Origin of the sequence: Microbacterium oxydans, from assembly GCF_000956525.1 — a bacterium.
Lineage (GTDB): Bacteria > Actinomycetota > Actinomycetes > Actinomycetales > Microbacteriaceae > Microbacterium > Microbacterium oxydans_A.
Genome location: NZ_JYIW01000025.1, coordinates 57,672 through 113,155, shown reverse-complemented (window position 1 = coordinate 113,155; position 55,484 = coordinate 57,672). Strand labels below are relative to the sequence as shown.

Below are 55,484 nucleotides of genomic sequence, written 5' to 3'. Positions count from 1 at the left end.
GGCGCGCACCCGCCCGTCGAGCGCGACGACGAAACCGGGCCAGCTCGCGGCATCCACCGCCGGCTGCCACACATCGAGCAACGCCGGCGGATCGATCGTGATCCATCGTGCAGGCAGAGCCCGGATGCGATCGACCAGCTCGGTCCTGATGGGTCTGGGAATGTGCACGAGCACGCCAGGCGTCGTGATCACGAGCGTCGCGTCGCTGGGAGCCTCGGCGGCGAGCGACGTCAGCTCGTCGAGGGCATCACCGGCCACGAGGCGGGGCGGATCGGCGGCCGCGATGTCGAGGGCGGCACCGATCCGCTCCTCGCGTCCGGCCTCCCCCGGCCACACGAGTCCGAGCAGCCAGCGCCGGTCCCGCTCGTCGCGGGCATTCAGCGGGGCCAGGTCGATACCCGCACGCCAGACGACATCGGGCAGACGCAATGGCGGCAGCTCACCTGTCACGACGCTCTCCAGCACGACGGACGACGGGCCGTCCGCCGGATCGAGCGAGGCGCGAAGCGCACCGTCCGTGCCGAGGAACCGGAACGAGTATCGATCGGGGTAGAGACACAGCCCGCCGGATGCGCCGATCTCGAGCAGTGCGATCGGTCCCTCGATCTCGGACAGGACCGGCAGCAGCGGTGCGAGACGCAGCGGCTCGTTGGTCTGGAGCGAACGAGCGCGACACTCGGCCACGACCGCATCGGCGTGCTCCAGCACGAAGCTGCGCCACGCCTGGTAGCCCTCGAGCGGCGCTCCGAGCAACCTCGTCACCGCGAACACCAAAGGCGGCTGCCTGCTCGTCTCGGGAATGCGAGCGAGGATGTCCTGCACCTCGGCATCCCCGGCCACGCCGTCCGCCCATTCGCCGTACAGCGCGCTCCGTCCAGCGGCCTCCTGACGGACGAATCGCGCGTATCGCTCCTGCACGGCCTCGTTCATCCCTCCATTCTCATCCGTTGCGACCATCGCCCGCTGAACGAGGGAGAATGGAGAGGACTCAGGAGGACGCATGCCGTACAGCGTGGACAAGACCGAAGACGAATGGCGCGAGGAACTCGGTGCCGACCAGTACGCCGTGCTGCGCCAGGCGGCGACCGAGCGCGCCTGGACCGGCGAGCTGCTGGATGAGGGCCGCGCAGGTCTCTACACCTGCGGCGCCTGCGGCGCCGAGCTCTTCAAGAGCGGCACGAAATTCGACTCCGGCTGCGGCTGGCCGAGCTTCTATGAATCCATCCGCCCCGACGCGGTGCAGCTCATCGAGGACACCACGCTCGGCATGGTGCGCACGGAGGTCCGTTGCGCGAACTGCGGCTCGCACCTCGGGCACGTCTTCCCCGACGGATTCGGCACGCCGACCGGCGACCGGTACTGCATGAACTCGATCGCACTCACCTTCACGCCCGACGCCTCGTGAGCGCGCTCGACGCGGTCCGCGCCAGGCAGTCCTGGTCGAAAGTCGACGACACGGCTCCCTCGCGAGAGGAACTCCTGACGTATGTGGCGGCGGCCGGACGTGTCGCGGACCACTCCTCGCTGCGACCGTGGCGTCTGATCGAGTTGCGCGGCAGCGACCGCGAAGCCCTCGGTGCCGCGATCGCCAAGGCGGAGGGTGACAAGTCACCGTCCTCGAAGCCCCTGCGCGCACCACTGCTGATCGCGGTCGTCGCGAGCTTCCGCAAGAGCGAGAAGGTGCCGCACTGGGAGCAGGAGGCGGTCGCGTCCGGCGTCGCCCACATGCTCAGCCTGCTGCTCGACGAGGCAGGGTGGGGCGTGCTGTGGCGCACCGGGAGTTACACGCGCTCCAAGGCGGTCGCCAAGGCCCACGGCCTGGAGAAGAACGAGGTGCTCCTCGGCTGGCTCTACGTCGGGAAGAAGCCCGCCGGCAAGAAGCCCGGCCGACGCAAAGCCGTCGATGCGCGCAAGCTGCTCACGCGGATGCCGAAGAAGAAGTCGAAGAAGTAGCCTCAGCGGCGGCGTCTGCGCCACGGCACCGCGACCATCACGGATGCCACGGCGACGATCACCATGCCGACGATCTGCCATGCCGCAGGCCCAGCGGCGGTCGGCCAGAACAGGTCGATCACGACGGATGCCGACAACTGCCCCAGCACCGATCCGAGGCCCATCAGCAGCACTCCCGTCTGCGCCACGATGAACGCTCCGAGCAGGATGTAGGCGAATCCGAGGAATCCGCCGAGGTACAGCCAGGGTTCAGCGGGGAGCGACTCGGGGGCGCCCTTGACGGCGACGCTGATCGCGGCGGCGAGTGCGAGCACGACGGTTCCGGCGACGAAACTCATCAGGGTCGCGATGATCGGCGACTGTACACGCTTCGCGAGTCGACCGTTGGTCGCGGCCTGCCACGCGATGCCGACGCCGGCCGCGAACGGCAGCAGCAGCATCCACAACGGGGCTGATGCGAGCACATCCCCGCTGAGCGAGATGCCGACCGCGGCGAGCGCGAGCAGCCCGCCCAGCACTCGACCCGGCGTGACGGCGACGACGCCGGCCGGACCGAAGCCGATCCGATCGAGCACGAGCCCGTGGAGCGTCTGTCCTGCGACCACGCCGACCGTGAAGAGGGAGACCCCGAGGATGCCGGCAGTGAGCCCCTGCGTCGAGACGGTCAGCGCACCGCAGGCGCCGCCCAGCAGCATCCATGCCGGGATCGTACGGGCGCGCACGCCGCTCCACAGCCGTCCGACGCCACGGCGCCCTGATGGGAGCGCCGCGACGACCACGATGAGGGCGAGCAGCCCGACGCTGAAGGAGACGAAGCCTGCGACGATGCCGTCGTCGAGGCGCACGCCGAGCACGCCGTTGATACGGGCCTGGATCGCCGTCATCACGCCGATCGCGACTGCTCCACCGAGCGCGACCGGGGCGGGAAGCACACGGGTCTCGGTCACCTGTCGACCCTACCCGAGCCGATGTCAGGGGTTCGACGCGGCAGGATGTCGCAGGCCGGGACTACTCTGACGGCATGTGCGCGAGCTACGGACTCGATCCCCGATTCACCGACACCGAGCTGCTGGATGCCGCCGACGAGGCGGTGCTGGATGGGCTGCGGACGTGGGCGGAGCGGAACGCCGGCGAGACGCTGCGCCCGACCGGCAAGAACCTGCGCAACCTGAACCCGCTGATCGTGCAGCCGGAGAGCTCTCCCGTGCTGGAACCCGCGTGGTGGGGCTTCCTCGTCGGCGGCGAGCCCGCGAAGTTCCCTTCCATCAACACCCGCTCCGAGCGGCTGCAGGACAAGCCGGGCGGCGCGAAAGCGCGAGCGATCGTCCCGGCGACGAGCTGGTTCGAGATGCAGAAGCCGTCACGGCAGTGGCACGAGTTCCTGGTCGACGACGGCGCGCTGTTCGGTATGGCCGCCGTGACCCAGCGCGGCAAGGCCGCGGACGGCACCTGGTTCACCTGCTACTCGATCGTGATGCGTCCGGCACCGGAGCACCTCGCCGGCGTGCACGATCGGATGCCGGTGCTCATCCCGACGTCGTTCGCCGACGAGTGGCTGACGGCCGACACCGGGCGCGAGGTCGTCGACGATGCACTCCTCGCAGCTGCGGACCTCGACGCTCGCGTGCGGGTGAAGCCGCGCGGCGACGACAAGCGCACCGACCGGCTGTTCTGACGCATGGATGCGCGAACGCTCACGCTGGCCGCCGCCGCACGTGCGGATGAACTGCCCGGCTCCGAGCGGGAGAACCCCTTCGGGCCGGAATGGGACGTGTACAAGGTCCGTGGCCGCGTCTTCCTCCTGCTGCCATTGGACGGCACCGGACGCGTGACGCTGAAGTCGCACCCGGATGACGCGGTCGCGCTCCGCGAGACATTCGCCGACATCGTCCCGGGGTACCACATGAACAAGAAGCACTGGATCACGCTGAACCCCGGACCATCGCTCGAAGAGGGCCTCGTCACCGAGCTGGTGACCGAGTCGTACCTGCTGGTCGTGGAGAAGCTCCCCCGGGCACAGCGTCCAGTCGACCCCGAGACGTTCGGGCGCCCGACGGCGTGATGCGGTCGGCCGGTCGACGGTATCCGTCGTCAGGATGACCCCAATCCCAGGGGAACGGTACCGAGGGAGGATGCGGTGACCCCGATGCGCTCCGTAGCGTTGAGCACATGATCACAGCAGAGGGACTCACGAAGCGATTCGGAGACAAGACAGCCGTCCAGGACGTGTCGTTCACGATCCAGCCCGGAACAGTGACCGGATTCCTCGGACCGAACGGCGCCGGCAAGTCCACCACGATGCGGATGATCGTCGGCCTCGACAAGCCGACGTCTGGGCGCGCGACCGTCGGCGGCAACGAGTACCGCAAGCTGCGTGCCCCGCTCACCGAGGTCGGCGTGCTGCTCGACGCGAAGGCGGTGCACACCGGGCGAACCGCACGCGACCACCTCCGGGCGATGGCCGCCACGCACGGCATCCCCGCGTCACGCGTCGACGAGGTCATCGATCTCGCCGGCATCGGTTCAGTGGCCCGCAAGCGTGCAGGCAAGTTCTCGCTCGGCATGGGCCAGCGTCTCGGCATCGCCTCCGCACTGCTGGGTGACCCGCACACGCTGATCCTCGACGAGCCGGTCAACGGACTCGACCCTGAGGGCGTCCGCTGGGTCCGCCAGTTCGTGCGCCACGCCGCCTCCGAAGGCCGCACCGTGCTGCTGTCCAGCCACCTGATGAGCGAGATGGCGCAGACCGCCGACCACGTGATCGTGATGGGTCGTGGCCAGGTGCTGGCCGACGCCCCGCTCGACGAACTGGTGCGGGCCTGGACCAGGAACACCGTGCGAGTCCGCACTCCTCGCGCCGCCGACCTCGCCGCAGCCGTCGGCGCACCAGACGTCGAGATCGTGACCTCGGCGCCCGACCTGCTCGACATCGTCGGGCTGCCGGCTTCGCGCATCGGCGACCTCGCAGCAGCGCGCGGCATCCCGCTGCACGAACTCACCCCGACCACCGGATCACTGGAAGACGCCTACCTCGCCCTGACCGGCGACTCCGTCGAGTACCGGACCAAGGAGATCTCATGACCACCCAGGCAGCTCCCCTCACCCGCACCCGGACCGGCTCCGCTTCGGGACAGCAGCTCACCTTCGTCCGTGCACTCCGCGGCGAATGGATCAAGCTCTCGACACTGCGCTCGACCTGGTGGTCGATCGGGGTCGTCGCCGCGCTCACGATCGGCATCGCCGTGCTGATCGCCCAGGCGGTGGACATGCCTGGCTTCGAACCGATCCAGGCCGTCGTGATGCCGATCCAGTTCACGATGCTGCTTGCCGGCATCATCGGCGCGATCTCCGTGACCGGCGAGTACTCGACGGGCATGATCCGCTCGACCTTCGCCGCTGTGCCGGTTCGAGGCATGGTGCTCGCCGCGAAGTCCGTCGTGCTCGCACTCTTCCTGTTCGTGTCGTCGCTGGTGATCTTCTTCGCCGCAGCGCTCGCGGTCTCCGCCGTGGTCGCAGGACGCGATCAGAGCATCGATTGGGCTGATCCTGCAGCATCCTTCCTGCCGATCGTCGTGGCGTCGCTCGCGATGTCGGTCTTCGCACTGCTGGGCGTCGCCTTCGGCTTCGTCCTGCGCTCCGGCGCCGGTGCGATCGCCGCCACCGTCGGCCTGCTGTTCGTGCTGCCGATCGTCTCGAACTTCTTCTCCTTCGCGGGCGAGTCGTGGCAGTGGGTCATGGATGCTGCGAACTACCTGCCGGTGGCTGCCGCGCAGAGCGCCATCCTGCCGGAGAACGCAGCGCTGGAGGGCCCGGTCGCCTACCTGACGCTCGCCGTCTGGGTGGTCGCCGGCATGCTCGCGGCCTGGACCGTGCTGCGCAGCCGCGACGCGTAGAGTCTGCCGAGTGAGAACCACGCGCAGCCGCAGCGACTCGATCCGCGAGGACGAGGACCTGCGGCTGCCGCGTCCTCCCGGGGTGTTCCGACGCTTCTGGGCGCGGCATCCCCGCGTCGCGGATGTCCTGATCGCGCTGGTCTGCCTGTTCCTCTCCCTGACGCCGGCAACCCGCATCGACCCCGAGTTCGCGCCTCCGTTCACACCGGTGCTCGGAGCGTTGCTGCCGGTGGCGGTGCTCGGCACCTGCGTCGCACTGCTCTGGCGACGACGCATCCCGCTGCTGCCCTTCGTCGCTTCGTTCGTGGTCGAGGCGCTCTTGCTGTTCGTCAACGTGCCGGTGGGCACGCCGATCATCCTGGTGACGTGCTACGCCGTCGCGGTCTACCGCTCGACGTCCTCGGCCTGGAAGAGCTATGCGATCGCCCTCGCGGCACTGTCGGCATTCGCGGGGCTGCTCACCGTGACCGGCGTGATCGATCTGCAGATCGCCCTCAACTCGGTCGTCAGCGCCCTCGTCCTCGGTCTGATCGGCACGCTCATCGGTGTGAACGTCGGCGGACGCAAGCGCTACATCGCTGCGGTGATCGACCGCTCGAGGCAGCTCCTCGTCGAACGCGACCAGCAGGCGCAGCTCGCTGCGGCCGCCGAGCGCGCGCGCATCGCGAGGGAGATGCACGACATCGTCTCGCACTCGCTCACCGTGATCGTCGCCCTCTCCGAGGGAGCCGCGGCCACCGCCGACCCCGAGCAGGCGCGTGCTGCTTCGACCGCCAGCGCGACCACCGCGCGCGCTGCGCTCGCCGAGATGCGATCGATGCTCGGGGTGCTGCGTTCGACCGACGACTCCGCGCCCCTCGCGCCGATCGCCGCACCGTCACCGCACGAGTCCGTGTCGAGCGCGCAACGGGCCGGCTATCCGGTGACGCTCGCGGTCACGGGCGCCGGTGAGCTGCCGGTCTCGATCGAGCATGCGGTGTCGAGGATCGTGCAGGAGGGCGTCACGAACGCGATGCGTCACGCGCCGGCGGCGACGGCCATCGCTGTGCGGATCATCCACGAGGCGGAGTCGGTGCGCGTCGAGGTCGTGAACGACGGCACGATCGCTCCCGTCGATGCACCCGGATTCGGTCTGCGCGGCCTCTCCGAGCGGATCGCGCACGTGCAGGGCACCATCAGCTACGGCTCCGCCGGCGACGGGCGATGGACGCTGACCGCCCGACTCCCCACCGCTCCTGCCCGAACCGAGGAAGAGTCATGACCGATTCCATCCGAGTGCTGCTCGTCGATGACCAGCAGTTGATCCGCGTCGGCTTCCGTCTGGTGCTGGAGGCCGAAGACGACATCGTCGTCGTCGGAGAGGCCGGCGACGGACACGAGGCCATCGCCAAGGCGTCGGTGCTGCGCCCCGACCTGGTGCTCATGGACATCCGGATGCCGGGGCTGGACGGCATCGCAGCCACGGCTGCCATCGTTCAGCAGCATCCGGAGACCCGGGTCCTCGTGCTCACGACCTTCGATCTCGACGAGTACGCGTTCGGCGCCATCCGCGCCGGCGCGAGTGGCTTCCTGCTGAAGGACGTGCAGCGCGACGAGATGATCGCGGCACTGCGGGCGGTGCACCGCGGTGACGCTGCGCTGTCGCCGCGGATCACGCGAACGCTGCTCCAGCACGTCGCCCCGATCCTGTCGGCGGAGACCGCCGCCTCTGCGCCCGATGCGACGGCCGATCTCACCGACCGTGAGCGGGATGTGTTCCTCGCGATCGCCAAGGGCCTCACGAATACCGAGATCGCGCAGTCGCTCTACGTCAGCGAGTCGACCGTGAAGACGCACGTCGGCCGCGTCCTGGCCAAGCTCGGCGCGCGCGACCGCATCCACGCCGTGATCCTCGCGTACCGGCTGGGGCTCGTCGACGACGGTCCGCTGCCGCTCGGCGGCTGACGGCATCCGGGGTCCCCGACCCACGGTCCCGGGTTCGTGCGGCTGCGCCCGGTTCGACTAGCCTGCATCAGCACGTGCAATGACCGAGGGGGCCACCGTGACGAGCAATGACCGCACCACGACGGGTGATCACACGACGGAGGGCGACGAGCAGCACCTGCGCCGCGCGCTCAGCAACCGTCACATCCAACTGCTGGCGATCGGCGGGGCCATCGGCACCGGCCTGTTCATGGGCAGCGGCAAGACCATCTCGGTCGCCGGACCATCCGTGATCTTCGTCTACATGATCATCGGATTCATGCTGTTCTTCGTGATGCGCGCGATGGGCGAGCTGCTGCTGTCGAACCTGAAGTACAAGTCCTTCAGCGACTTCGCGAGCGACCTGCTCGGGCCGTGGGCCGGGTTCTTCACCGGGTGGACGTACTGGTTCTGCTGGGTCGTCACCGGTGTCGCCGATGTGATCGCGATCGCCGGGTACACGGATGCGCTGATCCCGGGCATCCCGCTGTGGATCCCCGGCCTCGCCGTCATCGTGATCCTGCTCGCGTTGAACCTTCCGACCGTGGCGGCCTTCGGCGAGATGGAGTTCTGGTTCGCGCTGATCAAGATCATCGCGATCGTCGCGCTCATCGTCACGGGTCTCGTGATGATCTTCACCGGGTTCCAGCACGATGCCGGCACCGCCAGCTTCGCGAACCTCTGGGACCACGGCGGGATGTTCCCGCACGGCTTCATGGGCTTCGTCGCCGGCTTCCAGATCGCGGTGTTCGCATTCGTCGGAGTCGAACTGGTCGGCACCGCGGCCGCCGAGACCAAGGATCCGAAGCGCAACCTGCCGAAGGCGATCAATGCGATCCCGATCCGCATCCTGCTCTTCTACGTCGGCGCGCTGATCATCCTGATGGCCGTGACGCCGTGGACGGAGTACGTCGCCGGCGAGAGCCCGTTCATCGCGATGTTCGCCCTGGCCGGTCTGGGCATCGCCGCGACCGTCGTGAATCTGGTGGTGCTGACATCGGCGATGTCGAGCGCCAACTCGGGCATCTACTCCACCTCGCGCATGGTGTTCGGCCTTGCGCAGGACGGCGACGCCCCTCGCCTGTTCGCACGGTTGTCGAAGCGGCGGGTGCCGCAGAACGCGCTGTTCCTGTCGTGCATCCTGCTGCTCTCCGGCATCGTGCTGATCTACGCGGGAGAGGACATCGGGACCGCCTTCGACATGGTCACCACGGTCTCCGCTGTGTGCTTCATGTTCGTGTGGACGATCTTCCTGTGCAGCTACCTGTCGTATCGACGCAACCGCCCGGACAAGGCGGCGAGCTCCGCGTTCAAGATGCCGGGCGGCACCGTCATGGTCTTCGTCGTGCTCGCGTTCTTCGTGTTCGTGCTGTGGGCGCTCACGACGCAGCCCGATACGCTCACCGCGCTGCTGGTCACGCCGATCTGGTTCGCGCTGCTCTTCGTTGCCTGGCTCTTCGTGCGTCGTTCGACGAACCACCTGACCCGGCACGCGGCACACGTCGCGTACCTGCGCGACGACACGACCGATGCGGACTGAGCAGGAGACGACATGAGCTACCAGCGGCCCGATACCGAACCACGTACCAGCGGACTGTCCATCGCATCCCTCGTTCTCGCGGTGCTGCTCCCCATCCTCGGCCTCGTCCTCGCACTCGTCGCTCGATCGAAGGCGAAGCGCGAGGGTGGCCCGACGCTGGTCGCGACGGTCGCCATCGTGGCGGGCGCCGTCCTCAGTCTGGTCTGGACGCTGCTGATCGCGCTGTTCATCTGGGCGGGAGCAACGCTGTTCACCGTGGCCACCTCGGATGACCCCTCGGAACCGGCGCCGCCTGCGCCCGGCGACTCGATCGTGCTCGAGGTGAGCGCCGACGGCGAGCTCGATGATGAGACGCTCACTGCAGCGCGATCACTTGTCGAGCTGCAGGCCGCGAATGCGGGTCTGGATCTCGCCGATGCCGTCGTCGACGACGACACCGTCATTGTGACCTTCGCTGAGGGGACGACCGACACGCTCATCGAGGAGTTCACCACGTCACTGACCTCACCATTGACGGATGGGTTCTACGCGGTGGACGAGGTGCGGCCAGGCAGCGGCGGCGGGGATACAGCCGTCTCCTGTGCCGATCTTCCATTCGGCAGCGCGACGACCGGTGGGCAGACGCTCGCCTGCGACGATGCCGACCAGACACAGTACGTCTTCGATTCCGGTCCACGGATGTCGGGCACGGACATCTCGGAGGTCGCGCTCTCCGGCGACGCCGTCTCGGTCGTCCTCAGCGCGGATGGCGCGCAGGAGCTCGCTGACTGGACGGCCGAGATCGCGCCCCTCGGCACCGCTCAGATCGCGATCGTCGATCTCAGCGGCGTGATCACCGCGCCTGTCGTGATGAGCGCCATCACAGGAGGCGAGTTCCAGATCTCCGGCGGCGGATCCGGAAATCTCCAGGCCTTGACCGACCGTCTTCGTGTCTTGGGCGCCGGCGTCACGTTCTCCATCGAGAGATGAGTGAGCCCGGCACGCGCGCACGCGCGGCCGGGCTCGACAGCTCAGATGTGGATCACGCGTGCGTGGGAGTCCACTCCGAGACCGCGTTCAGCGTCTGCACCTCGTCGGCGGTGAGCTCGAGACGCGCACCGGCAAGCAGATCCGGCACCTGCTCGACAGTGCGGGCGCTCGCGATCGGGGCCGCGACGGTCGGCTGCGCACGGAGCCACGCGAGCGACGTCGCGGCGATGGATGCGCCGTGCGCCTGTCCGATCTCCTCGAGGGCGTCGATGATGCGCAGTCCGGCATCCGTGGCGTACTTGGCTGCGCCTTGCGCTCGCGGCGACTCGTGACCCGCTGCATCCGTCGACCGGTACTTGCCGGTCAGGAATCCGCTCGCGAGCGAGTAATACGGCACCAGCCCGAGATCGAACTCCTCTGCGACCGGGATGATCGTCTCCTCGACCTCGTTGCGGTGCACGAGGTTGTAATGCGGCTGCACCGCGACCGGCAGGGCAACGCCCGTGCGCTCCGCGATCTCGATCCACTCGCGGATGCGATCGCCAGTGTAGTTCGAGACGGCGATGTTCTTCACGAGTCCATCGGTGACGAGCTGTCCGAAGGCGCCGACGGTCTCTTCGAGGGGAACCGTCTCGTCGTCGAAGTGCGCGTAGTAGAGGTCGATCGCGTCGACGCCCAGTCTGGCGAGCGAGGCTTCGGCTGCTTTGCGGACGTTCGCGGCGGCGAGACCCTTGAAGTCCGGGTGCTGGCTGACCTTGGTCGCGACGACGACGTTCTGCGGCTTGCGCGAGGCGAGCCACTCGCCGATGATCGTCTCGCTCTCTCCACCCGAGTTGCCCGGGACCCAGGCACTGTACGCATCGGCGGTGTCGATGAAGTCGCCCCCGCCTGCCGTGAAGGCGTCGAGCACGGCGAACGAGGCGTCGCGGTCGGCCGTCCAGCCGAAGACGTTGCCACCGAGCGAGAGCGGGAAGACGTTGAGGTCACTGGTTCCGATACGAGTCATGCTCTCGACAACGGCCTCATGCCGAGCGGCATTCCCCTGTGACGGTGTGTTGCGGCGATGCTCAGGAGCTTGCTCAGCGCGCCCAGACGATTACTGAGACGCGGCCCTTCGTCGAGCCCGATGTCAGACGCGGACGCGTTCTGCGCGGAACCACGACAGCGCATCGCTCGATTTCCATTTGAGGGCCTGCGACTCGATGAGGAACCAACTGGCCACTGCGAGGACGAGCGTTCCAGCGAGCGAGATCAGCATGTACGCCACGAGGCCGAGATCATTCGCCCCGAAGTACGCGGCGAGCTGCTGAACCGGCCACCCGTAGACATAGATGCCGTAGGAGAAATCATGTTTCCGCCCGACCGATCGGAACGGCAGGTGATAGGCAACCCACAGAACGAGGTACGGGAACGCGACGAGGCCGACCTGCTGGAACCCCCACGACAGGTACGTGCCGACGAACACCACGAGGGCGAGAGGGGGCAACCAGCGCATGCCCGCGAGGAGGCGTTCCTTCGCGAAATAGATCGCCGATCCGATGAGGAAGCAGAGCGTGAACTTCGCCTGCCGATCGTCGTAGACGCCGAGTGCGCCGATCTGAGCGAGTTGCACCCACAGCCAGGCCACGCCCGCGAGGACCGCAACCATCCGACCGGAGAGCACACGTCCAGCCATCAGCAGCCCGATCAACAGGTAGCAGGCGAACTCGAACGGCAGCGTGTACAGCGGACCGTTCCACATCGATGGGAACGGATTGCCGCCGAGCGTATCCCCGATGCCGATCTGGTTCTGCACCAGCAGCGCGTTCGTGAACAGGAACCCGCTCGGGGGTGGTGTTGCTCCGAGGTACTCCGAGAGACCGTGGGATGTGCGCCACACGATCGGCGCCAGCACCAGCGCCACCACGACGAGCGACATCCAGTATCCGGGGAAGATACGTAGGATGCGGTGCCAGAAGAACCGCCCGACCGACAGCCGAGTACCGCTCATCGTGATCAGGAATCCGGAAAGGGCGAAGAACGCCTCGACGGCGAGGATGCCGAGATTGTTGTCCTCGCGGCCCGGGTCGGCTCCGAACCCGCCGAGCGGCCACGAATGAGCCACGACGACGAGCACCGCGAACGCAAGACGAAGGAACCCGAAGCTGTTCGCCCGGACATCGAAGGAAGACACCCGGCTATCCTGCCAGCAATCGGAAACCGACCCGCCGCCGACACAGTGAAACGACGATCGTCGGAGAGCGAAGACCCGGCTCCCCCGGAATCGCGGGAGCCGGGTCTGCTATCGGGTGCCGACTACAGGACTTGAACCTGCAACCCCCGTATTACAAGTACGGTGCGCTACCAATTGCGCCAAGTCGGCGGGTGCCACCAGCTTACCGATGGCGGAGACGCAGTCCGAACCTACGGAGCCGGAGTCTCGGTCGGCTCCACACTCGGCGACGGCGTCGGGGTGGGCGATGCCTTGTAGTAGGCGTCGCTCGCAACGGTCAGCACGAACTGCGAGAACTCGGCCGGGTCGTCGAGCGCGCCGACGTAGGCCTCACCGTTGGCCACGATCATCGGCGCGGAAGTGAGCACCAGGTCGTCGGATCCGGCGAGCGGACCGTCGAGTGCGCGGGTGGTCGCATCCTTCGCCCAGGTCACGTAGTCGGAGTTCTCGATGCAGGAGCGCACGGCCTTGCCGTTGTCCACGCCGACCGCGCCGGCGACGTCAGCCAGCTGGACGTCGGAGAGTCCGTCGCTGCCGACCTTGGGCTGGTCATCGAGCAGGTCGTGGTTGAAGGCGTAGAACTTCTCCGGCGAATGCGTCGCGACGCACGCCGCGGCGGCTGCCGCACGCAACGAGTACTTCGTGCCGTTGGAGCTGGCGGTGAGCAGCGCGACCGGGTGATAGCTCACGGTCACAGCGCCCTCGCTGATCCAGTTGGTGAGCTGGCGGGCGTTCGCGCGCTCGAACTCTCCGGCATCCGGCGACAGGTAGTCGACGTAGATGTGGATGTCCACTCGATCAGAGGCCGTCGGCTCCGGCGTGGGCTGGGCCTCCTCGGCACCTGCGTCCGTGGCATCAGGAGCGGGTGTCGTGAGCGTCTCGTCCGAGCTCGCTGCGGCGGTGATGTCGGTGACGACGACGCCGTCCCCGTCCATGCCGCTCGGCATCAGCTGCGGCTTCGAGACCTGCGCCGACACGGCGAGCGTCACTGCTGTGCCGATGGCACCGACCGCGATCACGGCGACCGCACCGATGATGATCCGTCGCATGATGCGCGCTCTGGACTGCTGCGCGTGCACCTGCTGTGCCTTCTCCCGCACGGCCTCGCGAGAATTGCGAGGTGTGGGGACGTTCGGCGTTTCGTCGCTCGACATCGTTCCTCTTGAGTCTCAGGGGGTCCGGGTTGGCCCCGACCATCACTCTCTGGCGACGATCGCCGCGAACACGCGGCCGGGTTCGATGTTAACCAGTCAGTCTGAGAAATACCCAGGTGCCACTGTTCGTGTCATACTGATCCCGACCCAACGTCGGGTCGCGGCGGGTCATTCCGCCGATTCCATCACTACGGATCGTCCGGCACGTACCTGCCGGTGAAGGAGAAGCATCATGGCATCTGTCACGTTCGATGACGCCACCCGCCTGTACCCCGGCGGAACCCGCCCGGCCGTCGACAAGCTGAACCTCGAGGTCGGAGACGGCGAGTTCCTCGTCCTCGTCGGTCCTTCCGGTTGCGGTAAGTCCACGTCCCTCCGCATGCTCGCCGGCCTCGAAGAGGTCAACGCAGGCCGCATCCTCATCGGCGACCGCGACGTCACCGACGTGCCGCCGAAGGACCGCGACATCGCGATGGTGTTCCAGAACTACGCGCTGTACCCGCACATGACCGTCGCCGAGAACATGGGCTTCGCGCTCAAGATCGCCGGCATCGGCAAGGAAGAACGCGCCACCCGCGTGCTCGAGGCAGCCAAGCTCCTCGACCTCGAGGACTACCTGACCCGCAAGCCGAAGGCCCTCTCCGGTGGTCAGCGTCAGCGTGTCGCGATGGGCCGCGCGATCGTCCGTCAGCCCCAGGTGTTCCTCATGGACGAGCCGCTGTCGAACCTCGACGCCAAGCTCCGCGTCCAGACGCGTACGCAGATCGCGTCGCTGCAGCGTCGCCTCGGCGTCACCACGGTCTACGTCACGCACGACCAGACCGAGGCCCTCACCATGGGTGACCGCATCGCGGTCCTCAAGGACGGCCTGCTCCAGCAGGTGGGTTCGCCTCGCGACCTGTACGAGAAGCCGAACAACGTCTTCGTCGCCGGCTTCATCGGCTCGCCCGCGATGAACCTGTTCTCGGCGGACCTCGCCGAGGGCGGCATCCGCTTCGGCACCGAGGTCGTCCCGCTCGACCGCGACACCGTCGGCCGTGCCAACGGTTCGCAGGTCACGGTCGGCGTCCGTCCCGAGGACATCGTCGTCGGCCCCGCCGACGGCAAGGGCCTCTCGGTCACGGTCGACCTCGTCGAGGAGCTCGGCGCTGACGGCTACCTCTACGGCCACACCGAGATCAACGGCAAGCGCGCCGACCTCGTCGCACGCGTCGACGGTCGCAACCACCCGAACGCTGGCGAGACCGTCACGCTCGCAGCGTCGGCCGGCCACGTGCACGCCTTCGACATCGAGTCGGGCGAGCGCCTGAACGACAAGCCGGTCGTCTCTGCCTGATCGGTTCAACGCACGCGGCGCAGGCTGACTTCGGTCGCCTGCGCCGCGTTCTCGTTTCCCCGCCCACTCATCCAGGGAGCTCCATGCAGGATTCGCTGCGGATCACCGCCAGCAAAGTCGACCCGGGCCTGCTCTCGCTCCCCTGGTCCACCACGCTCGCAAGATGGCCTTCCGAGCACATCGTGTCGCTGCCCAAGGGCCTCTCCCGCCACCTCGTCCGCTTCGCCGACCTCTCCGGCCGCGTCATCGCAGTGAAGGAGACCACCGCCGAGATGGCGCAGCGCGAGTACGACATGCTCGGCAACCTCGCCCGCCTCGACGTGCCCTGCGTCGACCGCGTCGCGGTGATCGCCGGACGGACGGATGCCGACGGCGAACCGCTTCCCGCCGCGCTCGTCACCTCGCATCTGCGCTTCTCGATGCCGTATCGCGCGCTCTTCACCCGGGTGCTGCGCCCCGACACGGCCACCCGCCTCGTCGACGCCCTGGCGCTGCTGCTCGTGCGTCTGCACAACGTGGGCTTCTACTGGGGCGACGTGTCGCTCTCGAACACCTTGTTCCGTCGTGATGCGGGTGCCTTCGCCGCCTACCTGGTGGATGCCGAGACCGGCGAACTGCACGAGGAGGGACTGACCGACGGTCAGCGCTCCTACGACCTCGACCTGGCACGCACGAACATCGCCGGCGAGATCATGGACCTCGCCGCCGGCGGACGACTCGAGCACGGTGTCGACGCCGTCGCGATCGCTGACGGCATCGTCTCGTCGTACCGGTCGCTGTGGGCCGAGCTGACCGCGCAGGAGTCGTTCTCGTCGGCCGAGACCTGGCGGATCACCGAACGGGTCGAGCGCTTGAACGCACTGGGGTTCGACATCGATGAGATGTCGATGTCGACCACGGCCGACGGAACGGTCGTCGAGATCCAGCCGAAGGTCGTCGACGCAGGTCATCACCAGCGGCGCCTGATCCGCCTCACCGGGCTCGACGTCGAGGAGAACCAGGCCCGCCGCTTGCTGAACGACCTCGACGAGTTCCGCGCACGGTCGACGAAGCAATGGGCTGACGAGGAGATGTACGCGCACGAATGGCTGACCCGCGTGTTCGAGCCGGTGGTGCGGGCGATCCCCTATGAGCTGCGCGCCAAGCTCGAGCCTGCGGAGGTCTTCCACCAGGTGCTCGAGCACCGCTGGTACCTCTCACAGGCGCACGGGCGCTCCGTGCCGCTCGCCGAGGTGCTCACGAGCTATATCAACGAGGTGCTGCGTCACCGCCGCGACGAGGCCACGATCATGGGTCCACCGACCGAGACCATGAGCCTCCCCGTCATCACGGGGTCGCTGTCGCTCGCGGACGAGGACGACGACGCCGTCGACTGGCGCGATCTGGTCTAGTACCCGACGGTGAACCGCTCGCGGTGGTGGTTGCCCTGCTCGATCTCGTCGACCACGGCGACGGCGAAGTCGGCACCGGAGATGGTGGACTGCCCGTCGGCGTCGCGCACGATCACGTCGCCGCCGTCGCGGTACTTCCCGGTGCGCTCTCCTTCGGCCCAGGGACCGAACACCTCGGCCGGGTGCACGAAGAACCAGTCGAGACCGGCATCCGAGCCCTCGAGCAGGGCGAGCGAGTCGATGCCGACCTGCGCCTCGTGCTTGTACTCCTCGGGGAAGTCCTGATCGAACAGTCGAGGGCCGCCAGGAGCGACCAGGCTGCCACCGGCCCCGCCGACCACGCCGAGGCGCGTCTCGGTGCCGGTGAGCCGCTGGGCGAGGGTGCCGAGCGCCTCGAGCACGCTGTTCTCCATGTCACCGCGCGGCGAGAGCGCCGAGACGACCGCATCGGCTCCCTCGAAGGTCGCGGCGATGGAGTCGATGTCGAGCGCCGAGCCCTGCACATACGCCGCCCCCGCGACCGGATCCTGCGGCTCCGACCGCGAGATGGCGATCACCCCGTGACCGCGGGTCACGGCCTCCGAGACGATGTGGCGACCGGCGTAGCCGGTTCCTCCCAGGACGACGATGCGAGCCATGCGATTCTCCTCTGTCAGCGGGTGGAGCGTACGAGCGATACGGGTGTGCGGGTCAGTTCGCGGCGCGAGTCGTCGCGACCTGGTACAGCGCGACCGATGTCGCGATGCCGGCGTTCAGCGACTCGGTGGCCGCGGAGATCGGGATCGACACGATCTGATCGCAGGTCTCTCGGACCAGGCGGGACAGTCCCTTGCCCTCGGAGCCCGCGACGATGACGACCGGACGGTCGGCGAGCTGCAGTGCCGGAAGCGAGACGTCGCCGTCGCCGGCGAGGCCGAGGATGAAGACACCCTGCTTCTTGAACTCCTTGAGCTGCGTCGTGAGGTTGGTCGCGAGAGCGACGGGGGTCCGCGCGACAGCGCCGGCGCTCGTCTTCCACACCGCGGAGTTCACACCAGCCGAGCGACGCTGCGGCAGGATGATGCCGTGGCCGCCGAACGCGGCAGCCGAACGGATCACGGCGCCGAGGTTGCGAGGGTCGGTGATGCCGTCGAGGGCGACGAAGAGCGGCACCTGGCCGCGATCGATGACCTGCTCGAGCAGGTCCTGCGGGTGCGCGTACTCATACGGCGGCACCTTGATGGCGACACCCTGGTGCACGCCGTCGAAGCCGGCCATGCGGTCGAGCTCCTGACGCGTGACCTCCATCACCGGAATGCCGCGGTGCGTCGCGATCGACAGCATCTCCTTGACGCGATCGTCCATCTCGACGCGCTGCGCGATGTAGAACGCCGTCGCGGGGATCTTGGCGCGAAGCGCCTCGAGCACCGAGTTGCGGCCGGTCACGACCTCGGTCTCGGTGGTGTTGTCCTTCGCCCGCGCCGAGCGGTTCGGGCTGCCACCGGAGGTCTGTCGCAGGCCGCCAGGGCGCCCCTTGCCGCCGGACGCCGCGTAGCGCTCGGCCGCTGCCTTGCGCTTCCCCGCGGGGTGCCACGCCCGGTCCTCCGCCTTCGGGGTCGGCCCGCGGCCCTCGAGCGCCTTGCGTCCGAGTCCGCCCGTGCCCTTGCTGGGACCCTTCTTCTTGCCCTTACCCGCCGAGGGGTTGCCAAGCTTCGCCATCAAATACTCCAATGAGTTCCGGCTGGAGAGTCCTCCAGCGTGATTCCTGCGGCGGCGATCGCGTCGCGAATACGATCCGCCGCCGCCCAGTCCTTGTCAGCACGTGCCTGCGCGCGCTGCGTGATCATCTCCTGGACGAGTGCGTCCAGCGTCCGGTGCTCGGCGAGGTCCCCGCCGGTGCTCATGAGCTCGTCGAAACCGAGGAGCCGCAGCATGGCGTCCACCTGGACGAATGCGCCCCACGCGGTGTCGTCGTCGCCGTCGTCGATCGCGGTGTTGCCCCGCCGCACGGTCTCGTGCAGCACGGCGATCGCCTGCGGCACACCGAGGTCGTCGTCCATCGCCGCCGCGAAGTCGTCAGGGATTTCGCCGATCCGCGACTCGTCCGGTGCACCGGTGAGCGAGCGCCGCACACGGGCGATGAACGTGCCGACACGGCCGAGCGCGGCATCCGCCTCATCCCACGACGACTCGGTGAGGTCGAGGCTCGACCTGTAGTGCGCTGCGGCGAGAGCGTACCGAACGACCAGCGGGTCCCGCTCGGCGAGCACGTCTGCGGCGAGTGTGAAGTTGCCGAGGGACTTCGACATCTTCTGGCCGTTCACGGTCACGAGTCCGTTGTGCACCCAGTGCCTGGCGAACGCGTCACCCGCGGCAGTCGACTGCGCGAGTTCGTTCTCATGATGGGGGAACCGGAGGTCGAGTCCCCCGCCGTGGATGTCGAACTCCGCGCCGAGATACCGCTTCGCCATCGCCGAGCACTCGATGTGCCAGCCGGGTCGCCCCGGACCCCACGGGGATGCCCAGGTCGCGTCTGCCGGCTCGTCGGACTTGGCGCCCTTCCAGAGCGCGAAGTCCTGCGGGTTGCGCTTCCCGCGAGGATCGGCGTCCTCCGCCGCTTCCATCGCGTCGATCGATTGGTGCGTCAGGGCGCCGTACTCCGACCAGGAGCGCACGTCGAAGTACACATCGCCCGAGCCGTCGGGCGCCGGGTAGGCATGGCCGCGCTCGATCAACAGCTCGATGAGCTCCTGCATCTGCGGGATCGACGCGGTCGCGCGCGGCTCATACGTCGGCGGCAGGATGCCGATACCCGCATATGCCGCCGTGAACTCCTGCTCGATGCGGTAGGCGAGCGCCCACCAGGGCTCGACGTCGGTCGCGTTCTGCAGCACCTTGTCGTCGATGTCGGTGACATTGCGCACGAACGTGACCCTGCCGTGACGGTGCTCCAGCCATCGGCGCAGCAGATCGAAGCTGAGCGCCGCTCTGACGTGCCCGATGTGGGGTCCGGACTGCACCGTGGGTCCACAGACATACATCGTGACGTTCTCGGGGTCGAGAGGCACGAAATCACGCAGATCCTGCGTGCGGGTGTCGTGGAGGCGGAGTGTCACCGCTCAATCTTACCGGGGCGGCGTGACGTGGCCCTGAGTAAGTCCCGTCGGCAGCAGCATCGCGATCGCCGTCACCGCGATCCCCTCGCCCCGACCGGGGAACCCGAGACCATCGGTGGTCGTCGCGGTCACCGACACGGGCGCCCCGCCGAGGGCCGCCGAGAGCACCTGCTCTGCCTCGGCACGGCGCGCGCTGAACCGCGGACGGTTGCCCTGGAACTGCGCCGAGACGTTGCCGATCGCGAACCCCGCCTCAGCGAGCAGCTCTCGTGTGCGCGCCAGGAACACGGCGGCATGGGCGCCGGCGTACTCCGGATGCGAGGTGCCGAAGTGCTCGCCGATGTCACCGAGTCCGGCAGCACCCAGCAGCGCATCGACGATCGCGTGGGCGACCGCATCGCCGTCGGAATGCCCTGACAGCGGGGGCTCCCCCGGCCATTCGAGACCCGCGAGCCACAGCGCGCCATCGCCGCCGAACGCATGCACGTCGGTGCCGATGCCGACGCGCGGCGCGACGCTCGCCGGAAGGCCCTCGCTCGCCGGGTGCGACGCGGGAGCCGGTGCGCCGGCATCCGCCAGCAGATGACGCGCCCGCTCGAGGTCTCCGGGGGTCGTGATCTTGAACGCACGCTCGGAGCCCTCGATGTGTCGCACGCTCCCACCGTTCGCCGCGAACAGCGCTGCATCGTCGGTGTACTCGACCCCGGCGGTCAGCGCAGCGGCGTATGCCGCCTGCAGCGGGCCGCGAGGGAAACCCTGCGGGGTCTGCGCTGCGGCGAGCTCAGACCGATCGACTGCGGCGACGATCAGCCCATCGTCGACCCGCTTGAGCGTGTCGACCACCGGAAGCGCCGGGATCACACCGGTGTCCGCACGGACGGCGCGCGCCACGGCGTCGATCTGGGCGGGCGGCGTGAGTGCCCTCGCTGCGTCGTGCACGAGCACGGTCGTCACACCCCCCCAGAGTGCCGCGAGTCCGGCCGACACCGAGAGCTGCCGGGTGTCACCGCCGGTCACGACGCGACCGAGGTCGATGCGCTCGCCCGCGGCCTCCCGGAGCTCGGTCTCGGCATCGCCCTCGAAGCCCGCAGGGGCGACGACGATCACCTGCGCGGGGGCGGCGGCGAACACACCGTCGAGCGCGTGACGCAGGATCGAGCGGCTGTCGATGCCGACGAATGCCTTGGGTGCGCCTGCGTCCAGGCGGGTGCCTGAACCGGCGGCGACGACGATGATCGCGGTGTCGGGGACGGGGAGCATGGTCACGATCTCACGCTACCGCCTCGCGCAGACGACGAAGGGGCGGATGCCGCAGCATCCGCCCCTTCGTCACGACCCTCGGGTCGACGACGGAATCAGGAAGCGAGGACCTGGTCGAGCAGTGCGCCCGCCTTGTCCTCGTCGGTCTTCTCAGCGAGCGCGAGCTCGGAGATGAGGATCTGACGAGCCTTCGCCAGCATCCGCTTCTCTCCCGCGGAGAGTCCGCGGTCCTGATCGCGGCGCCAGAGGTCGCGGACGACCTCGCTGACCTTGATGACATCGCCGGAGGCGAGCTTCTCAAGGTTCGCCTTGTACCGGCGCGACCAGTTGGTCGGCTCTTCGGTGAACGGTGCGCGAAGCACCTCGAACACATGGTCGAGGCCTTCCTTGCCGATCACGTCACGGACGCCGACGAGGTCGACGTTCTCTGCGGGGACCTCGATGATGAGATCGCCCTGGGTGACGTTCAGCTTCAGATACTTCTTCGCCTCACCCTTGATGATGCGTTCCTTGACCTCGATGATGGTCGCGGCGCCATGGTGCGGATAGACGACTGTCTCGCCAACCTCAAAAAGCATAAAAACGTGTCCTTTCGGCAACCTCAAGGATACCACAGGCCATATGCGCTAAGGTTCGCGCCTCGAGTGCTCGGTGACGGTACCCGCGTACCCGTAGAATGGATGCGGATATCCCGTCGGACCCCAGGAGGACCAGTGAAATCGCGCCTTGTTGCGTCTGCCGCCATCAGCGCTCTCGTCCTGCTCGGCGCGACCGGCTGCACGTTCATCTCGCCGCAGGCGACGAAGATCGAGTACTCCGCCTCTGACGGGGTCAACGTCTTCGACCCGGAGAGCCCCCTCGACGTGCGCAACGCCTTCATCGTGGCGAACGAAGACGGCAGTGTCGGCAACTTCATCGGCGCGGTCGTGAACCCCACCGACGAGCGCGCGACGCTGACCATCGCCCTCGAAGGCGTCGACCCGTTTACCGTGACCGTGCCGGCAGACGACCGCATCAGCTTCGGCGCCGATGCCGAGCCGCTGCGCATCGTCGGCCTCGACACCATGCCGGGCGCGACGGTCGAGATGCACTTCCAGTCGGGTGACGCGCTCGGCGTCAAGACGCAGGTGCCGGTGCTCGACGGTTCCCTCCCCTACTACGCGGATCTGGTGCCCAGCGACGACTGATCGCCCCAGCAGCTGCAGCACACAGAAGAGGCCGACCCGTTCGCGGGGCCGGCCTCTTCTGTGTTGACGGTGTCGAGTGCTCAGCCCTCGAAGCGGTAGCCGAGACCGCGCACGGTGACCAGCATCACCGGCTCGCTCGGGTTCTCCTCGATGCGGGAGCGGATGCGCTTGATGTGCACGTCGAGGGTCTTGGTATCCCCGAAGTAGTCGCTGCCCCAGACGCGGTCGATCAGCTGACCGCGGGTGAGCACTCGGCCGGAGTTGCGCATCAGGACCTCGAGCAGCTCGAACTCCTTCAGCGGCATGTTGATCACCGATCCGGCGACGGAGACCGTGTGCCGATCGATGTCGAGCGACACCCGCCCGCCATCCAGCACGCGCTCGTCGAGCTCGCCCTCAGCCTGCACCACCCGACGAAGCACCGCCCGCATGCGCGCGAGCAGCTCCCTCGAGGAGTACGGCTTCGTGATGTAGTCGTCGGCGCCCAGCTCCAGCCCGACGACGATGTCGACTTCGGAGTCCTTCGCCGTCAGCATGATGATGGGCACCGCAGAGGTGGAGCGGACCTGCCGGCAGACCTCTGTACCCGGCATTCCTGGCAGCATCAGGTCGAGCAGGATGATGTCGGCGCCCCGGTCCCGGAACGCCGTCAGCGCGCCGGGGCCGTCTTCGGCGATCTCGACCTCGTACCCCTCTCGCCGCAGCAGATACGCCAGCGGGTCGGCGAGATCGGGTTCGTCCTCGACGAGAAGGATGCGTGTCATGCGATTTCTCCGTTTCGTACGCGTCCGCCGGATGCCTTGGCCTTCGCCTTGGCCTCCTTGCGGGCACGCTTCTTCTTGCTCTTCTTGCCGCCGTCGACGGGTTCGGGCGCGTCGATCAGCGGAAGCCTGATGGTGAAGGTCGATCCGCGCCCCGGCCGCGACCACAGGCGCACTTCGCCGCCGTGCCGCTGCGTGGCATGTTTGACGATCGACAGACCGAGTCCGGTGCCGCCGGTGCGACGGGAGCGGGCGTCGTCCGCACGGTAGAACCGCTCGAAGATGCGCTCCCGGTCGGATTCGGAGATGCCGATGCCCTGGTCGGCGACGGCGATCTCGACGACGCCATCCTCGGCCTTCACGCCGACGCCCACACGAGACCCGCGCGGGGAGTAGACGATCGCGTTGGCGATGAGGTTGCCCACCGCCTCGATCAGGATCTGCGCGTCGCCGCGCACCCAGGCACCGCGGTCGCCGCCTCGGGCGAGATCGACGCCAGCGGAGTCGGCCTGCACGACGTGCGCCTCGATGGATGCCGCGACCACCTCATCGATGGACACGGCGTTGACCTCGGTCAAGCCGTCCTCGGCCTGCAGTCGGGACAGGCTCATGATGCGCCCGGTGAGCTGGGCGAGGCGTCCGGCCTCGGCAGAGATCCGCGCGGCGAAGATCCGCACCTGCGGCGGGTCGTCGGCGGCCGACTCGATCGCCTCGGCGAGCAGGCTGACGGCCCCGACCGGCGTCTTCAGCTCATGGCTGGTGTTGGCGACGAAGTCGCGACGCATCTGATCGAGACGCTCCTGCTCCGTGACATCGCGGATGATCAGCAACGCCATCCGCGCTCCGAGCACGCTCGCACGCGCCGACACGAGACGCGGATCGAGGCTGACCCCGCCACGGGTGATGCGCATCGATTCGGTCTTGGTGCCGCCGGCCGCTCTGACGCTGCGCACGAGCAGCCGCAACTCCGGGTTGTCGAGTGTCGAGCCGACGTCGATGCCGAAGCGCGTCGCCGCATGCGAGGCGGCGAGCACCAGACCTGAGGTGTCGACGACACAGGCGGCGTCGTCCATGCTGTCGAGGACGTCCGTGATGCCCTCGGGAACGACGGTCGAGGTCTCCTGCTCGACGCGCGCTCGTGCACGGAAGGCCCACACCAGCAGGAGGGAGAGACCGACGCCGATCAACACGCCTGCGGCGAGAGCGATCAGCGCGACCTGCGGCAACGTCATGACTCCAGCGTAGAGTGCGTTCACCCGCGTTCCGGCGCGTTTTCAGGGGTGCAGTGCAACGTGAGAAGTACTATTCACGTGCTGGGCACCGTTCGTTAACCTTCGGAGCACACAATCTGATCGGGCCTGTGCGGAGCGCAGTCCTGCTCTCGTGCGGACGACCAGCCGTCTCGCGCTGACACCACAGTCGAGATCCGAATGAAAGGTTGCGCCCCACCATGCGCGAAGTCTTCCACCAGTCCCTCGAGGACCTGCAGTCCCGCCTCGTGGAGCTCGCCGACCTCGTCACCGACGCGATCGACAAAGCGACCCGAGCCTTCGCGACCAGCGACGTCGCCCTGGCAGAGGAGGTCATCGCCGACGACGCCAAGATCGACGCACTGGCCATCACCCTCGACGAGCAGGCGATCGAGATCCTCGCCCGCCAGCAGCCGGTCGCCCGCGACCTGCGCATCGTCGTCACTGCACTGCGCGTGAGCGCCTCGATCGAGCGCATGGGCGACATGGCCGAGCACATCGCGCAGCTCGCCCGCCTCCGGTTCCCGGAGCGCGCCATCCCGAAGGGACTGAAGGGCACCTTCGTGAAGATGGGCGAGCTCGACGTGGAGATCTCCCGCACACTGTCCGAGCTGCTGCGCACCGGCGACCTCCGCTTCGCCGACACCATCCGCAACGCGGACGACGATGTCGACGAGCTGCACGCCACGGTCTTCGAGAAGGTGCTCAGCGACAACTGGAAGGGCGAGGCGACCGCGACGGTCGACGCCACGCTCGCCAGCCGGTACCACGAGCGCTTCGCCGACCACGCGGTCGCCGTCGCCAAGAAGATGGTCTACCTCGCGACCGGCGACTGGCAGGTCTCCGAAGCAGAGATCGCCCTCGCGGTCGAACAGCAGCAGGAGCTCGGTCACGCCTGACCGGCATCCGCGCTGCAGACACCCCTCTGCATGACGAAGCCCCTCCTGATCCGCATGGATCGGGAGGGGCTTCGTCGATGAGCGGCTTCGCCGCCTACTTCTTGCCCTGCGCTGCGACTGCCGCGGCGCCGGCTGCTGCGGCCTCCGGGTCGAGGTAGCGGCCGGGCCCGGTCGGGACGTTGTTCTCGTCGAGCTCGTACACCAGCGGGATACCGGTGGGGATGTTCAGCTCGGCGATGTCGTCGTCGCTGATGCCCTCGAGGTGCTTCACGAGTCCACGGAGCGAGTTGCCGTGCGCCGTGACGAGCACGGTCTTCCCGGCTTCGAGGTCGGGAACGATCGCGCTCTCCCAGTACGGGAGCAGCCGGTCGATCACGAGCTTGAGCGACTCGGTGCGGGGCACCTCGCCGTCGATGCCCGCGTAGCGCGGGTCGTTGACCTGGCTGAACTCGCTGTCGTCGTCGAGCACGGGCGGCGGCACATCGAAGGAACGGCGCCACAGCTGGAACTGCTCAGGGCCGAACTCTTCGAGCGTCTGCGCCTTGTCCTTGCCCTGGAGCGCACCGTAGTGGCGCTCGTTGAGGCGCCAGGAGCGCGTGACGGGGATCCACAGGCGGTCGGCCGCGTCGAGCGCGATGTTCGCGGTTTGGATCGCACGGCTCAGGAGGGAGGTGTGCAGCACATCCGGCAGCAGTCCGGACTCCGCCAGCAGCTCGCCGCCGCGGCGGGCCTCCGTGATGCCCTGCTCGTTCAGCCGGACGTCCACCCAGCCGGTGAACAGGTTCAGTTCGTTCCACTCGCTCCGGCCGTGGCGGAGCAGGATCAGGGTGCGCGTCGCAGTCATGCCGCCAGTTTATCCGCGTCGGTCCCGCCTTCGCGCCCCGGACGGTCGCTGACCGCAGCGAAGGGCTGGGAGGATTGACGCATGGCGTCTTCTCCCCTCGGTCGACCGACGCGAGGGACGACCGGCACCAACCGGCTGCGGCGCAACGACCGCTGGATCGCCGCGAGCCGCACGTTCCTCCGTGCGGCGGATCCGCTCGTCGTCGACCTCGGGTTCGGTGCCAGCGGTGTGACCGCGTTCGAACTCGCGGCGCGACTGCAGAGCGTGCGCGCGGATGCCGAGGTGCGCGGCCTCGAGATCGACCCGGCGCGCGTGGCGCTCGCGAAGGAACAGCTCGCCGATGTGCAGGCGGGACGCACCCCGTTCTCGCCGGAGCTGCAGGTGTCGTTCGCCCGCGGCGGCTTCGAGGTGCCACTCCCCGGCGCGCGGCGACCGGCGGTGATCCGAGCCATGAACGTGCTCCGGCAATATGACGAGGCCGACGTCGCGGATGCCTGGCGCACCATGTCGTCGAGGCTGGCGCCGGACGGACTGCTGGTCGAGGGCACCTGCGATGAGATCGGCCGTGTCTCCAGCTGGATCGACGTCGGACCCGACGGTCGCGCCCTGCGGTTCACGATCTCGTTGCGCCTGGCGGAGCTCGCACAGCCGAGCATCGTCGCCGAGCGGCTGCCCAAGGCGCTGATCCATCGGAACGTGCCAGGCGAGCGCATCCACTCGCTGCTCACCGATCTCGACCGGGAGTGGGAGCGAGCAGCACCGCTCTCGACGTTCGGCTCGACGCAGCGTTTCCTGGCCGCCGTGTCGGCGCTGCGCGCCCAGGGGTGGCCGGTGCAGGGCGGACGCACGCGGTGGCGGCTCGGAGAGCTGACGGTGCCGTGGGAGTCCGTGGCGCCGTTGCCCTGACGCGTCGCGCCGCGACGCGTCCAGTGCTCAGCGTCCGACGCTGCTGCCTCGCGGATCCGGAGCGACCGGGCGCCGAGACAGGCGGGTGATGCGCGGGATGTCGGCGGTCGCGCCCGCATCCGCCGGCACGATGACCTGCTGCGCAGCCGCGATGTCGACCCCGTCGTCTCGGACCACGAGGTCGCCGACCGGCGTGCGACGCGCGAGGATCGCGAGCGCGATCGGGCCGTCTTCATGATGCCGGGCGACCGACGTGATGTGGCCGACCTCGTCGTCGCCGACGAAGACGGGCGACCCGGGGGCGGGGAGCACTGCCTCGCTGCCGTCGAGCTGCAGCGCGGCGAGGCGGCGCGGCGGGTGACCGAGGTTGTGCACCTTCGCGACGGTCTCCTGACCGCGGTAGCAGCCCTTGCTCAGGTGCACTGCACTGCGGATCCAGTCGGATTCGTGTGGCAGCGAGCGATCATCGACCTCTGCCGCCCATCGAGGGCGCCAGGCCGCGATGCGAAGCGCCTCAGCCGCGAGCAGCCCTGCGACCGCTTCCGGTGCGACGGAGGCGGCGAGCGCATCGAGTGCCTCCATCGGCACGACGCCGACGCGCCAGGCGAGCGCCGCGCCGGGGTGATCGGAGACCTCGGCGTACTGGTGCCCGCCGATCGACACACGCTGCCAGGGGTCAGCCCAGACGAGCGGGACACCGTTCGGGGCGAGTGCTGCCGTGATCACGGTCTCGGCCGCCGATCCGCCGTCGACGAACCCGAGGAGCGAGAGCTCCGTCCGCAGGTCGACCGTCGCCTGGGTGCGGAACTTCATGCGGGTCAGCCACGTCGCGAGGCCGTCCGCGTCTGCCGCATCAGCGATCAGCCAGGTCGATGCGCCGTCATCGAGGACACCTGCCGCATGCTCGACGCGGCCCTGCGGGTCGAGCACGAGCAGCTCGGTGCTCTCGCCGGGGGCGAGCCGCCCGACGGACTGCGAGGTGATCGAATCCAGCCAGCTGAGCCGCTCGGGGCCCGCGACCTCGATCACACGTCGGTCGTCGAGCGGAACGAAGGCGGTGCCGGCAGCCAGGCGCCGCTGTTCGATGAAGGGCTCACCGAAGTGCGAGATCCCGTGCTCGTCGGCGACAGCTCCGCGGATGCCGGAGAACGCGCTCATGTCAGACCTTCGCCAGGCGCGCGGAGGCGTGCGAGCGGAGCGCCGTGCCGAGTGCGGCGATGTCCCACGCCCAGAGCAGGTGTCCGTCGACCAGACCGTACAGGCGCGTCGCCGCGCCGTACTCCTTCGCCCCGGCGCCGCGCACGATCGCGTCGGTGGAGATGTCGATCCGGGGCCCGTTGATCTCGCCGAGGTACAGCTCGAGCATCCCGTCGGCGTGTGCGATCGAGACCTCGATCGGGAAGCCGCCGCTCTCGGCGCGGAGCAGCTCGACGTCATCGACGGTTCGTGTGGTCGGCGTCGCCAGCGGGGGCAGCAGCCCGGGTCCTGCGTCCGTGTCGGCCGCAGGGCGGGCGAGGCGCCAGAAGCCGGTCTCCGCGATCAGCTGCTGCGGAACCGCATCCTCCTCGCCGAGGAGCGTCGCCGTGGCCGAGTAGTTCAGGAAGGGACCGCCGTCATGGCTGAAGCTCACGCGATGTGCGAACTCGCCCTGCACGCGATCGTCGCCGACCGGGAAGTCGAGCACACCAGTGCCCTCCCAGACGCCGATCAGCCACGAGAGCGGGACGATGTCGGCGGGGAGATCGGTCGGCAGGTCGAGCACGATCGGGCTCAGCGCTGGCCGCGGAACAGGTTGCGCAGCACCACAGCCGAGACGAAGACGATCGCCAGGCTCGCAAGGCCGAGCAGACCGATGAAGAAGATCTCGAGCGCCATGATGTCCATGACCTCCACATTACCCCGACGCGGGGCGGTGTCAGGCAGGAATCAGGGCGGCGAGACCGAATCCGACCGAGATCATCCCCATCAGCAGCAGGGCTCCGGTGACGCTCCCGGCGACGCGGAAGATGAAGCCCTGCGTTCGCCCGTACCAGAGCTGCACGGCGAACGACAGCAGAATCGTGCCGCCGAAAGCGACGAGCATCCAGGACACTCGCCACTCCTCGGGGACGAAGATCCCGACCGCGATGCTGGAGAGGAAGGCGACGACCCAGACGGCGATCACGCCGACGAAGGCGTTGCGCGGTGCGAGGGCTGGTTCCGACATGACTCCATTGTGACCCATCAGGTGCCGGTATCATGGCCCCACGGCATCGCCCGATGCAGGTGAGGAGTGCGCGTGGCCGAGATTCTGGTTCTGACGAACGCTCCGATCTCGGAGCCGGTGCTGCCCGCGCTCGAACTGCTCAGCCACCGCGTCCGCCAGATCCCGGCCGAACCGGCACAGCTCGTCAGTGCTCCGGAGTACGACATCGTGATCGTCGACGGCCGCCAGGATCTCGTCGGAGCGAAGTCCCTCTGCCGCCTGCTGCGCGCCACAGGGCAGGACGCGCCCCTGCTGCTCGTCGTCACGGAAGGCGGTATGAGCGCGCTCTCCGGCGACTGGGGCATCGACGATGTACTCCTCTCGACGGCGGGCCCCGCGGAGGCCGATGCCCGCGTGAGGCTCGCACTCGCCCGGCGTGACGAGGTCGCCGCGCCGACCCGCGTCCAGGCCTCCGGGGTCACGATCGACGAGCAGTCCTACTCGGCCAAGCTGCACGGGAAGCCGCTCGACCTGACGTATAAGGAGTTCCAGCTCCTGCACTTCCTGGCGACGCACCCGTCCAGGGTGTTCACGCGCGAGCAGCTGCTCAGCGAGGTGTGGGGGTACGACTACTTCGGCGGCACCCGCACGGTCGACGTGCACGTGCGGCGGTTGCGCGCGAAGCTCGGCGATGCCGACCAGATCATCGGCACCGTGCGGAACGTCGGCTACCGCTTCAACGTCTACGACGACGAGACGGTCGTCGCAACGCGCTGACGCGACGACCCCGTTCACGCGCACGACACCTGGCGGTGCTTAGATGTACCCCATGATCGATCCCGCACTCGCCGACGCAGGACTCGGTGACGCCGAAGACGACGACTTCGATGCCATCGAGTCGCCGGATGCCCTGCTCCCCGACCACCGCTACCTCGACCGCGAGCTCAGCTGGCTGGCGTTCAACCAGCGGGTGCTCGAGCTCGCCGAGGACCCGTCGCTGCCCGAACTCGAGCGGGCCAACTTCCTGGCGATCTTCGCGAGCAACCTCGACGAGTTCTTCATGGTGCGCGTCGCCGGACTGAAGCGCCGCATCGTGACCGGACTCGCTGTGCCGACGAACATCGGGCGCTCCCCCGCAGACGCCCTCACCGACATCTCCCGCGAGGCGCATGCCCTGCAGCTGCGTCACGCCGACGCCTGGACCTCGCTGGTCCGTCCGGCACTCGCCGATGCGGGCGTCGAGATCACCGCGTGGTCCGAGCTCACCGAGCCGGAGCGCGCCGCCCTGTCTGAGTACTTCCAGGCGCAGGTCTTCCCGGTGCTCATGCCGCTCGCGGTCGACCCGGCGCATCCGTTCCCCTACATCTCGGGACTCTCGCTGAACCTGGCGATCCGCATCCGCAACGCCCGCACCGGACGCCAGGAGTTCGCGCGCCTCAAGGTGCCGCCGATGCTGCCGCGCTTCGTCGAGGTGCCGGGTTCCGGCACGATCGTCCGCTACCTCAGCCTCGAGGAGCTGATCGCCAATCACCTGGGCGATCTGTTCCCCGGCATGGAGGTGCTCGACCACCACGCCTTCCGCCTCACCCGCAACGAGGACGTCGAGATCGAGGAGGATGAGAGCGAGAACCTCATCCAGGCACTCGAAGCCGAGCTGCTGCGTCGCCGTTTCGGCCCGCCGATCCGCCTCGAGATCACGGACGACATGGACGACGTGACGCTCGAGCTGCTCGTGAAGGAACTCGACATCACCGACCAGGAGACCTACCGCCTCCCCGGCCCGCTCGACCTGCGTGGGCTGTTCGCGCTGTCCCGCATCGATCGCCCCGACCTGCGCTACCCGCCGCACCTGCCGACCACGGCCGTCGCGTTCCAACCGGGCGACAGCAGCACGCGCGCCGACATGTTCAAGGCCATCCGCAAGGCCGATGTGCTGGTGCACCACCCGTACGAGTCGTTCACGACCAGCGTGCAGGCCTTCCTGGAGCAGGCCGCCCGCGATCCGCACGTGCTCGCCATCAAGCAGACCCTGTACCGCACCTCGGGCGACAGCCCCATCGTGCAGGCGCTGATCGACGCGGCGGAGGCCGGCAAGCAGGTGCTCGCGCTGGTCGAGGTCAAGGCGCGATTCGACGAGGCGAACAACATCGTCTGGGCGCGCAAGCTCGAGAAGGCCGGCGTGCACGTGGTCTACGGCCTCGTCGGTCTGAAGACCCACTGCAAGCTCGCGCTCGTGATCCGCGAGGAAGACGGCAAGCTGCAGCACTATTCGCACGTCGGCACCGGCAACTACAACCCGAAGACCAGTCGCATCTACGAGGACTTCGGCCTGTTCACCGCCGATGCGCAGGTCGGCAAGGACCTCACCCGTCTGTTCAACGAGCTCAGCGGCTACGCGATCGAGAAGAAGTTCAAGCGGCTGCTCGTCGCCCCCCTCCACCTGCGCAAGGGCCTGGTGCGTCAGATCGACGCGGAGCGGAAGAACGCGGAGGCGGGCAAACCGGCGCACATCCGCATCAAGGTGAACTCCATGGTCGACGAGGAGATCATCGACGCGCTCTATCGCGCGAGCGTCGCCGGCGTGAAGGTCGAGGTCTGGGTCCGCGGCATCTGCAGCCTGCGCACCGACCTCGACGGCATCAGCGACAACATCACCGTGCGCAGCATCCTCGGTCGATATCTCGAGCACTCGCGGATCTTCGCATTCGAGAACGGCGGCGACCCCCAGGTCTACATCGGCAGTGCCGACATGATGCACCGCAACCTCGACCGACGCGTCGAGGCCCTCGTCAGGGTGAACGACCCGGCGCACCTGCAGGAGCTGCAGGCCTTCTTCGATCTCGCGATGGATCCGGGGACCACGTCGTGGCACCTCGGTGCAGAGGGAGTCTGGGAGCGCCACGCCGAGGATGCCGAGGGGAACCCGCTCATCGACCTGCAGGATAAGACCATGGGGTTGATCCAGCGACGACGTCGCGCACGGTCGGTGCGATGACCGCGGCACAGACGACAGAGGCGCCGCGCGCAGGGTGGACCGACAAAGCGGTCTACGCCGCTGGCGCTGTCGTCTGGCGCCTGGTCGAGGGCAAGCTGAAGATCCTGCTGATCCATCGCACGAAGTACCGTGATGTGACGCTACCCAAGGGCAAGGTCGATCCAGGTGAGATGCTCGCGGAGACCGCGGTCCGCGAGGTGCACGAGGAGACCGGCATCCGCGTCTCGCTCGGTGTGCCCGTCGGCGTGAGCCGCTACGTGATGACTTCACGCAAGCAGAAGGTCGTGCATTACTGGGCGGCCGAAGCGACCGAGGACGCCATCCGCGAATCGACCTTCCTGCCGAATCGCGAGATCGCCGCGCTCGAATGGGTGAGTGTCAAGCAGGCACGAGCCCGCCTCAGCTACCCCGTCGACCTCGAGATCATCGACTTCTTCTCGAACCTCGTCGACGACGGTGTGCTCCAGACCTTCCCGGTGGTCGTGCTCCGCCACGCGAAGGCGCTCCCGCGCTCCGAGTGGGACGGCCCCGATGCAGGGCGCCCCCTCACCGAACGCGGGAAGAAGCAGGCGAAATCGATCGTCGGCCCGCTGCAGGCCTTCGGCATCCGCAAGATCGTCACGAGCGACGCGGTTCGGTGCGTCTCCACCGTCCGCCCGCTCGCGAAAGCGCTCGGCCGGAAGGTGGTCGAGACGGCGCGGATCAGTCAGGATGCCTGGGAGAACGGCGACGACGACCTCCGCGCGGTCATCGGACACCGGGTGCGCTCGCTCAAGCCCGCCGTGGTCTGCAGCCACGGCCCGGTGCTGCCAGGACTCCTCTCGGAGATCGCCCTCGCGACCGGCACGATCCAGGGCTCGTACCTGAGCAGCGCGGCCGATCTGGAACCGGCGGCGTTCTCGGTCGTGCACCTCTCGGCGACGAACCCCGGCTCGGGGATCATCGCGATCGAGACGCACATCCCGAAGGTCTGACGCTTCGACAGGCTCAGCGACCCAGTCCTTGGGCAGCGGACCCAGGTTCGCGGACAGCGACCCAGTCTGCGAGCAAGCGACGTGGTCGTCGTCGGCGACCACGCCTTGTGCCGCCTGGGCACGCCCCCAGAGCGTCGTCGGTCGTTCACCTTCCGTTCACCTGCGCGGGAGAGTCTCGTTAACCGCCGCGCATAGCGTCACTGTGTGCCCTGCACCGGGCCTCAACCTCATCCACGATCGAACGGATCCACAGTGAAGATCTCCCGAATCGCTCGCATCGGCGCCATCGGCGCCATCGCCGCTCTTGCACTCGCCGGTTGTGCCGCGAACGAAGGCGGCACCGCTTCTTCCGACGCCCCCACCTCCGACTCGGCCGCCGTCAGCGGCTCGCTGGTCGGCGCGGGCGCCTCCTCGCAGCAGGTCGCCATCCAGGCATGGACGGCCGAGTTCCAGAAGACCAACCCCGACGCACAGGTCGAGTACGACCCGCAGGGTTCCGGCGGTGGCCGCGAGTCCTTCCAGCAGGGCGCTGTGAACTTCGCCGGCTCCGACCGCGCGTTCAAGGCCGACGAGGTCGCAGCAGGCGGCTTCGGCGCCTGCACCGACGGCTCCGACATCGTCGAGATCCCCGCCTACGTCTCCCCGATCGCGATCGTGTTCTCGCTGGACGGCGTGGACGAGCTGAACCTCGACGCCGAGACCATCGCGTCGATCTTCGCCGGCAAGATCACGAACTGGAACGACCCCGCGATCGCCAAGGACAACCCCGACGCGAAGCTTCCCGACCTGGCGATCACGCCGGTCCACCGCTCCGACAAGTCGGGCACCACCGGCAACTTCACCGACTACCTCGCGCAGACCGCCGGCGACGTGTGGACCGCTGGCAGCGTCGAGGAGTGGCCGGCCGACCTCGCCGGCGAGTCGGCTGAAAAGACCTCGGGTGTCGCGAACGCCGTCAAGGGCGGACAGGGCCTCATCGGCTACATCGACTCCTCGCAGGCCGCCGACTTCTCGGCCGTCAACGTCAAGGTCGGCGACACGTTCGTCGCACACTCCGCCGAGGGCGCTGCTGCGACCCTCGACGCCTCCAAGATCGAGGACGGCCGCACCGAGGGTGACCTCGCGTTCGCGATCGACCGCACGACGACCGCCGACGGCGCCTACCCGGTGCTCCTCGTCAGCTACCTCATCGGCTGCGCCGAGTACGAGGACGAGAACGTCGCCGCCCTGACCAAGGCCTTCTTCACCACGGCGATCAGCGCCGAGGGCCAGGACGCCGCGGCATCCAACGCCGGCAGCGCACCGATCTCCGACGACCTGCGCACGCAGGCTCAGGCTGCGATCGACCTCATCAAGTGATCATGCGACGGTCTCCGGGATGCTTCGGCATCCCGGAGACCGTCTGCTCGCGTCAGACACCCGATCTCCACTGAGCAGGAAGCAGCTCCCATGACAGCCACGACTGTGCCGGCGCAGACGCGCATCGCCGCGAAGAAGCGCGCCGGCGACATCTGGTTCTCCGGCACGGCGGTCGCCGCCGGATCCATGATCATGATCACGCTGGCCGCGGTCGCGATCTTCCTCGTCGTGCAGTCGATCCCGGCCTTCGCCGCGACTGCAGCAGACGCCTCGCTCCTCAAGACCAACTTCTGGGACTACGTCGGCCCGCTGCTGTTCGGCACGGTGTGGGCGGCCTTCCTCGCCCTCCTCCTGGCCGTGCCGCTGTCGCTCGGCGTGGCCCTCTTCATCACCCACTACGCACCGCGCCGACTCGCGCAGGGCCTCGGCTACGTCGTCGACCTGCTCGCCGCAGTGCCATCGGTCGTCTTCGGCCTCTGGGGCATCCTCGTACTGGCGCCCGCAGTGCAGCCGATCTACGCCTGGCTGAACACGAACGCCGGCTGGATCCCCTTCTTCGGCGGAGTCGTCTCCCCCACCGGTCGCACGATCCTCACCGCAGCCATGGTGCTCGCGGTCATGGTCGTGCCGATCATCACCGCGATCTGCCGCGAGATCTTCCTGCAGACGCCGGTCCTCCACGAAGAGGCGGCGCTCGCACTCGGCGCCACCCGCTGGGAGATGGTGCGGATGGCCGTCCTGCCGTTCGGCCGCTCCGGCATCGTCTCGGCGTCGATGCTCGGCCTCGGCCGCGCACTCGGCGAGACCATGGCCGTCGCGATGGTCCTCTCGGTCAGCAAAGCCGTCACCTTCGAACTGCTCACCTCCACGAACCCCTCGACGATCGCCGCGAACATCGCGCTGACGTTCCCAGAGGCCTACCAGGTCAACATCAACATCCTCATCGCGACCGGTCTGATCCTGTTCGTCGTGACGTTCGCGGTCAACGCGCTCGCACGCTGGTTCGTGAACCGCCGCAAGGAATTCTCGGGAGCGAACTGACATGACCGTGACCGCCCCCGAAACGTCGCGCGCCGCTGTGGCATCGCGCCCTGCAGTCTCTCTCAGCTCGGGTCACCTGCCGCGCTGGGCACCCTGGGCACTGCTCGGTGTCGCCTTCCTGGTGGGCGCCGCACCGTTCGCCGTGCAGGCGATGGCATCCGGTGCCGAGCTCAACATCGCCGGCTCCGTGATCCTCGGCGCCGTCGTCTACCTCGTCCTGATCTACGTCATCTCGCGGATCATCGAAGGATCCCGCAAGGCGGTCGACCGCCTCGTGACCGGCGTGGTCACGGTCGCCTTCGCGATCGCGATGGTGCCACTCGTCTCCGTCGCGGTCACCGTGGTCGCGACCGGCGTCGCCCGCTTCGACGGCCTGTTCTTCTCCTCGTCGATGCGCGGAGTCCTGGGCGAAGGCGGCGGAGCGCTGCACGCCATCATCGGCACGCTGCTCGTCACGCTCGCCGCAGCCGTGATCTCGATCCCGATCGGTCTGATGACCGCCGTCTACCTGGTCGAGTACGGGAAGAACGGCCGGATGGCGCGCACGATCACCTTCCTGGTCGACGTGATGACCGGCATCCCCTCGATCGTCGCCGGCCTCTTCGCCTACGCCCTCTTCGCGCTCATCTTCGGACCAGGCGTCAGAATGGGCATCGCCGGCTCGGTCGCCCTCGCCGTGCTCATGATCCCCGTGGTCGTGCGTTCGAGCGAGGAGATGCTCCGTCTCGTCCCGAACGAGCTGCGCGAAGCCGCATACGCGCTCGGAGTGCCGAAGTGGCTGACCATCGTCAAGGTGGTGCTCCCGACATCGATCGCCGGCATCACGACCGGTGTGATGCTCGCGATCTCGCGTGTGATCGGCGAGACCGCGCCACTGCTGCTCACCGCAGGATTCACCGACGCCATGAACTACAACCTGTTCAGCGGCCGCATGCAGACCCTCCCGGTGTTCACCTACTCGCAGTACGCCTACCAGGGCATTCCCGCAGAGGCATACGTGGAACGCGCCTGGGCGGCCGCACTGACCCTCATCATCATCGTCATGGTGCTCAACCTGGTCGCGCGACTCGTCGCGAAGATCTTCGCACCCAAGACCGGCCGCTGAGCCGCAGACCCGAGAAGCAAGGAACTGCAGTGTCCAAGAGCATCGAAGTCAACGATCTGAACGTCTACTACAGCGATTTCCTCGCGGTGGAAGGTGTCTCCCTCAACATCGAGCCCCGCAGCGTCACGGCCTTCATCGGCCCGTCCGGCTGCGGCAAGTCGACCTTCCTGCGCACGCTGAACCGCATGCACGAGGTCATCCCCGGCGCGCGCGTCGAGGGCAAGGTGCTGCTCGACGGCGACGACCTCTACGGTCCGTCGGTCGACCCCGTGACGGTGCGCCGTCAGGTCGGCATGGTGTTCCAGCGTCCGAACCCGTTCCCGACGATGTCGATCCGCGAGAACGTGCTCGCCGGGGTGAAGCTGAACAACAAGCGCATCTCGAAGTCCGACGCGGATGCGCTGGTCGAGAAGTCGCTCCAGGGCGCGAACCTCTGGAACGAGGTCAAGGACCGTCTCGAGAAGCCGGGTTCCGGCCTCTCCGGTGGCCAGCAGCAGCGTCTCTGCATCGCCCGCGCGATCGCGGTCTCACCCGACGTGCTCCTGATGGACGAGCCCTGCTCGGCCCTCGACCCGATCTCGACCTACGCGATCGAAGAGCTGATCGGCGAGCTCAAGACCGAGTACACGATCGTCATCGTGACGCACAACATGCAGCAGGCGTCGCGTGTGTCCGACCGCACCGCGTTCTTCAACATCGCCGGCACCGGCAAGCCCGGCAAGCTCATCGAGTACGACGACACCACGTCGATCTTCACGACGCCGTCCGTGCAGGCCACAGAGGACTACGTCTCCGGCCGCTTCGGTTGAGCTGAGACACAGTGCGACAGGGCTCGGAGCTTCGGCTCCGGGCCCTTCGTGCGTCAGTCGCGCGGTGAGAGCAGGTATCGGTTGAGCTCATCGGTGAGCGCGTGGTCGACCGGCAGCTCATGTCCGTCGATCGCGGTGACGGCCGCAGCGAGTCGCACGCTCGACACGAGCCAGGCGGCGTCGGCGCGGGGCAGATCGGATGCCGGGATGCGGTCGTACCCGGTCTCGAGGCCGCGCGTCGCGAGGTACTCGTACATGCTGAGCTGCGTCGTGCCGTGCAGGATGCCGCCGTTCGGCGCCGGCGTCACGAAGCGGTCGCCGAAGCGGAGGATGAGGGATGCCGTCGGAGCTTCGAGCACGAAGCCGTCGCTCGACAGGAAGATCGCGTCGTCGGCATCCCTGCGGTGCGCTTCGCGCAGCGCCGCCATGTTCACCGCGTACGACAACGTCTTCGCCCCGAGCAGCAGCCAGGGCGCTCGTTCCGCCGCGCCCAGGTCGTACCCGCGGTCGAGGGTGACGACGCGGATCCCACGCTGACGCACCGCAGAGAAGTCGGGGGCGGGCGCGGCGGTGACCCACGCGGTGGGTGTCGGACCGTGCTCGATGCCTCGGCTGAGGATCAGCTTGATGACGGCCTCGCCCTTCCCGCATCCGGCTGCCGCCTGGTCGATCGCCTGATGCCACTGCTGCGCGTTCGGCTCGGGAAGATCGCACAGACGCGCGGAATGCGCCAGACGATCCAGATGCGGCACGACCTCCTGCGCGTGCCCGTCGACCACGCCGATCGACTCGAAGACGCCGTCGCCGCGCTGCGTGCTCAGCTCGCCGACACTCAGCGCCGGAGCTGCGGCATCGACCAGCGTGAAGGTGTCCGCATAGTCGTCGCGGGTCTCATCCGCGGCCACCGGATCGATCATCAGTGCGAAGCGCTGGGTCATGCTCCGAGCCTAGACGCCGGGAATAGCCGGCGCGCCATCGCGTTACAATGGAGTGGCCGGGCCGCATAACCCCGGGCTCCATTTTTTGCCGCTCCGAGCGGCCTTCCGCCGAGAGGCGTTATTGCGGCCCGGTCTTCTCATGCCCGGGGTCCGCACGGCCAGAGCTTGCACGGCTGATCAGCGCTCAGACGAGGGTTCCAGCTCGCCACAGCGCCGATGCGGCCGAGAGGTCCTGCGCGTAGCTGCTGAGCCGCAGCGCCCGTGTGGTCAGCTCACTGGCCCGCTCCGGCTCGGTGGGCTCGTAGTCGTCGGCCGTGTGCGTGGCACCGGAGGCCTGCACGCGGCAGAACGCCGCGGCACGCTCGAGCGCGACCGCGAAGTCGCCACGGAACGCGCCGCGGAGGATCGTGTCGATCAGTGCCTCCAGCTCGTCCGGGCTGACCGGAACGGGCGCTCCCGCGATCGCAGCATCCGCCGACGGCAGCTCGATGCGCCCACGCTCGTACAGCAGCGCCGCCGTGCGGGCGTCGGAATGGATCGCCAACTGCAGCAGATAGAGCCGCCACAGCGCACCGGGCAGGGTGTGCGGCAGCGCCTTGGACCACAGCTCGGCGATCTCGTCGATACCGTGCTCAGCGGTGAAGGCCACGAGGCGGTCAGCGCTCACGCCGCTCTCATCGGCGCGGACCCTGGCCAGCAGAGCGGATGCGGTCGCGTGCGCGATGCGCGTCTCCTCTGCCGGGTCATGCGAGCCGACGATGTTGTCGAAGGAACTCGATGGCCGGTGGATGGGGCGGTGATGCTGCTCGGGCATCGAACCAGGCTACCCGCGATCCACTCGCCCGGGTGTCGGAGTGCTCAGGCCGTGGGGATCACGATGAACGGGTCGGAGGTCGGGGCACCCGATGGGGAGCCGCCTGCCTGCTCGACCGTGACCGCGATGACGTCGCCTTCATGCATGTCGCCGGCCAGCACCGCCGTCGCATCGCCGCCTTCGGTGTCGAACACACCGGCCGACACAGGTGCGTCACCGCGCACGAACCACAGTTCGTATGTCTCTCCGTCTGCTGCCGACGGGATGCCATCGGTCACGAGCACCGCGGTCCCGACGGATGCCGACCAGTGCGCGGTCGCCGTGCCGCCGTCGTCGAGCGTCACCGACGCCTCCTGGGCGTCGTCCGCCGACTGGATCTGCTCGAGCGCCACAACGGATGCCGGGCGGTTCAAGTACGTGTTGAGTGTCGCTGCACCGATGCCGACGCCCACGACGAGCGCGAGGCACGCGGCCAGGGCGAGCAGCGACCGCGACCAGCGGCGCGGCGCGCGCACGAGTGCCGGCGCGACATCCGGAACGACACTGTCATCCAGCGGAGCCGCGGAGCGGTCGTCGACCGGGTGCTGCGGGGTGACGGCGATCTGCGCGAGCAGAGCGGATCGGATGTGAGCTGGTGGCGCCACCGACATCGCGTTCATGGCGAGCACTCCTGCCGTCTCCACGTCGTCGTCGACGAGGTCAGCCCACTCGGGGTGGGCGGCGAGTGCGTCGCGGAAGCGGCGCTCCTCGACGGGCGACAGCGCGTTCAGGGCGGCGCCGGCCGCGAGTTCCGCGAACTCTGCTTCGTTCATGCTGTCACCCCCATGGCTGTCCGGAGACGGGTCAACCCGTCTCTCATCCGTGTCTTGATCGTTCCCAATGGTGCTCCTACGAGCACCGATATCTCGTTCTGGCTGTAACCGCCGTAATACGCGAGGACGAGCGCTTCGCGCTGCACCTCAGGAAGACCCGAGAGCGCATCCACGACCTTCTCACCGTCGATGCCCAGTTCCACCTGTTCGGCGACACTGTCATGCGCCACTCCGATGTCTCTGAGACCAGCCTTCACATCACGATCTGCGCTCGACTGCGACGCACGCACCCGATCCACGGCCCGACGATGTGCGATGGTCATCACCCATGTCCGTCCTTGGCCCTTGTTCGGAGCGAAGCGCGAAGCGGATTGCCAGATCTCGAGAAAAACCTCCTGCAGGACCTCTTCGCTCTGCGAACGGTTCACGAGCACGCGCAGGATGAGACCGAACGCCCGGGAGGAGAGCGTGTCGTAGAGCTCCGCGAAGGCCTGCTGATCACCTGCGGCGACGCGCACGAGCAGGTCTGCGACCGCGTCGCTTGCCGTGCCGTCTTCCGGCACGTCCATTCCATCGATGACCATCCTTCTAAGCATGCCGCATTCCTCGCCGATTCTCGCGCACGAAGCACCATCGTTATCGCGGGAATCGGATGGAGTCGGCGTCGGCAGCGGGCGTCCCGGATTCCGCTGATTTCCGTGGATCTCAAAAAAACTCTGCGATTTCTCCCATCCGATGTCAGCCGGGCTCCGAACAGCCGTCAACGCCACGGAAACGCCGAGGCAAAATCATCCGGAGGTTCGAGATGTTCAGCACCAAGAAGAAGGTCACCGCAGCCCTTACCCTCACGCTGGCGAGCGCATTCCTGCTCTCCGCATGTTCGATGGGTTCCACTGCGAGCGACGAGACGACCGCACCGTCGAAGGCACCCGAGACGTCGGAGTCGACGCCTGACACGATGGACCCGGCCGCGAACCTCGTCGGCCCCGGCTGCGCCGCATACGCCGATGCAGTGCCGGATGGCTCCGGTTCGGTCGCCGGCATGGCCGCTGACCCGGTCGCGGTCGCCGCATCCAACAACCCGCTCCTCAAGACGCTGACGGCCGCGGTGAGCGGACAGCTCAACCCCGACGTCAACCTCGTCGACACCCTGAACGGCAGCGAGTTCACCGTCTTCGCACCGGTCGACGACGCATTCGCGAAGATCGACCCCGCGACCATCGAGGCACTCAAGACCGACAGCGCAACGCTGAGCTCGATCCTGACGTACCACGTGGTCCCCGGCCAGATCGCTCCGGATGACATCGACGGCACCCACACCACGGTGCAGGGCGCAGACCTGACCGTCACCGGCAGCGGCGACAACATCAAGGTCAACGACTCCGCCAACGTCATCTGCGGTGGCGTCATGACCGCCAACGCAACCGTGTACCTGATCGACTCGGTGCTGATGCCCCCGGCTGCGTAAGCAGCTCGGGTAGCCGGAATGGGACATCCGGCACTCGCCGAGGAGGGACTCTCGGCTCCCACATCCCTCTCGTAGGTTGGGAGGCCTGCGGGAGGGGATGAAGGGGCCCCGGTGACACTGTCACCGGGGCCCCTTCTGTGCGCCCTAGACTGGTCATGCGGGCCTCTAGCTCAGTTGGCAGAGCATCGGACTTTTAATCCGCGGGTCGTGGGTTCGAGCCCCACGGGGCCCACCGCATCAGGGATCACGCCGTAGCATCCGTCACGCCATCCGGCCACCCCCTTCACTCCCCCACCGTCCTGCGCGAGGGTCGAGTTGTACCGGAGAACCCGGACGACTCCCCCACGGAAGGACGGATCATGACGAACCTCAACAGCCGCGTGGCATTTCTCGCGACAGACGGATTCGAGGACAGCGAGCTGACCAGCCCCTGGGAAGCCGTGACCGCAGCAGGCGCGAGCGCGACGCTCGTGGCCCCTGAGGGCGCAGCGATCACCGGCAAGAACGGTCACGAGCAGAAGGTCGACCTCACCGCTGCCACGGCCAAGGCGGATGACTTCGAGGCCCTCGTCCTGCCAGGCGGCGTCGTGAACGCCGACCACCTGCGCCTCGACACGGACTCCATCGCGTTCGCGAAGGCATTCTTCGAGCAGCACAAGCCGGTCGGCGTGATCTGCCACGGCGCCTGGATCCTCATCGAGGCCGACGTCGTCGAGGACCGCACGCTCACGAGCTACCCCAGCCTCGCGACCGACCTGCGCAACGCCGGCGCCACCTGGGTGGACGAAGAGGTGGTGGTCGACCAAGGCCTCGTCTCCAGCCGCACCCCCGACGACCTGCCCGCGTTCAACGCGAAGCTGATCGAGGAGATCGGCGAGGGACAGCACGCGGGCCAGACCGCCTGACGCTGTTTCCCTGTCGACCGCTTCCGGTCGCAGTTGAGGCCGCCTCGCACCCGCGAAGGCGGCCTCTTCTGCGACCGGAGCGAGGCATCGGGCTCAGGCCGAGGCGCGCGCCCGGTGACGACGCACGGCCGCGCGATTCGCGCACCGCACCGAGCAGAACCGTTGCCGACCATTGCGGGTCACGTCCGCGACCACGTTCGTGCAAGGCGCGGCCTCGCATCGTCCGAGCCGGCTCATCCCCCGCGTCACGAGGTGCAGCGAGGTGCCGAGGCTGATGATCGCGCGCAGCACGAAGGGCAACGACTCGACGTCGTCCCGGTAGTGCAGGTGCCACCCCTCACCGTCGTGATTGGTGAGCCGCGGGTACGCCGCCGCGGTCGCGAGCTGCTCGTTCAGGAGCAGTGCCCTGGCATCGTGGTCGGGCTCGTCGACGATCCGGAGCCAGTCGTCGATCACCGCGCGGATCTGCGCATGGTCATCGGATGCCGGAGGGAACGTCATCGTCATGCCCATGTCGAGCGTGCGCTCCTCGATGCCGGCACGGTCGACCGGCCAATCGTTGGCGAGCGAGACGGCCAGCAGGACCGCGTACTCGCCGTAAGGGTTGAGATGCATAAGGGCATTACATCACGCTGAAGACATGACCGCTCCACAGACGCTCCCGCTCCCCCGCATCCCCGCGCACAGCCAGCCGCATGAGCACGCCTGGCTCATCGAATCACGCCACCGCACGAGCGAGGGCACACTGCTCTACGTCCGCTGCGTCGACTGCGGCAACCGCCGCCTGGATTCGCAGACGCACCCGCACCGCCCGCCGAGCGCCCTCAGCCGCGAGATCGGTGAGCCGCGCCGCGACTAGGCCGTCAACTCGATGAGCGTGCGAACGGTGCGGAGGTTGCGCGCTGTGCCCGCGACACCGAGCGCCCGATCGAGCACTGCCTTCGTGAGCTTCGTGGAGTGCACGCCGCCGGCACCGTAATCGATCCAGAGATCATCGCCACGCAGCGCCAGCCGCTCGCCCGGTCGCAATCGGTCCTCGAGTTGCTCGATCGCCCCGTCGGACGGCGTCGCCTCGAGGAACATCGCATGGACGAACTTCACGTCACCCTCCGGGAAGGGCTGCGCTGATTCCGAGCGCACGAGCTGGGCGTGAGTCCGATGGATCACCGGGGTGTCCACATCGAACTCCTTCGCGATCAGCATCCGCACCTGCGCGCACACCGCCGCCGCGTCACCCGGCTCATCGCAGATGATGTTGCCGCTCGCGATGTAGGTCAAGACACCCGTCAGCTCGGTCTCGGCAGCGAGCACCTCGCGGAGCCGGGCCATCGGCACGCGGTTGCGCCCGCTCACGTTCACAGCGCGCAGCAGCAGCGCACTGCCACTCATACGTGGGCGCTGTCGGTCAGCTCAGCGCCGGCGTGGGCGAGTTCAGCCAACGCCGCCTCGCTCGGCTCCGGCGCGACGCCGGCGATGAGATCCGTGAGGATGCGCACCCGCACACCGTGCGCGACCGCGTCCAGCGCCGTCGCACGCACGCAGTGGTCGGTGGCGATGCCCACGACATCGGCCTCGATGACCCCGGCTGCGGTGAGGATCGTCGCGACCGTGTCGCCGGCATCCGTCACACCCTCGAACATCGAGTACGCAGGCTTTCCCTGCCCCTTGCGCACGTGGTGCGTCACGGCATCCGTCACGAGCAGCGGGTCATAGTCCGCGCCGTCCGTGCCTGCGACGCAGTGGACCGGCCACGTGTCGACGAAGTCGGGGGCCTCAGCGAAATGGCCGCCGTTGTCGCCGTCAGCATCGTGCCAGTCGCGCGAGGCGACGATCACATCGTAGGCGTCGGCGTGCGCCACCAGAAACGATGACAGTGCGGATGCCACGGCGTCACCCCCGGTGACCGGAAGCGCACCGCCCTCGGTGAAATCGTTCTGCACGTCGACGACGAGAAGCGCTCTGCTCATGTCTCGAGCGTAGCCCCGGGAACGGGAAAGGCCCCGGCTGTCTTCACAACCGGGGCCTTCGGAGCCGCTTGTCAGAATCGAACTGACGACCTTCTCATTACGAGTGAGATGCTCTGCCGACTGAGCTAAAGCGGCGTGCGACGGGCGAACCGGCGCGATCACCGATATTACCCTGTCTCGCTCCCGCTCGCGAATCGAGCCGCCCTCAGCGGTACGGCCCGCGTGTCGTCACTCGCAGCGGAGACCGTCTTCCGGCACGACGTCATCGATCAAGAACGCCTCGACGGCTGTATCGACGCAGCTGTTGCCCTTGTTGTAGCCGGTGTGGCCTTCGCCGACGCGCGTGATGAGCACGCCTTCCTCCAGCTGATCGGCCAGCGCCTCGGACCACTCGTACGGCGTGGCAGGGTCGTTCGTCGTGCCGACCACGAGGATGGGACCTGCGCCCTCGGCCTTGATCTCGCCGCGCGTGCCGGTGGGCGGGTACGGCCAGACGGAGCAGGAGTCAGGGCCGTTCCAGTAGGGAGCGATCGTCGGTGCGCCCTCGGCGATCTTCGCCTGGCTCGCTGCTTCGGCAGCCGGGTCGTCTTCCACCGGGTAGTCCATGCAGTTGTACGCACGGAAGGCCTCGGAGGAGTTGTCGGCGTAGCTGTTGCCCTCGCGGCCGTTGTAGAAGTCCGCGAGGAGGAACATCGTGTCGGCATTCCCCTGCAGCGCCTCGTCGAGCCCCTGCGTGAGGTAGTCCCAGCTGTCTTGCGAGTACAGGGCCGCGATGATGCCGGTCATCATCGAATCGGCGCCGAGCTGACGCCCGTCGCCGCTCTGCAGCGGGGTGCGGTCGGCGCTCGCGAGCAGTGCGCCGAGGTCGGCCATGGCCTGATCGACCGTGCCGTTGAAGGGGCAGCTGCCGGAGTCGAGGCAGTTCTGCATGTACGCACGCAGGGCCGACTCGAAGCCGAGGGCCTGCGTGGCACCGACCTCGAGCCCGGGCACCGACGGATCGATCGCGCCGTCGAGCACGAGGCGTCCTGCCTTCTGCGGATACAGCTCGGCGTAGGTCGCGCCCAGGAACGTGCCGTAGGAGTAGCCGAGGTAGTTGAGCTTCGTGTCGCCGAGCACCGCGCGGATCAGGTCCATGTCGCGGGCTGCGTTGATCGTCGTGATGTACGGCAGGATGCCGCCGCTGTTCGCGTCGCACGCCTCGGCGAACGACTTGTGCGCTGCGAGCAGCTCGGCCTCCCACTCGGGGGTACCGCGCGGCGCCGCCGGGATGCCGTAGAGGTACTCGTCCATCTGCGCCGGGTCGTAACAGGTGACCGCGGTCGAGTCGCCGACTCCTCTGGGGTCGAACCCGATCACGTCGTAGTTCTCGATCAGGTCGGCGCCGACGGCGAAGTCGAGACTGTTCAGGATGAGGTCGACGCCGCTCGCGCCGGGACCACCAGGGTTCGTCAGCAGCGACCCGATGGCAGTGCCCTCTGCCTGGTGACGGACGACCGACAGCGTGATCTCGCCGGCTGCGGGGTTCTCCCAGTCGAGCGGAGCGGTCACGTCGGTGCAGTCGAAGCCGGTGCCGCACGTGGTCCACGCGAGCGTCTGCGAGTAGAACGGCAGAAGGTCGGCGTCGACGCCGTCGGTGTCCGGCGCCTTCGTCGCAGAGGGCTTCGGGTCGGTCTGCTCCGGGATCATCGCGTACAGACAGCCCGAGAGCGTGACGGATGCTGCGGCGAGACCAGCGACGACCGCGATGGCTCGGTGGAGACGGGATGTCGATCGGTTGTTCACGGTGTCCTCCCGCTCGTGATGGTCACGAGCAAGCTCTCCAGGGCGAGCAGCGGTGCGACGTTGCGCTCCAGCGACTGCCGGGTATCGGCAAGGTGGTCAAGTACGACAAGAGTACGGGTCTGCGGCCAGGCTGATGCGAGGGCGCTCAGTTCGCTCTGCAGTTCACGGTTGATCAGCTCGTCGTCTCGCCCGAACTGCAGCATGATGACGTCGCGGAACATCGACTGCAGATCGGTGAGCACCCGATCGATGCCGTCGCGCAGGCTCCGCGTCGCGCGTTTCTTCTGGTCGTCTTCGAGCGCCGAGAGCTGCGACCGAAGCGCTGGCGGCACCGCCTGCCCTTCGGCGATGCCGACCATGCGCAGCAGCGAGGCACGCTCCTGCGCATCGCGCTCGGCCGTCAGCGCCTTCGCGTCTTCCGTCGCAGCCTGGATGATGCGGCCGGCCACCTCGACAGCATCTCCGACGCCGCGGACGCCGATCACGGAGCGCAGCGTCTCGTCTCGCCGACGACGTGCGCTCTCGTCGGTCGCGAGCCGCTGAGCCATGCCGATGTGACGCTGCGAGTGCCGTGCGGCCTGCTCGGCGACGCGCTCGTCGACGCCGGTGCGCAGGCTGATCAGCCGCGCCACGTCGGCGACATCGGGCTCGCGCAGGCGGAGGGAGCGGACGCGAGAACGGATCGTGGGCAGAAGGTCGGCCTCGCTCGGAGCGCAGAGGATCCAGACGGTCTGCTCCGGGGGTTCCTCCAGTGCTTTCAGCAGCACGTTCGATGTGCGCTCGACCATGCGATCGGCATCTTCGACCACGATCACGCGGTAGCGCCCGGCGGATGGAGCGAAATACGACCGTTCGACCAGGGCTCGGGCCTCGGCGATCGTGATGATGACCTTGTCGGTGCGCAGCGCCGTGACGTCGGGATGCGTGCCGGCGAGCACCTGGCGCATCGCGGCCTCGTCGTCGGGGCGATCAGCGACCAGCGCCGCGGCGAACGCGTACGCGAGCGTGGATCGACCGGAACCGGGCGGCCCGGTGATCAGCCAGGCGTGGGAGAGCGCCGCAGGATCACGCGCCGCATCGCGGAGCGTCTCGACAGCGGCGTCCTGCCCCCAGACATCGCCCCACGGAAACGGAGCGGCGACAGTCTGAGGCATGACCTCAGCCTAATCGGGAGCACCGACGCCCGCTCGCGGCCCGGAGTGACGCTCGGTCGCAGGGGGCGCAGATGGCCCCGTCCGTCGGTGTGAGGCGGCAGTAAGCGTCACCTGCTCGCCGGGAGGAGGCGCGGATGGCCGCATCCGATCGTGCGAAGCGGCCGTTCGCGACACCTGCGCCGAGACGCAGAGCCCTCCGCGGACGCGGCACCTGCTGTGTGGTCGGGCCGGGCTGCGAGCGAGGCCGGGCCGAGGCTCAGCGGGACGCGAGCAGCGCGGCGACGCGGGCGCGAATGAGCTCCGCGATCTCGTCGACGGATGCTGCGGCGTCGAGCACGAGGAAGCGCTCGGGTTCTGCGGCGGCGAGTTCGAGGAACGCGTCGCGGACGCGCCCATGGAACTCGGCCTTCTCGGCCTCGAGCCGGTCGAACGGCTTGTCGTCGGAATCCAGTCTGGTGCGGGCTGCGGCCGGATCGAGGTCGAGCAGCACCGTGAGATCGGGGAGCGCACCCTCGGCTGCCCACAGCGACAGGTCGCGGATCTCGGTGGCATCCAGCACACGGCCGGCGCCCTGGTAGGCGACGGAGGAATCCAGATACCGGTCCTGCAGCACGATGTCGCCGCGCTCGAGCGCCGGCCGCACCACGGTCGCGACGTGGTGAGCGCGGTCAGCCGCGTACAGCAGCGCCTCAGCGCGCGGCGCGATGTCGCCGCGGTGATGCAGCACGATGTCGCGGATCAGCTGCCCCACCTCGGAGCCGCCGGGTTCACGCGTGCGGACGACGGTGTGCCCGGCATCCTGCAACCAGGCCGACAGCAGGTTCGACTGCGTGGTCTTGCCCGAGCCGTCGCCGCCTTCGAGTGTGATCCACACGCCCGAACCTGCGGTCACGAGTCCGCCTTCTGCGATGCCTTCGCCGCCGCATTCGCCGCACGAGTGGCCGCGGCCTTCTTCGCCGCCGCCGACCGCGCAGCCGACTTCGCCGCATCAGTCGGAGCCTTGGCGGCAGCCGTCTTCTTCGCAGGAGCCTTCTTGGCAGCGGGCTTCTTGGCCGGTGCCTTCTTCGCCGGTGCCTTCTTCGCCGGTGCCTTCTTCGCGGCTGCGCCACGTGCACCGCGCTTCGGAGCCGGACCCTTGGCACGCTTGTCTGCGAGCATCTGCACGGCGATCTCGAACGTGATGTCCTCGACCTTCTGACCGCGCGGGATGGTCACGTTCGTCTCGCCGTCGGTCACGTAGGCGCCGAAGCGTCCGTCGCGGATGCGGATCGGCTTACCGCTGACCGGGTCGGCCTCGAACTCGGCGAGCGCGCTCGATGCGCGGCGGGCACCGTACTTCGGCTGGGCGTAGATCTCGAGCGCCTGCTCGAGCGTCACGTCGAAGATCTGCGACTCGCTCTCGAGCGATCGGGAGTCCGCACCCTTCTTCAGGTACGGACCGAAACGACCATTCTGCGCGGTGATCTCCTCGCCCGACTCGGGGTCGGCGCCGACGACACGGGGCAGGTTGAGCAGCTGCAGTGCGGTGTCGAGCTCGATCGTGTCGACGGACATCGAACGGAACAGCGAACCGGTGCGGGGCTTGGGCGCCACGACCTTCTTCGCCCCTCGCTTGGGCTTGGGCGCCTCGACGACCTCACCGGTGCTGGTGTCGACGTCGGCGTCCTCGGATACCGGGTCGTTCTCCTGCACGTAGGGTCCGAAGCGACCGTCCTTGACGACGATGATCTTGCCGTTCTCGGGGTTCTCGCCGAGCACGCGGTCGCCGGCGACCGGCGCATCGATGAGCTCCTGCGCCTTGGCCGAGGTCAACTCGTCGGGGGCCAGGTCTTCCGGGACGTTGACGATGCGTGGCTTGGCCTCGGGGTTCTCGGGGTCGGCGACCTCGAGATACGGACCGTACTTGCCGAACCGCAGGGTCGCCGTGTCGGTGATCGGTGTCGAGTTGAGGGCGCGCGCATCGATCTCGCCGAGGTTGTCGACGACTTGCCGCAGACCCACATGATCATCGGACCCGAAGTAGAAGGACTTCAGCCACTCGACACGGTTCTGCTCGCCGCGGGCGATGGTGTCGAGATCGTCTTCGAGCGCCGCGGTGAAGTCGTAGTCGACGAGGTCGGCGAAGTGCTCCTCGAGCAGACGGACCACGCTGAACGCGAGCCACGTGGGCACGAGCGCCTGGCCGCGCTTGACGGCGTAGCCGCGGTCGAGGATCGTCTCGGGGATCGAAGCGAACGTGGACGGCCGCCCGATGCCCTTCTCCTCGAGCACCTTCACGAGGGACGCCTCGGTGTATCGCGGCTTCGGCGTGGTGCGGTGGCCCTTGGCCTCGGCATCCGACACTGCGAGCTCGTCGCCGACGGCGACCGCCGGCAGCGACTGGTTCTCGGCGGCATCCGCGTCGCCGCGCTTCTCGTCGCGGCCCTCTTCGTACGCCTCGAGGAAGCCCTTGAAGGTGTAGACGGTTCCGGATGCCGTGAACTCCGCCTTCTTCCCGCCGGCATCGACCGCGATCGTGACCGTCGTGGTCTCGTACTTCGCGTCGGACATCTGGCTGGCGACCGTGCGCTTCCAGATCAGGTCGTAGAGGCGCTGCTCGTCGCGGTCCAGCTCGGACGACAGCGATGCGGGCGTGCGGAAGTTGTCGCCAGAGGGGCGGATCGCCTCGTGGGCCTCCTGCGCGTTCTTGCTCTTCGACTTGTACACGCGCGGCTTCAGCGGCACTGCGGCATCGCCGTAGAGTGCGACCGCCTGGCTCCGCGCCGCCTGCACCGCCTGGGTGCTCAGCGACGTGGAGTCGGTACGCATATAGGTGATGTAGCCCTTCTCGTACAGACGCTGGGCGACGCCCATGGCCTGCTTGGCTCCCATCGAGAGCTTGCGACCGGCCTCCTGCTGCATCGTGGAGGTCGTGAAGGGTGCGTATGGGCTGCGGGTTCCCGGCTTCGCCTCGACCTTGGTGACCGTGCCTGCGCCGACGGCGTCGACGGCCTCGGCGAGCGCTGCAGCGGTGGCCTCGTCGAGGATGACGACGGCCTTCTTGAGCTTTCCGTTGTCATCGAAGTCGGTGCCGCGAGCGAGCTGGCCACCGTCGACGCGGACGAGGCGGATCTTGAACGAGGTTCCGGTCGCCGCAGCTGCGGCGTCGACATCCCAGTATTCGGCAGACGTGAACGCCATGCGCTCGCGCTCCCGGTCGACGATGAGTCGGGTCGCGGCTGACTGCACACGTCCGGCCGAGATACCGGTCTTGACCTTGTACCAGAGCACAGGCGAGACATCCCAGCCGTACAGCCGGTCGAGGATACGCCGGGTCTCCTGCGCATCGACGAGGTCGTGATCGAGTTCGCGGGTGTTGCCGACCGCAGCCTGGATCGCATCCTTGGTGATCTCGTGGAAGACCATCCGCTTCACCGGGACCTTGGGCTTCAGCGTCTCGAGGAGGTGCCACGCGATGGCCTCGCCCTCGCGGTCCTCATCAGTGGCGAGCAGGAGCTCGTCGGCCGTCTTCAGCGCACGCTTGAGCTCGGCGACCGTCTTGGTCTTCCGATCCGACACGACGTAGTACGGGTCGAAGCCGTTGTCGATGTCGATCGAGTACTTCCCGTACGCCTGCTTGTCCTCGGCCGGGATGTCCTTCTTGTCGGCGAGATCACGGATGTGGCCGACGGAGCTGAGCACCTCGTAACCGTCGCCGAGGTATCCCTGAATAGACCGCATCTTCGTCGGGGACTCGACGATGACGAGCTTCTTGCCTTCAGCCAAGGGTGCGTCCTTTCTTCGAAGCACACCATACACACCACTGTGCGGGGTCACTCACAGTGAGAGAGGTAGCCACCGCCGTCAGTGGCCCTCGGGTGGCCCAGCACGGGCTCGGGAGACGGCAGTGAGTCCAGCGTACGCCGACTGCACCTGCGCGGTCGCCACGAAGTCCTCGATCGCGCACCCGGTGAGCTCTGCCCCGGCTGCGCTCGCGACCCGCGCCGCGAGCGCGCACGGCGCTTCGGAGGATGCCACCGCTCCGCTCGCCGCATCGGCCGCGGCGAGCGCTGAGGCGTCTGCCGCACCGGCTGCTCGCTGGGCGGTCACCGCCGCTCCACCAACCGCGGCGAGCCCGAGCGAGAGCGATGCGGCCACGACCAGTACGCCGGCGGCGAGCGCAGTGCCTGCCATCAGCGGCCGCCGTCGAGCGCGCAGCTCGATGCGCGAAGCGGCACCCGGATCATCGTGCCGACGCTCAGATCGACGCTCGCCGAGACGCACACGAGGTCGCCCTGGGCCGACGAGACCAGCGACGCCCCGGGGACCGCCCTTCGGACGATTGCCGCCGCCTCGCCGCCTGCTTCCCCTCTGCCGAGCAGACGGGCGGCATCCGCGGCGGCGTCCTGCAGCACCACCTGTCTGGACGCGGCGCCGAGCGCCCCGACGCCGAGCAGCAGCACGAGCACGACGGCGGGCAGCGCGACGGCGAGCTCGCCGGCGACCGATCCGCGCTCACCGTCTGCTCGACGGAATGCGGTGAGGGCCGGCCTCATGACACGCTGAGCGCTCGGCGGACGAGATCGGTCAGGATGCCGCGCACCTCGTCGGATCGCATGATGACGACCAGGAGCCCCGCGAAGGCGACGGCGGCCATCGTGGTGATCGCGTACTCCGCCGTCGCGGCACCGGTGTCGTCGGCGAACAACGAGGTCGCGCGGCGGCGGGTCAATGTCGGGATCGTGTGCATGGTGTTCCTTCTCTCTGGGTGATGCCGCAGCATCCGGTGGTCGTTCACAGCGGCACGGGCGTCGAGCCGAGCACGCTGAGCAGCAGTGGAGCGACGCCGAGCAGCAGGAATGCCGGCAGCGTGCACACCCCGAGCGGGATCAGGAGCTGCGTCGAGAGGCGCGATGCGCGCAGGCGGCCGTCGATCCGGGCACGGTGCCGCTCCTGTGCAGCCGAGGCTCGGAGGAGCTCGCCCGCTGGCACCCCGGCGGCGAGCGAGAGGTCGAGCACCGTCCGGATGCGGTGCTCATCGCCGTGGCGCGACGCAGCGCTGTCCGCCACGAGGCGCAGCGCGCGATCGACCGAGACCCCACCGGACAGCGCGACGGCGACCAGCTCGGCGGTCATCCCCGGCGTGCCGGGAGCCGGGTGCGCTCGTCGCAGCAGCCGATTCGTCCAGAGCCTCGCAGCCAGCACCAGGAACAGGCCGGCGACGACGCACACCACACCGAGCGGATTGCGCACGATGACGCCGACCGTGTCGAAGCCGAGTGCGAACCCGAGCAGAAGCCCCGCCAGCGGCAGCCACAGGAGCAGCCGGGCCGTGCCTGCGGGTTCCGCCAGAGCGATGCGCACGTCGTCGGCTGCGGCGCCGGCGTCGCGCAAGGTCTCCGCGATCATGCGCAGGACGGCCGCCAGGGGTGCGCCGACCGTCGTGGCGACCTCCCAGGCTGCGGCGAGATCGACCCAGGCGCCGCCCTCGGCCTCGATCGCGGGGATCAGCGGCACGCCGTCGTCAAGGCGCCCGATCACGGCCGCTGCTCGCTGATCGCCGGTCTCGGCGAGATGCCGCCAGGCGACGAGCGGCACCGCGCCGGCCTGCAGCAGCACGGCGAGCGTCTGCACGGATGTCGCCACGGCATCCGGTCCTGCATCGTTCGTCGCAGCGCGACGGAACCGGATCACCATGGCGCCACCTCGTGGATGGCCAGGCGGTCGTCCTCGACGGCGAAGACGCCAGCCTGGGCGATCCGTCGCCTGCCGCCCGGCGCGCGATCGAGGTGCAGCACGATCGTGAACGCGCTGACGACCTGCCGGGCGAGCGCCGTGGCATCCATCCCGGCGAGTGCGCCCAGTGCTTCAAGCCTCGCCGGGACGTCGCGCAGCCCACTCGCGTGCAGTGTGCCCGCTCCCCCGTCGTGTCCGGTGTTGAGCGCGGTCAACAGCTCGCGCACCTCTTCTCCCCGACACTCGCCGACCACGAGTCGGTCAGGTCGCATGCGCAGGGACTCGCGCACGAGCCTGGCCAGGCTGATCCCTCCTGCTCCCTCGAGGTTCGCCTGGCGTGCTTCGAGTGCCACATGGTGCGGATGCCGCGGCTGCAGTTCAGCGACATCCTCGATCGTCACGAGACGCTCGCCGCCCGGTACCTCTGAGAGCAGTGCCGAGAGCAGCGACGTCTTGCCCGTGCCGGTGCCACCCGTGATCAGGAGGTTCGCGCGCGTCGACACCAACTCGCTGAGCCAGCGATGCTGTCGGGCGTCGAAGGCGCCGAGCGCGGCGAGGGCACTGAGATCCGCAGCCAGCACTCGAGGGATGCGGATCGACAGCGCGGTCCCCCGCGTGGACACCGGGGCGAGCACGGCGTGCACACGGATACCGGAGTCGAGGCGCACATCGACGCAGGCCGCCTGATCGTCGAGGTGCCGCCCGCCGAGTCCGACCAGGGCGACGGCGAGGTCTCGGACCTCTCGTTCGGATGCGCGCCATTCGGGCACCGGCTCCGCGCCATCACCCCGATCGACGAACAGACCGTGCGGTCCGTTCACGAACACGTCCGTCACGGTCCCGTCGTCGCAATGCTCGCGCAGCGGTCCGAATGCGGGATCGAGATGCAGCGATCGGGGCCCGGCGTCCGCCGAGTGCACGGAGCTTCCCTGCCGGGGCTGGATGATGAACGACGAGGACATGCCTCGACGGTAAGACGACCCCGCCGCACGCGCGGTCCTGGGTCACGGCTGTTGTGCAGAACTCCGAGGGGCGCACGGCCGTGGAGGGCGCAGTGGAGGGCATCCGGAAACGGAGAAGGGCGGCGCCTCACGGGGGGAATGAGGTGCCGCCCACGGCTGGCCACGATCGGGGGAATCGGGCGCGCCAAGGCCAGAATGAGTATTCGGCTGTGGTCGAGTGTACGCAAGGCGACCGTCCTCACAAAACCCGATCGACTACCGACTTTCGGCAGTATTCGACACCCCGTCGCGAGACTAGATTCGCCAGGACCTGATCGTGCACCCTCACGATCACACCCAGCCGCAAAGGAGCGCCTGCCGATGAGCAGCCAGATCGACCATCTTCTCGACGAGACCCGCCGCTTCCCGCCGTCCGAGGAGTTCGTCGCGCAGTCGATCTCCTCGCCCGAGCTCTACGAACGTGCCGGTGCCGACCGCGAAGCGTTCTGGGGCGAGCAGTCACGAGAGCTCCTGCACTGGCACACGCCCTTCACGAACGTGCTCGACTGGTCGACGCCGCCGTTCGCGAAATGGTTCGACGACGGCGAACTCAACGTGGCGTACAACTGCCTCGACCGTCACGTCGAAGCGGGCAACGGCGACCGCGTGGCGCTGCACTGGGAGGGCGAGCCCGGCGATTCCCGCAGCATCACCTATGCGGAGCTCACCGAAGAGGTCAAGCGCACGGCCAACGTGCTGACCGACCTCGGCATCACGCATGGCGATCGTGTCGCGATCTACCTGCCGATGATCCCCGAAGCGATCATCTCGATGCTCGCGGTCGCCCGCCTCGGTGCGATCCACTCGGTGGTCTTCGGCGGATTCAGCGCAGACAGCCTGCGGTCACGCATCGACGATGCCGGGGCGAAGGTCGTCATCACTGCCGACGGCGGCTACCGCAAGGGTCGCGTCTCCGCTCTGAAGCCCGCGGTCGACCAGGCGCTCGGCGACCGTGGCGAGGGCGAGCAGCAGACCGTCGAGCACGTGCTCGTCGTGCGCCGCGGCGAGAACGAGGTCGACTGGGTCGATGGCCGCGACGTCTGGTGGCACGACGCGGTGCCGGCGGCATCCGCCGAGCATGAGGCCCAGGCGTTCCCTGCCGAGAACCCGCTCTTCATCCTCTACACCTCCGGAACGACCGGGAAGCCGAAGGGCATCCTGCACACCTCCGGCGGCTACCTCACCCAGGCGGCCTATTCGCACAAGTACGTGTTCGACCTGCAGCCCGAGACCGACGTCTACTGGTGCACGGCGGACATCGGCTGGATCACCGGGCACTCCTACGTGACCTACGGCCCGCTCGCGAACGGCGCCACCCAGGTGCTCTACGAGGGCACACCGGATGCTCCGCACCCCGGCCGCTGGTGGGAGATCATCGAGAAGTACAAGGTCTCGATCTTCTACACGGCGCCCACGGCGATCCGCTCGTTCATGAAGATCGGCCGCAGCGTCCCCGCGAAGTTCGATCTCTCGTCGCTGCGTCTGCTCGGATCGGTGGGCGAACCCATCAACCCCGAGGCATGGATGTGGTACCGCGAGGTCATCGGCGCCGGCACGACACCGATCGTGGACACCTGGTGGCAGACCGAGACCGGCGCGATCATGGTGTCTGCGCTCCCCGGCGTGACATCCACCAAGCCCGGCTCGGCGCAGGTGCCGCTGCCCGGCATCTCGATCGACGTGGTCGACGAGCAGGGCGAAGAGGTCGGCAACGGCAACGGCGGACTCCTCGTGGTGACCGAGCCGTGGCCGAGCATGCTGCGCGGCATCTGGGGCGACCCGGAACGCTACCGCGAGACGTACTGGGAGAAGTTCGAGGATCAGGGCTACTACTTCGCCGGGGAC

At 68.2% G+C, this 55,484-nt stretch carries 58 protein-coding genes and 3 tRNA genes (2 of these 61 cut by a window edge); 27 read left to right on the top strand and 34 right to left on the bottom strand.

The window, feature by feature from the left end; translation table 11 throughout:
• Positions 1-930, bottom strand: the 5' portion of a protein-coding gene (locus RS83_RS10910; RefSeq protein WP_045279558.1) for a DUF2332 domain-containing protein. Its footprint begins 63 nt before the window's first position; 930 of the gene's 993 nt are visible here — the first part of the coding sequence; it begins with the start codon at positions 928-930; its stop codon lies beyond the left edge, outside the window.
• 70 nt (positions 931-1,000) lie between these two features.
• On the opposite strand from RS83_RS10910, the gene msrB reads away from it, so the two are divergent.
• Positions 1,001-1,405 carry a peptide-methionine (R)-S-oxide reductase MsrB gene (gene msrB / locus RS83_RS10905; protein WP_045279557.1) on the top strand — a complete coding sequence of 135 codons (405 nt, stop codon included), beginning with the start codon at positions 1,001-1,003 and terminating at the stop codon, positions 1,403-1,405.
• Complete coding sequence (locus RS83_RS10900; protein WP_045279556.1) at positions 1,402-1,953, top strand: nitroreductase family protein; 552 nt, start codon at positions 1,402-1,404, stop codon at positions 1,951-1,953. Before msrB ends, RS83_RS10900 begins: the two co-directional genes overlap by 4 nt.
• A gap of 2 nt (positions 1,954-1,955) precedes the next feature.
• On the opposite strand, the gene RS83_RS10895 is transcribed toward RS83_RS10900, so the two are convergent.
• Positions 1,956-2,900, bottom strand: a complete 945-nt coding sequence (locus RS83_RS10895; RefSeq protein ID WP_045279555.1) for a DMT family transporter — start codon at positions 2,898-2,900, stop codon at positions 1,956-1,958.
• 74 nt (positions 2,901-2,974) lie between these two features.
• Between RS83_RS10895 and RS83_RS10890 the strand changes: the two genes are divergently transcribed.
• The 8 genes from RS83_RS10890 to RS83_RS10855 all read left to right on the top strand — a co-directional run bounded on the left by RS83_RS10890 (position 2,975) and on the right by RS83_RS10855 (position 10,317).
• A complete protein-coding gene (locus tag RS83_RS10890; RefSeq protein WP_045279554.1) occupies positions 2,975-3,628 on the top strand; it encodes an SOS response-associated peptidase family protein in 654 nt (217 codons plus the stop codon).
• A gap of 3 nt (positions 3,629-3,631) precedes the next feature.
• Entirely contained in the window at positions 3,632-4,015 is a 384-nt protein-coding gene (locus tag RS83_RS10885) for an MmcQ/YjbR family DNA-binding protein (protein ID WP_045279553.1), read from the top strand.
• A 107-nt stretch (positions 4,016-4,122) separates the two neighbouring features.
• Positions 4,123-5,034, top strand: a complete 912-nt coding sequence (locus RS83_RS10880) for an ABC transporter ATP-binding protein (RefSeq protein ID WP_045279552.1) — start codon at positions 4,123-4,125, stop codon at positions 5,032-5,034.
• Positions 5,031-5,846 carry an ABC transporter permease gene (locus RS83_RS10875; RefSeq protein WP_045279551.1) on the top strand — a complete coding sequence of 272 codons (816 nt, stop codon included), beginning with the start codon at positions 5,031-5,033 and terminating at the stop codon, positions 5,844-5,846. Before RS83_RS10880 ends, RS83_RS10875 begins: the two co-directional genes overlap by 4 nt.
• A 10-nt stretch (positions 5,847-5,856) precedes the next feature.
• Positions 5,857-7,107, top strand: coding sequence for a sensor histidine kinase (locus RS83_RS10870; RefSeq protein ID WP_156153180.1), 1,251 nt, complete (start codon positions 5,857-5,859; stop codon positions 7,105-7,107).
• A complete protein-coding gene (locus RS83_RS10865; protein ID WP_045279550.1) occupies positions 7,104-7,790 on the top strand; it encodes a response regulator in 687 nt (228 codons plus the stop codon). Before RS83_RS10870 ends, RS83_RS10865 begins: the two co-directional genes overlap by 4 nt.
• Positions 7,791-7,869: 79 nt before the next feature.
• Complete coding sequence (gene cycA / locus RS83_RS10860; RefSeq protein ID WP_045279549.1) at positions 7,870-9,348, top strand: D-serine/D-alanine/glycine transporter; 1,479 nt, start codon at positions 7,870-7,872, stop codon at positions 9,346-9,348.
• 12 nt (positions 9,349-9,360) lie between these two features.
• Positions 9,361-10,317 carry a SecDF P1 head subdomain-containing protein gene (locus RS83_RS10855; RefSeq protein ID WP_045279548.1) on the top strand — a complete coding sequence of 319 codons (957 nt, stop codon included), beginning with the start codon at positions 9,361-9,363 and terminating at the stop codon, positions 10,315-10,317.
• A 52-nt stretch (positions 10,318-10,369) separates the two neighbouring features.
• Here RS83_RS10855 and RS83_RS10850 read toward each other — a convergent pair whose 3' ends face one another.
• From RS83_RS10850 to RS83_RS10835, 4 genes are all read right to left on the bottom strand, one after another.
• A complete protein-coding gene (locus RS83_RS10850) occupies positions 10,370-11,323 on the bottom strand; it encodes an aldo/keto reductase (RefSeq protein WP_045279547.1) in 954 nt (317 codons plus the stop codon).
• A gap of 123 nt (positions 11,324-11,446) precedes the next feature.
• Positions 11,447-12,490, bottom strand: a complete 1,044-nt coding sequence (locus tag RS83_RS10845) for an acyltransferase family protein (protein ID WP_045279546.1) — start codon at positions 12,488-12,490, stop codon at positions 11,447-11,449.
• Between the two features lie 116 nt (positions 12,491-12,606).
• Positions 12,607-12,679, bottom strand: a tRNA-Thr gene (locus RS83_RS10840).
• Between the two features lie 41 nt (positions 12,680-12,720).
• Positions 12,721-13,683, bottom strand: coding sequence for a DsbA family protein (locus tag RS83_RS10835; RefSeq protein WP_045279545.1), 963 nt, complete (start codon positions 13,681-13,683; stop codon positions 12,721-12,723).
• 232 nt (positions 13,684-13,915) lie between these two features.
• Here RS83_RS10835 and RS83_RS10830 point away from each other — a divergent pair, with 232 nt between their 5' ends.
• On the top strand, positions 13,916-15,019 hold the full coding sequence (locus RS83_RS10830) for an ABC transporter ATP-binding protein (protein ID WP_045279544.1): 1,104 nt from the start codon (positions 13,916-13,918) through the stop codon (positions 15,017-15,019).
• An 83-nt stretch (positions 15,020-15,102) separates the two neighbouring features.
• Positions 15,103-16,410 carry a DUF4032 domain-containing protein gene (locus RS83_RS10825; RefSeq protein WP_045279543.1) on the top strand — a complete coding sequence of 436 codons (1,308 nt, stop codon included), beginning with the start codon at positions 15,103-15,105 and terminating at the stop codon, positions 16,408-16,410.
• On the opposite strand, the gene RS83_RS10820 is transcribed toward RS83_RS10825, so the two are convergent.
• The 5 genes from RS83_RS10820 to RS83_RS10800 form a co-directional block, all read right to left on the bottom strand.
• Complete coding sequence (locus RS83_RS10820) at positions 16,407-17,048, bottom strand: NAD(P)-dependent oxidoreductase (protein WP_045279542.1); 642 nt, start codon at positions 17,046-17,048, stop codon at positions 16,407-16,409. The two genes, RS83_RS10825 and RS83_RS10820, sit on opposite strands and share 4 nt — an antisense overlap.
• 52 nt (positions 17,049-17,100) lie before the next feature.
• Positions 17,101-18,108, bottom strand: a complete 1,008-nt coding sequence (rlmB, locus tag RS83_RS10815) for a 23S rRNA (guanosine(2251)-2'-O)-methyltransferase RlmB (protein ID WP_045279541.1) — start codon at positions 18,106-18,108, stop codon at positions 17,101-17,103.
• Positions 18,108-19,505: a cysteine--tRNA ligase gene (gene cysS, locus RS83_RS10810; RefSeq protein WP_045279540.1), complete on the bottom strand. Its 1,398-nt coding sequence runs from the start codon at positions 19,503-19,505 to the stop codon at positions 18,108-18,110. Before cysS ends, rlmB begins: the two co-directional genes overlap by 1 nt.
• Before the next feature lie 9 nt (positions 19,506-19,514).
• The gene (gene ispD, locus RS83_RS10805) at positions 19,515-20,765 is read right to left on the bottom strand and encodes a 2-C-methyl-D-erythritol 4-phosphate cytidylyltransferase (protein WP_045279539.1); all 1,251 of its coding nucleotides are present in this window, start codon (positions 20,763-20,765) and stop codon (positions 19,515-19,517) included.
• A 95-nt stretch (positions 20,766-20,860) separates the two neighbouring features.
• Positions 20,861-21,343: a CarD family transcriptional regulator gene (locus tag RS83_RS10800; RefSeq protein WP_045279538.1), complete on the bottom strand. Its 483-nt coding sequence runs from the start codon at positions 21,341-21,343 to the stop codon at positions 20,861-20,863.
• Positions 21,344-21,478: 135 nt separating this feature from the next.
• Between RS83_RS10800 and RS83_RS10795 the strand changes: the two genes are divergently transcribed.
• On the top strand, positions 21,479-21,952 hold the full coding sequence (locus tag RS83_RS10795; protein ID WP_045279537.1) for a hypothetical protein: 474 nt from the start codon (positions 21,479-21,481) through the stop codon (positions 21,950-21,952).
• 80 nt (positions 21,953-22,032) lie between these two features.
• Here RS83_RS10795 and RS83_RS10790 read toward each other — a convergent pair whose 3' ends face one another.
• On the bottom strand, positions 22,033-22,716 hold the full coding sequence (locus RS83_RS10790; protein WP_045279536.1) for a response regulator transcription factor: 684 nt from the start codon (positions 22,714-22,716) through the stop codon (positions 22,033-22,035).
• Positions 22,713-23,945: a sensor histidine kinase gene (locus tag RS83_RS10785; protein ID WP_045279535.1), complete on the bottom strand. Its 1,233-nt coding sequence runs from the start codon at positions 23,943-23,945 to the stop codon at positions 22,713-22,715. Before RS83_RS10785 ends, RS83_RS10790 begins: the two co-directional genes overlap by 4 nt.
• A gap of 218 nt (positions 23,946-24,163) precedes the next feature.
• Between RS83_RS10785 and phoU the strand changes: the two genes are divergently transcribed.
• Entirely contained in the window at positions 24,164-24,862 is a 699-nt protein-coding gene (gene phoU / locus RS83_RS10780) for a phosphate signaling complex protein PhoU (protein WP_045279534.1), read from the top strand.
• Between the two features lie 94 nt (positions 24,863-24,956).
• On the opposite strand, the gene RS83_RS10775 is transcribed toward phoU, so the two are convergent.
• Positions 24,957-25,706, bottom strand: a complete 750-nt coding sequence (locus tag RS83_RS10775) for a phosphoglyceromutase (RefSeq protein ID WP_045279533.1) — start codon at positions 25,704-25,706, stop codon at positions 24,957-24,959.
• Between the two features lie 81 nt (positions 25,707-25,787).
• Between RS83_RS10775 and RS83_RS10770 the strand changes: the two genes are divergently transcribed.
• The gene (locus tag RS83_RS10770; RefSeq protein WP_045279532.1) at positions 25,788-26,612 is read left to right on the top strand and encodes a class I SAM-dependent methyltransferase; all 825 of its coding nucleotides are present in this window, start codon (positions 25,788-25,790) and stop codon (positions 26,610-26,612) included.
• 27 nt (positions 26,613-26,639) lie between these two features.
• On the opposite strand, the gene RS83_RS10765 is transcribed toward RS83_RS10770, so the two are convergent.
• The 3 genes from RS83_RS10765 to RS83_RS10750 form a co-directional block, all read right to left on the bottom strand.
• The gene (locus tag RS83_RS10765) at positions 26,640-27,770 is read right to left on the bottom strand and encodes a YgfZ/GcvT domain-containing protein (protein WP_045279531.1); all 1,131 of its coding nucleotides are present in this window, start codon (positions 27,768-27,770) and stop codon (positions 26,640-26,642) included.
• Position 27,771: 1 nt separating this feature from the next.
• On the bottom strand, positions 27,772-28,374 hold the full coding sequence (locus tag RS83_RS10760) for an FABP family protein (RefSeq protein WP_045279530.1): 603 nt from the start codon (positions 28,372-28,374) through the stop codon (positions 27,772-27,774).
• Between the two features lie 153 nt (positions 28,375-28,527).
• Positions 28,528-28,818 (bottom strand): hypothetical protein, encoded by a 291-nt coding sequence (locus RS83_RS10750; protein WP_045279529.1) that lies wholly within the window; start codon positions 28,816-28,818, stop codon positions 28,528-28,530.
• Between the two features lie 72 nt (positions 28,819-28,890).
• On the opposite strand from RS83_RS10750, the gene RS83_RS10745 reads away from it, so the two are divergent.
• The 7 genes from RS83_RS10745 to pstB all read left to right on the top strand — a co-directional run bounded on the left by RS83_RS10745 (position 28,891) and on the right by pstB (position 37,080).
• Entirely contained in the window at positions 28,891-29,574 is a 684-nt protein-coding gene (locus RS83_RS10745; protein ID WP_045279528.1) for a winged helix-turn-helix transcriptional regulator, read from the top strand.
• A gap of 52 nt (positions 29,575-29,626) precedes the next feature.
• The gene (locus tag RS83_RS10740; RefSeq protein ID WP_045279833.1) at positions 29,627-31,792 is read left to right on the top strand and encodes an RNA degradosome polyphosphate kinase; all 2,166 of its coding nucleotides are present in this window, start codon (positions 29,627-29,629) and stop codon (positions 31,790-31,792) included.
• Positions 31,789-32,766, top strand: coding sequence for an NUDIX hydrolase (locus tag RS83_RS10735; RefSeq protein ID WP_045279527.1), 978 nt, complete (start codon positions 31,789-31,791; stop codon positions 32,764-32,766). Before RS83_RS10740 ends, RS83_RS10735 begins: the two co-directional genes overlap by 4 nt.
• Positions 32,767-33,018: 252 nt before the next feature.
• The gene (gene pstS, locus RS83_RS10730; RefSeq protein ID WP_045279526.1) at positions 33,019-34,125 is read left to right on the top strand and encodes a phosphate ABC transporter substrate-binding protein PstS; all 1,107 of its coding nucleotides are present in this window, start codon (positions 33,019-33,021) and stop codon (positions 34,123-34,125) included.
• Between the two features lie 90 nt (positions 34,126-34,215).
• Positions 34,216-35,166 (top strand): phosphate ABC transporter permease subunit PstC, encoded by a 951-nt coding sequence (gene pstC, locus RS83_RS10725; protein WP_045279525.1) that lies wholly within the window; start codon positions 34,216-34,218, stop codon positions 35,164-35,166.
• A 1-nt stretch (position 35,167) separates the two neighbouring features.
• Positions 35,168-36,271 carry a phosphate ABC transporter permease PstA gene (gene pstA / locus RS83_RS10720; RefSeq protein ID WP_045279524.1) on the top strand — a complete coding sequence of 368 codons (1,104 nt, stop codon included), beginning with the start codon at positions 35,168-35,170 and terminating at the stop codon, positions 36,269-36,271.
• Between the two features lie 29 nt (positions 36,272-36,300).
• Positions 36,301-37,080, top strand: coding sequence for a phosphate ABC transporter ATP-binding protein PstB (gene pstB / locus RS83_RS10715; RefSeq protein WP_045279523.1), 780 nt, complete (start codon positions 36,301-36,303; stop codon positions 37,078-37,080).
• Between the two features lie 53 nt (positions 37,081-37,133).
• On the opposite strand, the gene RS83_RS10710 is transcribed toward pstB, so the two are convergent.
• The 4 genes from RS83_RS10710 to sigK form a co-directional block, all read right to left on the bottom strand.
• Positions 37,134-38,018, bottom strand: coding sequence for an aminodeoxychorismate lyase (locus RS83_RS10710; RefSeq protein ID WP_045279522.1), 885 nt, complete (start codon positions 38,016-38,018; stop codon positions 37,134-37,136).
• Between the two features lie 184 nt (positions 38,019-38,202).
• Positions 38,203-38,832 carry a hypothetical protein gene (locus RS83_RS10705; protein WP_045279521.1) on the bottom strand — a complete coding sequence of 210 codons (630 nt, stop codon included), beginning with the start codon at positions 38,830-38,832 and terminating at the stop codon, positions 38,203-38,205.
• A gap of 44 nt (positions 38,833-38,876) precedes the next feature.
• On the bottom strand, positions 38,877-39,644 hold the full coding sequence (locus tag RS83_RS10700; RefSeq protein WP_045279520.1) for an anti-sigma factor: 768 nt from the start codon (positions 39,642-39,644) through the stop codon (positions 38,877-38,879).
• The gene (gene sigK / locus RS83_RS10695; protein WP_197072124.1) at positions 39,641-40,240 is read right to left on the bottom strand and encodes an ECF RNA polymerase sigma factor SigK; all 600 of its coding nucleotides are present in this window, start codon (positions 40,238-40,240) and stop codon (positions 39,641-39,643) included. Before sigK ends, RS83_RS10700 begins: the two co-directional genes overlap by 4 nt.
• Before the next feature lie 209 nt (positions 40,241-40,449).
• On the opposite strand from sigK, the gene RS83_RS10690 reads away from it, so the two are divergent.
• The 3 genes from RS83_RS10690 (at position 40,450) to RS83_RS10680 (ending at position 42,017) form a co-directional block, all read left to right on the top strand.
• Positions 40,450-41,112, top strand: coding sequence for a fasciclin domain-containing protein (locus tag RS83_RS10690; protein ID WP_045279518.1), 663 nt, complete (start codon positions 40,450-40,452; stop codon positions 41,110-41,112).
• Positions 41,113-41,271: 159 nt separating this feature from the next.
• Positions 41,272-41,344: transfer RNA gene (locus RS83_RS10685), tRNA-Lys, on the top strand.
• Positions 41,345-41,471: 127 nt separating this feature from the next.
• Positions 41,472-42,017: a type 1 glutamine amidotransferase domain-containing protein gene (locus RS83_RS10680; protein ID WP_045279517.1), complete on the top strand. Its 546-nt coding sequence runs from the start codon at positions 41,472-41,474 to the stop codon at positions 42,015-42,017.
• Positions 42,018-42,110: 93 nt separating this feature from the next.
• On the opposite strand, the gene RS83_RS10675 is transcribed toward RS83_RS10680, so the two are convergent.
• The gene (locus RS83_RS10675) at positions 42,111-42,632 is read right to left on the bottom strand and encodes a CGNR zinc finger domain-containing protein (protein WP_045279516.1); all 522 of its coding nucleotides are present in this window, start codon (positions 42,630-42,632) and stop codon (positions 42,111-42,113) included.
• Positions 42,633-42,657: 25 nt separating this feature from the next.
• Between RS83_RS10675 and RS83_RS10670 the strand changes: the two genes are divergently transcribed.
• Entirely contained in the window at positions 42,658-42,876 is a 219-nt protein-coding gene (locus RS83_RS10670; RefSeq protein WP_045279515.1) for a hypothetical protein, read from the top strand.
• On the opposite strand, the gene RS83_RS10665 is transcribed toward RS83_RS10670, so the two are convergent.
• From RS83_RS10665 to RS83_RS10610, 12 genes are all read right to left on the bottom strand, one after another.
• The gene (locus RS83_RS10665; RefSeq protein WP_045279514.1) at positions 42,873-43,406 is read right to left on the bottom strand and encodes a DUF1697 domain-containing protein; all 534 of its coding nucleotides are present in this window, start codon (positions 43,404-43,406) and stop codon (positions 42,873-42,875) included. The genes RS83_RS10670 and RS83_RS10665 overlap by 4 nt on opposite strands.
• Positions 43,403-43,984 carry an isochorismatase family protein gene (locus tag RS83_RS10660; RefSeq protein WP_045279513.1) on the bottom strand — a complete coding sequence of 194 codons (582 nt, stop codon included), beginning with the start codon at positions 43,982-43,984 and terminating at the stop codon, positions 43,403-43,405. The genes RS83_RS10665 and RS83_RS10660 overlap by 4 nt, the downstream gene beginning before the upstream one ends.
• 62 nt (positions 43,985-44,046) lie before the next feature.
• A tRNA-Thr gene (locus tag RS83_RS10655) sits at positions 44,047-44,119 on the bottom strand.
• A 93-nt stretch (positions 44,120-44,212) separates the two neighbouring features.
• Positions 44,213-45,769 carry an alpha/beta hydrolase gene (locus RS83_RS10650; protein WP_045279512.1) on the bottom strand — a complete coding sequence of 519 codons (1,557 nt, stop codon included), beginning with the start codon at positions 45,767-45,769 and terminating at the stop codon, positions 44,213-44,215.
• Complete coding sequence (locus RS83_RS10645) at positions 45,766-46,923, bottom strand: DNA polymerase III subunit delta' (RefSeq protein ID WP_045279511.1); 1,158 nt, start codon at positions 46,921-46,923, stop codon at positions 45,766-45,768. Before RS83_RS10645 ends, RS83_RS10650 begins: the two co-directional genes overlap by 4 nt.
• A 256-nt stretch (positions 46,924-47,179) precedes the next feature.
• Positions 47,180-47,815: a dTMP kinase gene (tmk, locus tag RS83_RS10640; protein WP_045279510.1), complete on the bottom strand. Its 636-nt coding sequence runs from the start codon at positions 47,813-47,815 to the stop codon at positions 47,180-47,182.
• Positions 47,812-50,688, bottom strand: a complete 2,877-nt coding sequence (gene topA / locus RS83_RS10635; RefSeq protein WP_045279509.1) for a type I DNA topoisomerase — start codon at positions 50,686-50,688, stop codon at positions 47,812-47,814. Before topA ends, tmk begins: the two co-directional genes overlap by 4 nt.
• A 78-nt stretch (positions 50,689-50,766) precedes the next feature.
• A complete protein-coding gene (locus RS83_RS10630) occupies positions 50,767-51,096 on the bottom strand; it encodes a hypothetical protein (protein WP_045279508.1) in 330 nt (109 codons plus the stop codon).
• Complete coding sequence (locus RS83_RS10625; protein ID WP_052679075.1) at positions 51,096-51,458, bottom strand: TadE family type IV pilus minor pilin; 363 nt, start codon at positions 51,456-51,458, stop codon at positions 51,096-51,098. The genes RS83_RS10630 and RS83_RS10625 overlap by 1 nt, the downstream gene beginning before the upstream one ends.
• Complete coding sequence (locus tag RS83_RS10620; RefSeq protein ID WP_156153179.1) at positions 51,455-51,652, bottom strand: DUF4244 domain-containing protein; 198 nt, start codon at positions 51,650-51,652, stop codon at positions 51,455-51,457. The genes RS83_RS10625 and RS83_RS10620 overlap by 4 nt, the downstream gene beginning before the upstream one ends.
• A gap of 44 nt (positions 51,653-51,696) precedes the next feature.
• Positions 51,697-52,599 carry a hypothetical protein gene (locus RS83_RS10615; protein ID WP_045279506.1) on the bottom strand — a complete coding sequence of 301 codons (903 nt, stop codon included), beginning with the start codon at positions 52,597-52,599 and terminating at the stop codon, positions 51,697-51,699.
• Positions 52,593-53,600, bottom strand: coding sequence for a TadA family conjugal transfer-associated ATPase (locus RS83_RS10610; RefSeq protein ID WP_045279505.1), 1,008 nt, complete (start codon positions 53,598-53,600; stop codon positions 52,593-52,595). Before RS83_RS10610 ends, RS83_RS10615 begins: the two co-directional genes overlap by 7 nt.
• A 360-nt stretch (positions 53,601-53,960) precedes the next feature.
• Here RS83_RS10610 and acs point away from each other — a divergent pair, with 360 nt between their 5' ends.
• Positions 53,961-55,484 carry the 5' portion of an acetate--CoA ligase gene (acs, locus tag RS83_RS10605; protein ID WP_045279504.1) on the top strand. The gene runs 444 nt beyond the window's last position, so the window shows 1,524 of its 1,968 coding nt (coding positions 1-1,524); it begins with the start codon at positions 53,961-53,963; its stop codon lies beyond the right edge, outside the window.

Excerpts from the sequence above, each read along its gene's own strand:
- RS83_RS10830 (WP_045279544.1), top strand. The coding sequence starts at position 13,916 with ATGGCATCTGTCACGTTCGATGACGCCACCCGCCTGTACCCCGGCGGA.
- RS83_RS10645 (WP_045279511.1), bottom strand. The coding sequence starts at position 46,923 with ATGCCTCAGACTGTCGCCGCTCCGTTTCCGTGGGGCGATGTCTGGGGG.
- RS83_RS10670 (WP_045279515.1), top strand. The coding sequence starts at position 42,658 with ATGACCGCTCCACAGACGCTCCCGCTCCCCCGCATCCCCGCGCACAGC.
- pstC (WP_045279525.1), top strand. The coding sequence starts at position 34,216 with ATGACAGCCACGACTGTGCCGGCGCAGACGCGCATCGCCGCGAAGAAG.
- RS83_RS10880 (WP_045279552.1), top strand. The coding sequence starts at position 4,123 with ATGATCACAGCAGAGGGACTCACGAAGCGATTCGGAGACAAGACAGCC.
- RS83_RS10855 (WP_045279548.1), top strand. The coding sequence starts at position 9,361 with ATGAGCTACCAGCGGCCCGATACCGAACCACGTACCAGCGGACTGTCC.
- ispD (WP_045279539.1), bottom strand. The coding sequence starts at position 20,765 with ATGCTCCCCGTCCCCGACACCGCGATCATCGTCGTCGCCGCCGGTTCA.
- RS83_RS10630 (WP_045279508.1), bottom strand. The coding sequence starts at position 51,096 with ATGGCAGGCACTGCGCTCGCCGCCGGCGTACTGGTCGTGGCCGCATCG.
- RS83_RS10615 (WP_045279506.1), bottom strand. The coding sequence starts at position 52,599 with ATGGTGATCCGGTTCCGTCGCGCTGCGACGAACGATGCAGGACCGGAT.
- RS83_RS10680 (WP_045279517.1), top strand. The coding sequence starts at position 41,472 with ATGACGAACCTCAACAGCCGCGTGGCATTTCTCGCGACAGACGGATTC.
- RS83_RS10890 (WP_045279554.1), top strand. The coding sequence starts at position 2,975 with ATGTGCGCGAGCTACGGACTCGATCCCCGATTCACCGACACCGAGCTG.
- RS83_RS10750 (WP_045279529.1), bottom strand. The coding sequence starts at position 28,818 with ATGTCGGAACCAGCCCTCGCACCGCGCAACGCCTTCGTCGGCGTGATC.
- msrB (WP_045279557.1), top strand. The coding sequence starts at position 1,001 with ATGCCGTACAGCGTGGACAAGACCGAAGACGAATGGCGCGAGGAACTC.
- RS83_RS10690 (WP_045279518.1), top strand. The coding sequence starts at position 40,450 with ATGTTCAGCACCAAGAAGAAGGTCACCGCAGCCCTTACCCTCACGCTG.
- RS83_RS10885 (WP_045279553.1), top strand. The coding sequence starts at position 3,632 with ATGGATGCGCGAACGCTCACGCTGGCCGCCGCCGCACGTGCGGATGAA.
- RS83_RS10775 (WP_045279533.1), bottom strand. The coding sequence starts at position 25,706 with ATGACTGCGACGCGCACCCTGATCCTGCTCCGCCACGGCCGGAGCGAG.
- sigK (WP_197072124.1), bottom strand. The coding sequence starts at position 40,240 with ATGCTTAGAAGGATGGTCATCGATGGAATGGACGTGCCGGAAGACGGC.
- RS83_RS10665 (WP_045279514.1), bottom strand. The coding sequence starts at position 43,406 with ATGAGTGGCAGTGCGCTGCTGCTGCGCGCTGTGAACGTGAGCGGGCGC.
- RS83_RS10800 (WP_045279538.1), bottom strand. The coding sequence starts at position 21,343 with ATGCTTTTTGAGGTTGGCGAGACAGTCGTCTATCCGCACCATGGCGCC.
- RS83_RS10660 (WP_045279513.1), bottom strand. The coding sequence starts at position 43,984 with ATGAGCAGAGCGCTTCTCGTCGTCGACGTGCAGAACGATTTCACCGAG.
- cycA (WP_045279549.1), top strand. The coding sequence starts at position 7,870 with ATGACCGAGGGGGCCACCGTGACGAGCAATGACCGCACCACGACGGGT.
- RS83_RS10765 (WP_045279531.1), bottom strand. The coding sequence starts at position 27,770 with ATGAGCGCGTTCTCCGGCATCCGCGGAGCTGTCGCCGACGAGCACGGG.
- RS83_RS10675 (WP_045279516.1), bottom strand. The coding sequence starts at position 42,632 with ATGCATCTCAACCCTTACGGCGAGTACGCGGTCCTGCTGGCCGTCTCG.
- RS83_RS10625 (WP_052679075.1), bottom strand. The coding sequence starts at position 51,458 with ATGAGGCCGGCCCTCACCGCATTCCGTCGAGCAGACGGTGAGCGCGGA.
- RS83_RS10850 (WP_045279547.1), bottom strand. The coding sequence starts at position 11,323 with ATGACTCGTATCGGAACCAGTGACCTCAACGTCTTCCCGCTCTCGCTC.
- phoU (WP_045279534.1), top strand. The coding sequence starts at position 24,164 with ATGCGCGAAGTCTTCCACCAGTCCCTCGAGGACCTGCAGTCCCGCCTC.
- RS83_RS10865 (WP_045279550.1), top strand. The coding sequence starts at position 7,104 with ATGACCGATTCCATCCGAGTGCTGCTCGTCGATGACCAGCAGTTGATC.
- RS83_RS10820 (WP_045279542.1), bottom strand. The coding sequence starts at position 17,048 with ATGGCTCGCATCGTCGTCCTGGGAGGAACCGGCTACGCCGGTCGCCAC.
- RS83_RS10700 (WP_045279520.1), bottom strand. The coding sequence starts at position 39,644 with ATGAACGAAGCAGAGTTCGCGGAACTCGCGGCCGGCGCCGCCCTGAAC.
- RS83_RS10620 (WP_156153179.1), bottom strand. The coding sequence starts at position 51,652 with ATGCACACGATCCCGACATTGACCCGCCGCCGCGCGACCTCGTTGTTC.
- RS83_RS10610 (WP_045279505.1), bottom strand. The coding sequence starts at position 53,600 with ATGTCCTCGTCGTTCATCATCCAGCCCCGGCAGGGAAGCTCCGTGCAC.
- RS83_RS10875 (WP_045279551.1), top strand. The coding sequence starts at position 5,031 with ATGACCACCCAGGCAGCTCCCCTCACCCGCACCCGGACCGGCTCCGCT.
- rlmB (WP_045279541.1), bottom strand. The coding sequence starts at position 18,108 with ATGGCGAAGCTTGGCAACCCCTCGGCGGGTAAGGGCAAGAAGAAGGGT.
- RS83_RS10740 (WP_045279833.1), top strand. The coding sequence starts at position 29,627 with ATGATCGATCCCGCACTCGCCGACGCAGGACTCGGTGACGCCGAAGAC.
- RS83_RS10825 (WP_045279543.1), top strand. The coding sequence starts at position 15,103 with ATGCAGGATTCGCTGCGGATCACCGCCAGCAAAGTCGACCCGGGCCTG.
- RS83_RS10790 (WP_045279536.1), bottom strand. The coding sequence starts at position 22,716 with ATGACACGCATCCTTCTCGTCGAGGACGAACCCGATCTCGCCGACCCG.
- RS83_RS10710 (WP_045279522.1), bottom strand. The coding sequence starts at position 38,018 with ATGACCCAGCGCTTCGCACTGATGATCGATCCGGTGGCCGCGGATGAG.
- RS83_RS10770 (WP_045279532.1), top strand. The coding sequence starts at position 25,788 with ATGGCGTCTTCTCCCCTCGGTCGACCGACGCGAGGGACGACCGGCACC.
- pstA (WP_045279524.1), top strand. The coding sequence starts at position 35,168 with ATGACCGTGACCGCCCCCGAAACGTCGCGCGCCGCTGTGGCATCGCGC.
- RS83_RS10705 (WP_045279521.1), bottom strand. The coding sequence starts at position 38,832 with ATGCCCGAGCAGCATCACCGCCCCATCCACCGGCCATCGAGTTCCTTC.
- RS83_RS10735 (WP_045279527.1), top strand. The coding sequence starts at position 31,789 with ATGACCGCGGCACAGACGACAGAGGCGCCGCGCGCAGGGTGGACCGAC.
- RS83_RS10835 (WP_045279545.1), bottom strand. The coding sequence starts at position 13,683 with ATGTCGAGCGACGAAACGCCGAACGTCCCCACACCTCGCAATTCTCGC.
- RS83_RS10785 (WP_045279535.1), bottom strand. The coding sequence starts at position 23,945 with ATGACGTTGCCGCAGGTCGCGCTGATCGCTCTCGCCGCAGGCGTGTTG.